This is a genomic window from Pseudomonas sp. GM78, from assembly GCF_000282475.1.
Taxonomy (GTDB): domain Bacteria; phylum Pseudomonadota; class Gammaproteobacteria; order Pseudomonadales; family Pseudomonadaceae; genus Aquipseudomonas.
The window spans coordinates 1-43067 of the sequence record NZ_AKJF01000015.1 but is presented as its reverse complement, the minus strand read 5'-3'; the positions used below and the strand labels follow the sequence as shown (position 1 = coordinate 43067).

The 43067-nt window shown below is 59.8% G+C and carries 42 protein-coding genes; 17 read left to right on the top strand and 25 right to left on the bottom strand.

The annotated features are described in order from the left end of the window. From PMI35_RS30240 to PMI35_RS30260, 5 genes are all read right to left on the bottom strand, one after another. On the bottom strand, window positions 1-303 hold a 303-nt coding region (locus PMI35_RS30240; protein ID WP_008054835.1), incomplete at its 3' end, for a TRAM domain-containing protein. Then, complete coding sequence (cysM, locus tag PMI35_RS30245) at window positions 303-1205, bottom strand: cysteine synthase CysM (protein WP_008054834.1); 903 nt, start codon at window positions 1203-1205, stop codon at window positions 303-305. The genes cysM and PMI35_RS30240, both read right to left, overlap by 1 nt. A 108-nt stretch (window positions 1206-1313) precedes the next feature. Beyond that, window positions 1314-2336: a PDDEXK nuclease domain-containing protein gene (locus PMI35_RS30250; RefSeq protein WP_008054830.1), complete on the bottom strand. Its 1023-nt coding sequence runs from the start codon at window positions 2334-2336 to the stop codon at window positions 1314-1316. Window positions 2337-2452: 116 nt separating this feature from the next. Continuing rightward, window positions 2453-3856 (bottom strand): sensor histidine kinase, encoded by a 1404-nt coding sequence (locus tag PMI35_RS30255; protein WP_008054828.1) that lies wholly within the window; start codon window positions 3854-3856, stop codon window positions 2453-2455. Next, window positions 3846-4565, bottom strand: coding sequence for a response regulator transcription factor (locus tag PMI35_RS30260; RefSeq protein WP_008054827.1), 720 nt, complete (start codon window positions 4563-4565; stop codon window positions 3846-3848). Before PMI35_RS30260 ends, PMI35_RS30255 begins: the two co-directional genes overlap by 11 nt. Before the next feature lie 214 nt (window positions 4566-4779). Between PMI35_RS30260 and PMI35_RS30265 the strand changes: the two genes are divergently transcribed. From PMI35_RS30265 to PMI35_RS30280, 4 genes are all read left to right on the top strand, one after another. Continuing rightward, on the top strand, window positions 4780-7533 hold the full coding sequence (locus tag PMI35_RS30265; protein WP_008054826.1) for a response regulator: 2754 nt from the start codon (window positions 4780-4782) through the stop codon (window positions 7531-7533). Between the two features lie 78 nt (window positions 7534-7611). Next, window positions 7612-8604 carry a 2-hydroxyacid dehydrogenase gene (locus PMI35_RS30270; protein ID WP_008054825.1) on the top strand — a complete coding sequence of 331 codons (993 nt, stop codon included), beginning with the start codon at window positions 7612-7614 and terminating at the stop codon, window positions 8602-8604. A gap of 77 nt (window positions 8605-8681) precedes the next feature. Next, on the top strand, window positions 8682-9116 hold the full coding sequence (locus PMI35_RS30275; protein WP_008054824.1) for a hypothetical protein: 435 nt from the start codon (window positions 8682-8684) through the stop codon (window positions 9114-9116). After that, window positions 9116-9520, top strand: a complete 405-nt coding sequence (locus tag PMI35_RS30280) for an META domain-containing protein (RefSeq protein WP_008054822.1) — start codon at window positions 9116-9118, stop codon at window positions 9518-9520. The genes PMI35_RS30275 and PMI35_RS30280 overlap by 1 nt, the downstream gene beginning before the upstream one ends. Window positions 9521-9570: 50 nt before the next feature. On the opposite strand, the gene PMI35_RS30285 is transcribed toward PMI35_RS30280, so the two are convergent. After that, window positions 9571-10038, bottom strand: coding sequence for a TlpA disulfide reductase family protein (locus PMI35_RS30285; protein ID WP_008054820.1), 468 nt, complete (start codon window positions 10036-10038; stop codon window positions 9571-9573). Window positions 10039-10152: 114 nt separating this feature from the next. On the opposite strand from PMI35_RS30285, the gene arsC reads away from it, so the two are divergent. The 3 genes from arsC to PMI35_RS30300 are packed head-to-tail and all read left to right on the top strand — an operon-like array spanning window position 10153 to window position 11527. Continuing rightward, entirely contained in the window at window positions 10153-10506 is a 354-nt protein-coding gene (arsC, locus tag PMI35_RS30290; RefSeq protein WP_008054819.1) for an arsenate reductase (glutaredoxin), read from the top strand. Beyond that, window positions 10503-11099 carry an NAD(P)H:quinone oxidoreductase gene (gene wrbA / locus PMI35_RS30295; RefSeq protein WP_008054817.1) on the top strand — a complete coding sequence of 199 codons (597 nt, stop codon included), beginning with the start codon at window positions 10503-10505 and terminating at the stop codon, window positions 11097-11099. The genes arsC and wrbA overlap by 4 nt, the downstream gene beginning before the upstream one ends. A gap of 2 nt (window positions 11100-11101) precedes the next feature. After that, window positions 11102-11527: a DUF2069 domain-containing protein gene (locus PMI35_RS30300; protein WP_008054816.1), complete on the top strand. Its 426-nt coding sequence runs from the start codon at window positions 11102-11104 to the stop codon at window positions 11525-11527. Window positions 11528-11641: 114 nt separating this feature from the next. On the opposite strand, the gene PMI35_RS30305 is transcribed toward PMI35_RS30300, so the two are convergent. Both PMI35_RS30305 and ttcA read right to left on the bottom strand, forming a co-directional pair. Next, a complete protein-coding gene (locus tag PMI35_RS30305; RefSeq protein ID WP_008054815.1) occupies window positions 11642-12316 on the bottom strand; it encodes a DNA-3-methyladenine glycosylase I in 675 nt (224 codons plus the stop codon). Between the two features lie 73 nt (window positions 12317-12389). Then, the gene (gene ttcA / locus PMI35_RS30310; RefSeq protein ID WP_007946825.1) at window positions 12390-13214 is read right to left on the bottom strand and encodes a tRNA 2-thiocytidine(32) synthetase TtcA; all 825 of its coding nucleotides are present in this window, start codon (window positions 13212-13214) and stop codon (window positions 12390-12392) included. A gap of 278 nt (window positions 13215-13492) precedes the next feature. On the opposite strand from ttcA, the gene PMI35_RS30315 reads away from it, so the two are divergent. Together PMI35_RS30315 and PMI35_RS30320 are read left to right on the top strand one after the other, a co-directional pair. Next, complete coding sequence (locus PMI35_RS30315) at window positions 13493-14095, top strand: Yip1 family protein (RefSeq protein ID WP_008054814.1); 603 nt, start codon at window positions 13493-13495, stop codon at window positions 14093-14095. A gap of 158 nt (window positions 14096-14253) precedes the next feature. Continuing rightward, entirely contained in the window at window positions 14254-14748 is a 495-nt protein-coding gene (locus tag PMI35_RS30320) for a SprT family zinc-dependent metalloprotease (RefSeq protein ID WP_008054813.1), read from the top strand. Window positions 14749-14869: 121 nt separating this feature from the next. Here the strand turns inward: PMI35_RS30320 and PMI35_RS30325 are convergent, their stop codons facing one another. Continuing rightward, window positions 14870-16051 carry a CaiB/BaiF CoA transferase family protein gene (locus PMI35_RS30325; protein WP_008054812.1) on the bottom strand — a complete coding sequence of 394 codons (1182 nt, stop codon included), beginning with the start codon at window positions 16049-16051 and terminating at the stop codon, window positions 14870-14872. Window positions 16052-16194: 143 nt separating this feature from the next. After that, on the bottom strand, window positions 16195-17529 hold the full coding sequence (locus PMI35_RS30330; RefSeq protein ID WP_008054811.1) for a dicarboxylate/amino acid:cation symporter: 1335 nt from the start codon (window positions 17527-17529) through the stop codon (window positions 16195-16197). A gap of 339 nt (window positions 17530-17868) precedes the next feature. Between PMI35_RS30330 and PMI35_RS30335 the strand changes: the two genes are divergently transcribed. Further along, window positions 17869-18867, top strand: coding sequence for an AraC family transcriptional regulator (locus tag PMI35_RS30335; RefSeq protein WP_008054796.1), 999 nt, complete (start codon window positions 17869-17871; stop codon window positions 18865-18867). An 8-nt stretch (window positions 18868-18875) separates the two neighbouring features. Here the strand turns inward: PMI35_RS30335 and PMI35_RS30340 are convergent, their stop codons facing one another. The 3 genes from PMI35_RS30340 to PMI35_RS30350 all read right to left on the bottom strand — a co-directional run bounded on the left by PMI35_RS30340 (window position 18876) and on the right by PMI35_RS30350 (window position 21612). Beyond that, window positions 18876-20219 carry an ATP-binding protein gene (locus PMI35_RS30340; RefSeq protein ID WP_032831267.1) on the bottom strand — a complete coding sequence of 448 codons (1344 nt, stop codon included), beginning with the start codon at window positions 20217-20219 and terminating at the stop codon, window positions 18876-18878. Further along, the gene (locus PMI35_RS30345; RefSeq protein ID WP_008054789.1) at window positions 20216-20893 is read right to left on the bottom strand and encodes a response regulator; all 678 of its coding nucleotides are present in this window, start codon (window positions 20891-20893) and stop codon (window positions 20216-20218) included. The genes PMI35_RS30340 and PMI35_RS30345 overlap by 4 nt, the downstream gene beginning before the upstream one ends. A 116-nt stretch (window positions 20894-21009) precedes the next feature. Then, window positions 21010-21612 (bottom strand): hypothetical protein, encoded by a 603-nt coding sequence (locus PMI35_RS30350; protein WP_008054788.1) that lies wholly within the window; start codon window positions 21610-21612, stop codon window positions 21010-21012. 147 nt (window positions 21613-21759) lie between these two features. On the opposite strand from PMI35_RS30350, the gene PMI35_RS30355 reads away from it, so the two are divergent. Both PMI35_RS30355 and PMI35_RS30360 read left to right on the top strand, forming a co-directional pair. Next, complete coding sequence (locus PMI35_RS30355; protein ID WP_008054787.1) at window positions 21760-22551, top strand: dienelactone hydrolase family protein; 792 nt, start codon at window positions 21760-21762, stop codon at window positions 22549-22551. Between the two features lie 93 nt (window positions 22552-22644). Then, on the top strand, window positions 22645-23370 hold the full coding sequence (locus tag PMI35_RS30360; RefSeq protein ID WP_202949495.1) for a 4'-phosphopantetheinyl transferase family protein: 726 nt from the start codon (window positions 22645-22647) through the stop codon (window positions 23368-23370). Between the two features lie 93 nt (window positions 23371-23463). Here PMI35_RS30360 and PMI35_RS30365 read toward each other — a convergent pair whose 3' ends face one another. Beyond that, window positions 23464-25074 carry an ATP-binding protein gene (locus PMI35_RS30365; protein ID WP_008054784.1) on the bottom strand — a complete coding sequence of 537 codons (1611 nt, stop codon included), beginning with the start codon at window positions 25072-25074 and terminating at the stop codon, window positions 23464-23466. Then, window positions 25071-25793, bottom strand: coding sequence for a winged helix-turn-helix domain-containing protein (locus PMI35_RS30370; protein WP_008054783.1), 723 nt, complete (start codon window positions 25791-25793; stop codon window positions 25071-25073). The genes PMI35_RS30365 and PMI35_RS30370 overlap by 4 nt, the downstream gene beginning before the upstream one ends. 748 nt (window positions 25794-26541) lie before the next feature. On the opposite strand from PMI35_RS30370, the gene PMI35_RS30375 reads away from it, so the two are divergent. Continuing rightward, complete coding sequence (locus PMI35_RS30375; RefSeq protein ID WP_008054782.1) at window positions 26542-29436, top strand: ribonucleoside-diphosphate reductase subunit alpha; 2895 nt, start codon at window positions 26542-26544, stop codon at window positions 29434-29436. A gap of 219 nt (window positions 29437-29655) precedes the next feature. On the opposite strand, the gene flgE is transcribed toward PMI35_RS30375, so the two are convergent. From flgE to PMI35_RS30405, 6 genes are all read right to left on the bottom strand, one after another. Beyond that, complete coding sequence (gene flgE / locus PMI35_RS30380; protein WP_008054781.1) at window positions 29656-31005, bottom strand: flagellar hook protein FlgE; 1350 nt, start codon at window positions 31003-31005, stop codon at window positions 29656-29658. Window positions 31006-31037: 32 nt separating this feature from the next. After that, window positions 31038-31760 carry a flagellar hook assembly protein FlgD gene (gene flgD / locus PMI35_RS30385; RefSeq protein WP_008054780.1) on the bottom strand — a complete coding sequence of 241 codons (723 nt, stop codon included), beginning with the start codon at window positions 31758-31760 and terminating at the stop codon, window positions 31038-31040. A 15-nt stretch (window positions 31761-31775) separates the two neighbouring features. Continuing rightward, window positions 31776-32219 carry a flagellar basal body rod protein FlgC gene (flgC, locus tag PMI35_RS30390; RefSeq protein WP_008054779.1) on the bottom strand — a complete coding sequence of 148 codons (444 nt, stop codon included), beginning with the start codon at window positions 32217-32219 and terminating at the stop codon, window positions 31776-31778. A 3-nt stretch (window positions 32220-32222) separates the two neighbouring features. After that, window positions 32223-32630: a flagellar basal body rod protein FlgB gene (gene flgB / locus PMI35_RS30395; RefSeq protein ID WP_008054778.1), complete on the bottom strand. Its 408-nt coding sequence runs from the start codon at window positions 32628-32630 to the stop codon at window positions 32223-32225. A gap of 365 nt (window positions 32631-32995) precedes the next feature. Next, window positions 32996-33823 (bottom strand): protein-glutamate O-methyltransferase CheR, encoded by an 828-nt coding sequence (gene cheR, locus PMI35_RS30400; RefSeq protein WP_008054777.1) that lies wholly within the window; start codon window positions 33821-33823, stop codon window positions 32996-32998. A gap of 46 nt (window positions 33824-33869) precedes the next feature. After that, on the bottom strand, window positions 33870-34802 hold the full coding sequence (locus PMI35_RS30405) for a chemotaxis protein CheV (RefSeq protein ID WP_008054776.1): 933 nt from the start codon (window positions 34800-34802) through the stop codon (window positions 33870-33872). An 81-nt stretch (window positions 34803-34883) separates the two neighbouring features. On the opposite strand from PMI35_RS30405, the gene flgA reads away from it, so the two are divergent. The 4 genes from flgA (at window position 34884) to PMI35_RS30425 (ending at window position 37492) form a co-directional block, all read left to right on the top strand. Then, entirely contained in the window at window positions 34884-35645 is a 762-nt protein-coding gene (gene flgA / locus PMI35_RS30410; RefSeq protein ID WP_008054773.1) for a flagellar basal body P-ring formation chaperone FlgA, read from the top strand. A 166-nt stretch (window positions 35646-35811) separates the two neighbouring features. Continuing rightward, window positions 35812-36138, top strand: coding sequence for a flagellar biosynthesis anti-sigma factor FlgM (gene flgM, locus PMI35_RS30415; RefSeq protein ID WP_008054772.1), 327 nt, complete (start codon window positions 35812-35814; stop codon window positions 36136-36138). Between the two features lie 48 nt (window positions 36139-36186). After that, on the top strand, window positions 36187-36654 hold the full coding sequence (locus PMI35_RS30420) for a flagella synthesis protein FlgN (RefSeq protein WP_008054771.1): 468 nt from the start codon (window positions 36187-36189) through the stop codon (window positions 36652-36654). Window positions 36655-36745: 91 nt separating this feature from the next. Beyond that, window positions 36746-37492, top strand: coding sequence for a flagellar brake protein (locus tag PMI35_RS30425; RefSeq protein WP_008054769.1), 747 nt, complete (start codon window positions 36746-36748; stop codon window positions 37490-37492). Window positions 37493-37556: 64 nt separating this feature from the next. Here the strand turns inward: PMI35_RS30425 and PMI35_RS30430 are convergent, their stop codons facing one another. The 4 genes from PMI35_RS30430 to PMI35_RS30445 all read right to left on the bottom strand — a co-directional run bounded on the left by PMI35_RS30430 (window position 37557) and on the right by PMI35_RS30445 (window position 42729). Next, window positions 37557-38921: an MFS transporter gene (locus PMI35_RS30430; protein WP_008054768.1), complete on the bottom strand. Its 1365-nt coding sequence runs from the start codon at window positions 38919-38921 to the stop codon at window positions 37557-37559. Between the two features lie 63 nt (window positions 38922-38984). After that, a complete protein-coding gene (locus tag PMI35_RS30435) occupies window positions 38985-40226 on the bottom strand; it encodes a glutamine synthetase family protein (protein ID WP_162831839.1) in 1242 nt (413 codons plus the stop codon). A gap of 209 nt (window positions 40227-40435) precedes the next feature. Next, entirely contained in the window at window positions 40436-41128 is a 693-nt protein-coding gene (locus PMI35_RS30440; RefSeq protein WP_008054766.1) for a sensor histidine kinase, read from the bottom strand. After that, on the bottom strand, window positions 41125-42729 hold the full coding sequence (locus tag PMI35_RS30445) for a tetratricopeptide repeat-containing response regulator (RefSeq protein ID WP_008054765.1): 1605 nt from the start codon (window positions 42727-42729) through the stop codon (window positions 41125-41127). The genes PMI35_RS30440 and PMI35_RS30445 overlap by 4 nt, the downstream gene beginning before the upstream one ends. Between the last annotated feature and the right edge of the window lie 338 nt (window positions 42730-43067).

The following is a 43067-nucleotide window of genomic DNA, read 5'->3' as shown; positions in this document are numbered from 1 at the left end:
GCTGCACCCGCCGCAACGGCTGGCATGGGCGCACGGTGCCGGGCGACGCAGTTCGCTGGCCTTGAATACCCGCTCGGTACGCGCCTCGACCACTTTGCCGTGGGCGCCGAGTACGCGCGCCTCGACTTCTTCACCGGCCAGTGCGCCGATGACGAACCAGGTGCGACCTTCGAAAAACGCGATACCGCGACCGTCGTTGGCCAGGCGCTCGATGTTCAAGCGCTGTTTTTTGCCGGTCGGGATTTGCGGGGCCTTGCTGCCGCCGGTGGGCTGGAAGCGCAGGCCTCTCTCATGCTTGGCCATCAGTTGGGCGCGTCGAAAATGCCGGTCGACAGGTATCGGTCGCCACGGTCGCAGATGATCGCGACGATCACCGCGTTTTCAACTTCTTTGGACAGGCGCAGCATCGCTGCCACAGCACCGCCGGAGGACACGCCACAGAAGATGCCTTCTTCGCGGGCCAGTCGACGGGTTACGTCTTCGGCTTCGCTCTGGGCCATATCGACAATGCGGTCAACACGATCAGCCTGGTAGATCTTCGGCAGATACTCCTGGGGCCAGCGACGGATACCCGGAATGGCCGAACCTTCCATCGGTTGCAGACCGATGATCTGCACGCGCTCGTTCTGCTCTTTCAAGTAGCGCGAGACGCCCATGATGGTGCCGGTGGTGCCCATGGAACTGACGAAATGGGTGATGGTGCCCTGGGTCTGGCGCCAGATTTCCGGACCGGTGGTGGTGTAGTGCGCCTCCGGGTTGTCCCCGTTGGCAAACTGGTCCAGCACCTTGCCGCGACCCTCTGCTTCCATACGCTGGGCGAGGTCGCGGGCGCCTTCCATGCCTTGCTCCTGGGTGACCAGGATCAACTCGGCACCATAAGCGGTCATGGCGGCCTTGCGTTCGGCGCTGGAGTTGTCCGGCATGATCAGGATCATCTTGTAACCCTTGATCGCAGCGGCCATGGCCAGCGCGATCCCGGTGTTACCCGAGGTCGCTTCGATCAACGTATCGCCTGCGTGAATCTGCCCGCGCAACTCGGCGCGGGTGATCATCGACAGCGCCGGACGGTCCTTGACCGAACCCGCCGGGTTGTTCCCTTCGAGCTTGAGCAAAAGGGTGTTGCTGGTTTCGCCGGGCAGGCGCTGCAAACGGACCAGCGGAGTGTTGCCGACGCAATCGGCGATGGTTGGGTACTGCAAGGTCATGGCGTATTCGCAATCCAGACTGCGGGGGCGCCTATCATACCGGCAAACCTCGCAAGCCCATATCACGCAAAGTGTGGTGCTTATGGTTTATGGGAATAAGCAGCTAAATCAGCCCTCTTTCGATTGGGCGACATTCAAGGCATAGAACTCATGCAGCTTGGCCTGCAACAACTGTTTGTCCGGCAGCTGGACCTGATACTCCGCGATCAGCGCGGGCGACAGGCTGCGGTTAAGGGCGTATTCGACGACTTCGTCATCCTTGCTGGCACAGAGCAGGACACCGATTGCCGGGTTTTCATGAGGCTTGCGCTCTTCGCGATCCAGGGCTTCCAGATAGAAGCCCAGCTTGCCCAGATACTCCGGCTCAAAACGCCCGACCTTGAGTTCGATGGCCACCAGGCAGTTGAGACCGCGGTGAAAGAACAGCAAGTCCAACGCAAAATCACGCCCGCCGACTTGTAGCGGATATTCGGAGCCGACAAAGCAAAAATCCCGACCTAGCTCGATCAGAAACTCCTTGAGACGCACCAGCAAGCCTCGATGCAAATCGGTTTCGCCGTGGGCGCCGGGCAGGTCGAGAAACTCGACCATGTAGGCGTCACGGAATATCTCTAACGCAGAGGGGTGGGTTTGTTTCAGTACTGCGGAGACTTTGGCCGGCTGGGTCACGCTGCGCTCAAACAGCGCCGCCTTGAACTGACGCTCCAGCTCGCGTTTCGACCATTTTTCCTGAACGGCCATTCGCAGATAGAACTCGCGCTCTTCTGGCCGCTTGCATTGGCCGAAGATGATCAAATTATGTGACCAGGATAATTGTCGCGCCAGTGGTGCGACTTTTAGTTCGGTACGGTAGGTTTCGTAAAACTGGCGCATGCGAAACAGGTTCGAGCGGGTAAATCCACGCAGCCCGGGCTGGGTCAGACTGAGATGTTCCGCGAGTTGACCGACAACGGAATCACCCCACTCGGCTTTCTCCAATTTGCGGCTGATATAGGCACCAACCTGCCAATACAACTCAATCAGTTGAGTATTCACCGCCTGCATGGCCTGTCGCCTGGCACTTTGAACCAGTGCAAGCACTTCATTGAATCGGTCGTCGGTGGTACTGCCGGGTACTTGGGGTACGGTCATGAGTGAATCCTTGAACATGAGTAAAAGCGCGAGCTTAAACCGCCAGGGATGTTCGAAATGACCGGTGATAGCCTTTGGGAAATGTCGTACAGGAACTCAGGAACGCTCCGGCAAAATCAGCACGTTGCAGGATGGGAGAGCTTGCTCGCGAAGGCGTCGTCACTGACAGCGCCATCATCCGCCACCAGGCGCATATTCATCCGCAACCCGCTCCCGGTGTTCTGCGCCCAAAGCCTGCCGCCCTGGCGCCGCACCGCATTCCTGGCGATGCTCAAGCCCAGGCCGAATCCGCCATCCCCCGGCCGTGAGCCGTCGAGGCGGGTAAAGGGCAGGAAGATCCGCTCAAGATCCGCTTCCGCCACACCGCCACCCTGATCCTCCAGCCACAAGTGCCAGAAGTCGCCGTCGCGTCGCCCGCCCAGGTGGACGATGCCGCCCTTGGGTGAATGTCGAATGGCGTTACGCAGCATGTTCTCCAAGGCTTGGGCCAGGGTATTGAGATGGCCGCGCACCCAGCAGGAGGCGTCCACCGAGCACTGCAACTGCGCATCCGGCCAGCAACTTTCATAGCAGGCGTTTTCCGTGAGCATTTCCCACAAGGCCTGGACCTGGATCGCTTCGTCGGGCAATCGCGTGCGCTCCGTATCGAGCCAGGCCAGTTGCAGCGTGTCTTCCACCAGCCGTTGCATGCCATCGACCTCGCGGCCGATGCGCTCGCGCAGTTGTTCAAGCTCCTGCTCGCTTTCGCTGGCCACCCGCAGGCGGCTCAACGGCGTGCGCAGTTCGTGGGACAGGTCGCGCAACAGTTGTTGCTGCAAGGCCACGGTGCTTTGCAGGCGTTCGGACATGTGATCGAACGCCCTGCCCAGCTCCCCCAGTTCGTCGGCGCGATTGGTGGTGCGGCGTGACAGTCGCACGTTGAGCTGATCGGCACGCCAGGCATTGGCCTGTTCGCGCAAGTGATTGAGCGGCACCACCAGCAAGCGGTACAGGCCGACGCACAACAGCAAGGTGAACAACCCCGGAATGACGCCGTTGGTGATCACCCGCCAGAACACCCGGTAGCGCCCGGGCACGAACCGTTTCGGCAGTTCGATCACCAGGCTGCCGGCGGCCGGATCGCCGGGAAACGGCACTCGCATCCATGGCCGGCCTTTCTTGTGGACGGGCCAATCCAGGCCGCGTAGAAAGGTCAGGCGCTCGATTTCCTTGTCCGTCAGCGTATAGCTGCTCAATGACTGCAGATCACCGCCGATGACACCGACCCACCCCGTTTCGCGGTTGTGCATGCTCTGCAGCCAGCTATCGACACCCTCTTGCTGGCGCTGCTGCCACGCTTGCTCAGCCTCGGCGGCATAGCGCGTCAGCGTGCCGCGCGCTTCATCCGACAGAAACTGGTTGCGCTGCTCCATGTAGCGACCCCAGGACCAGCTCAACCAGATCATCAGCAGGCAAAACGCCACCAACAGGCACGCCAGTTTCCAGAACAGCGAATGCCGGCCGGGCAACTTACACTTCATCGACGGCACTCAGGATGTAGCCCTTACCCCAGACCGTGCGCACCTCCCGCTCGGTGTAGCCGATGGCCTTGAGTTTGCGGCGGATCTGGCTGATGTGCATGTCCAGGCTACGATCGTGGGCGGCATAACCGCGTTGCAGCACCTGCTGATAAAGGAAGGCTTTGCTCAACACTTCATCGACGCTGCGGCTCAGGGTTTCCAGCAGGCGGTACTCGGTTCGGGTCAGGCCTGCAGGCTGCTGGCCATAAAAAACGTCGAAGCATTCATCGTCAAAACGCAGGCTGTCCACGTCGGCCACCATTGCCACCGGGGTCGGCCGGCGATCGAGCGCGACGCGGCGCAGGATGGCTTCAATGCGCACGCGCAACTCGACCATGCTGAAGGGTTTGGGCAGGTAATCATCGGCCCCCAGCCGAAAGCCGCTGATGCGATCGGCCTCGGCACCGAGTGCCGACATCAGCAAAACCGGGGTGGAATGGCTGCGGCGCAGTTGCGTCAGCACCGCCAACCCGTCCATACCCGGTAACAGGATGTCCATCAGCACCACATCGAAGGCTTGCTCGCGGGCAATGTCCAGGCCCTCCTGGCCGTTCTGGCACCAGGTCACCTGGAAGCCGCTGCGGCCCAGATGTTCATGCACATAGGCACCGAGTACGAGGTCGTCTTCGATGGAGAGGATACGGGGATGGCCAGCGCTGATGGTCGTCATTAGTATCTGCAAATAATTCTCAGTTGGTAATTATTCAAGATTGCCTCGCCCGGGGCAACCCAAGGGTTTGCACCGGGTGAAAAAGCGCACGACCAACCGACGAATGACGACATCAATTATCGAGGATTGCCCGCCTGCAAATCGCTACACTGCGCAAGTGGCGCGTGCCGGACGCACGCGCAGCCCGATAAATAGCCGGTTGCAGGAGAGAGGCGTGCTGACGAAACTGGGAATCAAGGGCCGCGTGCTGTTGCTGACGTTGCTGCCGACCAGCCTCATGGCATTGGTCCTGGGCGGCTATTTCACCTGGATGCAGCAATCGGACCTGCAAACCCAACTCCTGCAGCGCGGCGAAATGATCGCCGAGCAGCTGGCACCGCTGGTGGCGCCAGCCATGGGGCACAACAACAACGAAATGCTGGAACGCATCGCCACCCAGTCCCTGGAACAACCGGACGTGCGAGCCGTGACCTTCCTTGCGCCAGACCGCACGCCGCGGGCCCACGCCGGGCCGATCATGCTGACCCAGGCGCCGATGGGCGAAGGCTCGCAGATGCTGCGCCGCAGTGGCAGCGAAGCAACGCGGTACCTGCTGCCGGTGTTCGGCAAACATCGCAACCTGGCAGGCGACGTGATCCCCGATGAAGCCGACCGTCTGCTGGGCTGGGTCGAACTCGAACTGTCCCACAACGGCATGCTTCTGCGTGGCTACCGCAGCCTCTTTGCCAGCCTGCTGATGATCGCTGGCGGTCTCGGCGGCGCGGCGCTGTTGGCATTGCGCATGGGCCGCACGATTAATCGGCCGCTGACCCAGATCAAACAAGCCGTGGCCCAACTCAAGGACGGTCACCTGGAAACTCGGCTGCCGCCACTGGGCAGCCAGGAGCTGGATGAATTGGCCTCCGGCATCAACCGCATGGCTGGCACCCTGCAGAATGCCCAGGAAGAACTGCAACACAGCATCGACCAGGCCACCGAGGACGTGCGCCAGAACCTCGAGACCATCGAGATCCAGAACATCGAACTGGACCTGGCCCGCATGGAAGCGCTGGAGGCGAGCCGGATCAAGTCCGAGTTCCTGGCCAACATGAGCCATGAAATACGCACGCCGCTCAACGGCATCCTCGGCTTTACCCATCTGCTGCAAAAAAGTGAACTGACCCCGCGCCAGCTCGATTATCTGGGCACCATCGAAAAGTCCGCCGACAGCCTGCTGGGGATCATCAACGAGATCCTCGACTTTTCGAAGATCGAGGCGGGCAAGCTGGTGCTCGACCATATTCCGTTCAATTTGCGCGACCTGCTGCAAGACACATTGACCATCCTCGCCCCGGCCGCCCACGCCAAACAGCTGGAACTGATCAGCCTGGTGTATCGCGATACGCCCCTGTCGCTGGTGGGCGATCCGTTGCGGCTCAAGCAGATCCTGACCAACCTGGTCAGCAATGCGATCAAGTTCACCCGCGAGGGCACCATCGTCGCCCGGGCCATGCTCGAAGAAGAACACGAAGACAGCGTGCAATTGCGCATCAGCATCCAGGACACCGGCATCGGCCTGTCGAGCCAGGATGTGCGCGCGTTGTTCCAGGCCTTCAGCCAGGCTGATAACTCGCTGTCGCGGCAACCCGGTGGCACGGGCCTTGGCCTGGTGATCTCCAAGCGCCTGATCGAACAGATGGGTGGCGAAATTGGCGTCGACAGCACCCCGGGCGAGGGTTCGGAGTTCTGGATCAGCCTGAACCTGCCCAAGACCCGCGACGATGCCGAAGACCTGCCGAGCGCGCCGTTGCTCGGACGGCGGGTTGCCGTGCTGGAAAATCATGAACTGGCGCGCCAGGCGTTGCAGCATCAACTGGAAGACTGTGGCCTGGACGTCATCACGTTCAATACCCTGGAAAGCCTGACCAACGGCGTCACCGGCGCGCATCAGACCGATCAGGCGATCGAACTCGCGGTGCTGGGAATCACCAGCAACGACATGCCACCGGAACGTCTCAACCAACACATCTGGGACCTCGAACACCTGGGCTGCAAAGTGCTGGTGCTGTGCCCCACCACGGAACAGACGCTGTTCCACCTGTCGGTGCCCAACCCCCACAGCCAGCTCCAGGCCAAACCGGCCTGTACCCGCAAGCTGCGGCGCGCGTTGTCCGACCTGGTCAACCCGCGGCAATCGCGTAGCGAATCCAGCGAGCCGCTGTCAAGCCGCGCGCCGAAGGTGCTGTGCGTCGACGACAACCCGGCCAATCTGCTGCTGGTGCAGACCCTGCTCGAAGACATGGGCGCCAAGGTGCTCGCCGTGGAAAGCGGTTACGCGGCGATCAAGGCGGTGCAGAACGAGACGTTCGACCTGGTGCTGATGGACGTGCAAATGCCCGGCATGGATGGGCGTCAAAGCACCGAAGCGATCCGCCAATGGGAAAGCGATCGCCATTGCACGCCGCTGCCGATCGTGGCCCTCACGGCGCATGCCATGGCCAACGAAAAACGCGCACTGCTGCAAAGCGGCATGGACGATTACCTGACCAAGCCGATCAGCGAGCGGCAACTGGCGCAAGTGGTACTCAAATGGAGCGGGCTGGCCCTGCGCAATCACACGCCAGAGCGCGCAGGCGACAGCCACGGCAGCACCTACGAGTTGCAGGTGCTCGATCACGAAGAAGGCTTGCGCCTGGCCGCAGGCAAGGCCGATCTGGCGGCTGACATGCTGGCAATGCTGCTGGCATCGCTGGAAGCCGACCGCGAAGCCATCCGCCAGGCCCAGCAAAGCAACGACCACAACGCCCTGATCGAGCGGGTTCATCGCCTGCACGGCGCAACCCGCTATTGCGGCGTACCGCAACTGCGCGCCGCCTGCCAGCGCAGTGAAACCTTGCTCAAGCAGCAAGATCCGAAGGCCTATCGCGCACTTGAAGATCTCGACCGGGCGATCAATCGCCTGGCCGCCCAGGCGCGCATCAATGCCTGATGCAGCGCAAGGCGCCGGGCGATGGAAGGGCTAATAATGTTGTGAAAACGCCAGGGCATGAGTCTTCAAGGAGAACAGATGCGCACGATTCTTTTCAGCAGCCAGACCTACGACCGCGACAGCTTTCTCGCCGCCAACCTGCCGCCGGCTATCGAGTTGCACTTTCAGCCGGCACGACTGAGCCTCGATACCGTCGCACTGGCGGAGCACCACGAGGTGGTCTGCGCCTTTATCAACGATGACCTCGGCGCCCCGGTGCTCGAACGCCTGGTCGCGGGCGGTACCCGCCTGATCGCCCTGCGTTCGGCCGGTTACAACCATGTCGACCTGGCGGCGGCGAAGCGCCTGGGGCTGGCGGTCGTGCGCGTCCCGGCCTATTCGCCCCACGCCGTTGCCGAGCATGCCGTAGCACTGATCCTGGCACTCAACCGCCGCCTGCACCGCGCCTACAACCGCACGCGCGAAGGCGACTTCAGCCTGCACGGGTTGACGGGGTTCGACCTGGTGGGCAAGACCGTCGGCGTGGTCGGCACCGGGCAGATCGGTGCGACCTTCGCGAAAATCATGCACGGGTTCGGCTGCCAACTGCTGGCCTATGACCCCTTCCCCAATCCGCAGGTCGAAGCGCTTGGCGCCCGCTACCTGAGCTTGCCGCAGTTGCTGGCTGAGTCGCAGATCATCAGCCTGCACTGTCCGCTCAACGAACAGAGCAAGCATTTGATCAACCGCCAATCCCTGGCGCACATGCAGCCTGGCGCCATGTTGATCAACACCGGTCGCGGCGGCCTGGTGGACACCCCTGCCCTGATCGATGCCTTGAAGAACGGCCAGCTGGGTTATTTGGGACTGGATGTGTATGAAGAGGAAGCCCAGCTGTTTTTCGAAGACCGTTCCGATCTGCCATTGCAGGACGATGTACTGGCGCGGTTGCTGACCTTCCCCAACGTGATCGTCACGGCACACCAGGCCTTCCTGACCCGCGAAGCCCTGGGCGCGATTGCCGCGACCACCTTGCAGAACATCGCTGCCTGGGCGGCCGGAGCGCCGGAGAATCAGGTCGAGGGTGATTGAACCTGATCGAAGGTCATATGCCCGCGCCATGCTGCGCGTATGCCCGTGCTAGCATATCGCGCATATTTGGAGGACCCATGGTCGAACACGATTTCCGCTACACCCTGATGAACCCGCAACACACCCTCACCGAATGCCGCGCCCTGGTGCCGGGGCGTTATCAAGTCACCGGCAACGGCGGCTCGATTCGTAATAACGACGTGCTGGTCGTGACCCTCAAGGGCGCCAAGGACTTGTCCATGCGCCTGACCGTCGAAACGGTTCGCCACCTGATCAACCCGCCCGGCCAATGGGTCGCGGTGGCCAGTGGCCCGGTGTTCGGCGAACTGGCGATCCATACCTGGCAGGTGAACTGCGACAGCTGCGCCAAGGAACTGAGTTTCGAGTTCGCCGTTGACGCCAAGCTTGGCAACAAGGCCGAAAAGCCTGCTGCCTCCGCGCGGATCGCCGAGTTGGGCTGGACTACCGTTGGCGAGAAACACCTGTGCCCTAAATGCCAGGAGCCTGCGTGATGAAACGCCTCGCCCTGACCGCACTGGTCGGTGCAAGCCTGCTGGGCTGCGCCGCGGACCCGGTGCAGCTTGAGCACAATCGCAGTTACATCCTGGAGTGGATCGGCGAACGTCCGTTGATGGATTACAGCCACCTGACCATTACCTTGGGCGACGACGGTCGGGCCTATGGTAGCGGCGGTTGCAACCACTGGTTCGCGCCGTACACCCTGGAAGGCAACAAGCTGAGCTTCGGCAAGATCGGCAGCACCCGCAAACTCTGTGCGCCAGCGCTGATGGAGCAGGAAAAACGCTTCCTCCAGGCGCTGGAAAACGTGCAGAGCTGGGACGTCTCGTCTATCGACCAGATGCGTTTCTGGCCAGCCGAAGGCAAGCCACTGCGCTGGTGGCTGGAAGAGGGTTGATGCCCTCTACCTGATCGTTCCCACGCTCTGCGTGGGAACGATCAGCGCAATCAGTTTTTAGCCTGCAACGCCTCCAGCTTCGCCACCACCCCCGCCGCCGTCTGCTCGCCCATCAACTGCTCCCGCACCTTGCCCTTGTTATCGATGATGTAGGTCACCGGCAACGCTTCACTGCGCGGCAGCTCGAACAATTCGGAAGGGTCCTGCGCCAGCACGGTGAACTTGATCCCGAGTTTCTCGCTGGCACTTTTCAGCTCTTCGCCCTGAACGTTGTCGAAGTTGACCCCGAACACGCCGATCTTCTTGTCCTTGAGCTGGTCGGCCAACGCGTTCAACTCCGGAATCTCCGTACGGCACGGGCTGCACCATTCAGCCCAGTAATTGATCACCAGCCATTTGCCGTCCAGACGCTCGGAGGCGACCTTCTGTCCGTTCTGATCGATCCCGTAGTCGTTACCGCAGCCCCCCAGCATCAACGCCCCGATAATGGTCAATGCCGCTGCCAGTCGCCTTGTCATGTCGTGTTCCTTGTCAAAAATTGAAAGCGCCTGCGACCCTTTGCCCGGCAAGGTTCAGGATTATGCGCTGCCCAGTTAGAATAGCCGCCACCTTACGCAAGATGCGACCCGCTCATGACCGATCTGACGCTTTATCACAACCCGCGCTGCTCGAAATCCCGCGGTGCGCTCGAACTGCTTGAAGCCCGCGGCCTGGCCCCGACGGTGGTCCGCTACCTGGAAACGCCGCTGGATGCCACGCAAATCCAGAGCCTGCTGGGCAAACTCGGGATCAGTGCGCGGCAACTGCTGCGCACCGGCGAAGACGAATACAAGACCCTCGCCCTGGCCGACAGCAGCCTGAGCGAGGCGCAATTGATCGCCGCCATCGCCGCCCACCCGAAACTGATGGAGCGACCGATCCTCGAAGTGGGCGACAAGGCCATCATCGGCCGTCCGCCAGAGCAGATCCTGGAGCTGTTGCCGTGAGTGCGCCGTACATTCTGGTGCTGTATTACAGCCGCAGCGGCTCGACCAACGAAATGGCCCGGCAAATTGCCCGTGGCGTCGAACAGGCCGGCCTTGAAGCCCGATTGCGCACGGTGCCGGCCATTTCCACCGAGTGCGAAGCCGTGGCGCCGGATATCCCTGACGAAGGCGCGCTCTACGCCAGCCTCGATGACCTGAAAAACTGCGCCGGCCTGGCACTGGGCAGTCCGACCCGCTTCGGCAACATGGCCGCGCCACTCAAGTACTTTCTCGACGGCACCAGCAACCTGTGGCTGACCGGTGCCTTGGTGGGCAAACCCGCCGGTGTGTTCACCTCCACCGCGAGCCTGCATGGCGGGCAGGAGACCACCCTGCTGTCGATGATGCTGCCGCTGTTGCACCACGGCATGCTGATCACCGGCCTGCCCTACAGCGAGTCGGCCTTGCTGGAAACCCAGGGCGGCGGCACGCCGTACGGCGCCAGCCATCACGCCGGAGCCGATGGCAAAAGCGGTCTGGACGCCCACGAAGTGGCACTGTGCCGGGCCCTGGGCATGCGCCTGGCCAAGACTGCACAGAAACTGGAGGGTTGAGGGTGGCCAAGAAGCCGAAGGTCCTGCCCGCTATCGAATGGCTTGAACCACGGGTGAAGGCGATGCGCGCCATCAGCCTGCTGTGCTTCTTTGGCCTGGTGGGATTGCTCTGCGTTTACTACCTGATGGTCGCCGACCTGCACGGTGCGCGGCCGTGGGTGATTCTGCTGATTGAGCTGGTGCCACTGCTGTTGCTCGCGCCGGGGATGATTGTCGGCAATGCCCGTGGGCATTCGTGGATGTGCTTTGTGGTGAACCTGTACTTCATCAAGGGTGCATTGGCCGCCTATGACCCGAACCGGCAGATCTTCGGCGTGCTGGAGATGGCCGCGAGCCTGGCGGTGTTCTGTTCGGCACTGTTGTATGTGCGGTGGCGGTATCAGCTGAATCGCAAGTTGGCTGGCGAGGGTGAAATCCCCGTCGCCTGATCCGACGCCTTCGCTGGCAAGCCAGCTCCCACAGGATCTCTGTTGAAACACAAGTATGTGATCGACACAAAAACCTGTGGGAGCGGGCTTGCCCGCGATTGGGGCGACTCGGTCTCAATGATTCACTGTGTACGCGAGCATCATCGAAATCTGGCTCATCGGCCGCCCGCCACTTTCTTCATGCCACTGGTTGAACACGTCCTGCACCAACGCCAGGTCCCGCTGGCTGCTCGGCACCTTGTCGACAATCTTCTGTGCATTCAACGCGGCCACCACGTCATAGCTCGGCACAAAGGTGTCCTTGCCGACCATGCGCAAGAATCGCGGCGCCGACAGCCCGCCCAACTGATGACCGCGCTTTTTCAGCAAGATCCACAGCCCGACGATATCGGTCACCGGCCAATCGGCGATCATCGCGCCGAAGCTACCCTGCTCATGAGCCACATCCAGCACGAACTGCGCGTTGCGCGGTACGCTCTTGAGTTTGCCCAGATGGCGGATGATCCGCGTGTCCTGCATCAACCGCTCCAGGTGTTCGGCACTCATCAGCACGACTTTTTCCGGGTCGAACTTGAAGAACACTTCTTCGAAGGCCGGCCACTTGGCGTCCACGAGGCTGTGCTTGAGCCCGGCGCGAAATACGCGCAATGCCATGGTCGACAAGTAACGATCGTCTGTGATGTCGCGCAGTTGCGCCGCAGTCTTGGGAACGGGCAGATGGGCTTGCAGTTCAGCCGCCGAACCGAAGCGGTTCAAGCAGTATTCGTTCAGCCACTTGTAGTCGCGCATGCCCTCTCCTGAGGATTGAAAAATGTAACAACACCTGTGGGAACCAGCAGGCTGGCTCCCACAGTGATGGTGTTTAAAGGTTGACCACGTTGACGAAACGCGAAGCGGCGGATTCGTCGATCTTCAGGCTGGTGAAGTCGAACAGGTTGCGGTCCGCCAATTGCGACGGGATCACGTTCTGCAGGCTGCGGAAAATGCTTTCGGTGCGGCCCGGGGTCTTGCGCTCCCAATCCTGCAGCATGTCCTTGACCACCTGGCGCTGCAGGTTTTCCTGGGAGCCGCAGAGGTTGCACGGGATGATCGGGAATTGCTTGAGGTCCGAGTAGGCCTGGATGTCTTTTTCGTTGCAGTAGGCCAGGGGGCGGATCACCACGTTGCGCCCGTCATCGGCACGCAACTTCGGCGGCATGGCCTTGAGCGAACCGTTGAAGAACATGTTCAGGAAGAACGTCTCGACAATGTCGTCGCGGTGATGCCCAAGGGCCATCTTGGTCGCGCCGATTTCGTCGGCGAAGGTGTAGAGCGTGCCACGACGCAGGCGCGAGCACAGGGAGCAGGTGGTCTTGCCTTCCGGAATCAGTTCCTTGACCACCGAGTATGTGTCTTTCTCGACGATGTGGTACTCGATGCCCAGCTCCTTGAGGTAGGCCGGCAGCACATGCTCGGGGAAACCCGGCTGTTTCTGGTCCATGTTCACGGCCACGATCTCGAACTTGATCGGCGCGACCTTCTGCAAGTGCATCAGCACATCAAGCATGGTGTAGCTGTCCTTGCCGCCGGACAGGCAGACCATGACCTTGTCACCGTCTTCAATCATGTTGAAATCGGCGACCGCCTCACCGGCCTGTCGGCGAAGGCGCTTTTGCAGTTTGTTCTGGTTGACCGTAAGAGTGCCCATGACGCGAAATCCGTGAGGTGTGACGAAAGGCCGGCATTTTACGCAAAAACCCTTCAGGAACGAAGTGCCCCGACGGATCGCGCGCCCTACAGACGCAACAGCGATTACCCCGGCGCTTTACAGCGCAATTTGCTCTAAGCCCTACCCCCTGTAGGGTTAAGTCCTTCCTATACTGCGACATAAGGTCGAATCACATACAGACCTACTACTTACTTGGCCTCGTTGGCCCGTAGGCGCTCCACTGGGGGGCGACGGTAAAAACAAGAGGAGTGACTGGCATGATCCATCACGTAGTGGGGCTCTTCACCCACCCTGACCAAGAATGGAAAGAGATTCGTGGCGATCAGGAAGAAAGTATCAGCCACATGTACCTGACCCATACGCTGATCCTGGCGGCGATACCTGCGGTATCGGCCTTCATCGGGACCACGCAGGTGGGCTGGGTCATCGGCAATCGCCCGCCGGTGATGCTGACCGTGGAAAGCGCACTATGGATGACCGTCATGTCGTACCTGGCGATGCTCGGCGGTGTAGCGGTGATGGGGGCATTCATCCACTGGATGGCCCGCACCTATGACGCCAATCCGAGCCTCGCACGCTGCATTGCGTTCGCAACCTATACCGCTACGCCGCTGTTCATCGGCGGCCTCGCGGCCTTGTACCCCCACTTGTGGCTGGGGATGGTCGTCGGCACGGCGGCCATCTGCTACACGGTGTACCTGCTGTATGTGGGCCTGCCAACCTTCATGAACATACCATCTGACGAGGGCTTTCTATTTTCAAGTTCGGTGCTCGCCGTAGGCCTGGTGGTGCTGGTAGCCATCATGGCGTTCACCGTGATTGTCTGGGGACTCGGCGTGGGGCCGGTCTATACCAATTAGCAACTCACCACAAAAAAATCAGATCTGCCGACACAGGCCGCCGCAAGGCGGCCTTTTAATGCCCAGGCACAAAGAGCGCCGAAGACCATTCGGCACCTCGCCGATTCGCAAGGCCCCTGGCTTGCGGCATACTCGACTGCTCTGGAGATCCATCAAGCATGCCCGAGCAACTCAATACCCGCGTCGAAGACTGTTTCCAACAAGCCGAAGCCTTTTTCAAACGACCGTTCAAACGCCCCGTGGTGAGTTTCAAGCTGCGTGGGCAGAAAGCCGGTGTCGCGCACCTGCACGAGAACCTGCTGCGCTTCAATCCGCAGTTGTACCGTGAAAACACCGAAGATTTTCTCAAGCAGACCGTCGCCCACGAGGTCGCGCACCTGATCGCCCATCAACTGTTCGGTGACCGCATCCAGCCCCATGGCGAAGAGTGGCAACTGATCATGCGCGGCGTGTACGAACTGCCCCCCAACCGTTGCCACACCTACGATGTCAAGCGCCGCAGCGTGACCCGCTACATCTACAAGTGCCCGTGCGCCGACAGCGATTTCCCGTTCTCGGCGCAACGTCATGGTTTGGTACGGCAGGGGCGGCGGTATTTGTGTCGACGGTGTCGCAACACGTTGGTGTTCAGTGGCGAGATGCGGGTCGAGTAAGTCGGATTTGCGGTGCCTGGGTCGACCTTTTCGCCAGCAGGTTGGCTCCCACAGGGGATCATCGGTGCGCCACAAATCCATTGTGGGAGCCAGCCTGCTGGCGAAGGCGATCTATCAGACGCTAGAGAACCACCTTGGCACGCCGCAACTCGGCGACCCGCTCAACGCTGAACCCCAACTCCCCCAACACCTGATCGGTATGTTGTCCCAACGCTGCACCAATATGCCTGGGCTGCGGCAATCCGCCTGAAAACTTCAAAGGGCAAGCCATCTGCGCCTGACTCGAACCATCGCCCCGCGGCACTTGCGTCACCAGCTCCCGCGCCTGCAACTGCGGATGCCGTACCGCCTCACCCAGGCTCAATACCGGCTCGACGCAAGCATCAAGCTCGGCAAACAGCGCGCACAGCTCGGCAAAGTCATGCTTTTCGAACTCGGTCTTCAACGCATCCTTAAGCTTGCGTTGCTGCGCAGGTTGCGTAGATAACCCCAGGCTCGCCCACTCCTCCAGCCCCAGCGCCGCACACAACTGTTTCATGAACCCCGGCTCCAGGCTGCCCACCGACAGCCAGCGCCCATCCCGGGAACGGTAATAGTCATAGAAGCTGCCACCATTGAGCATCTGGTCTTCCCGACCCGGTTCGACACCACAGGCCAGGTACCCGGCACCCGCCATGGCGTTCAGGCTGAATGCGCAATCGGTCATGCTCACGTCCAGGTGCTGGCCCTGCCCGGTTTGCTGTCGAGCGATGACAGCGGCCAGCAGGCCGATCACCCCGTGCAACGAGCCACCGGCAATGTCTGCCACCTGCATGCCCAACGGCAGCGGCCCACTGTCGGCGCGACCGCTGTAGCTCGAAAGCCCGGCCAGCGCCAGGTAATTGATGTCATGACCGGCGCGATCCTTGTAGGGGCCTGTCTGGCCGTAACCGGTGATCGATACATAAATCAGCTTCGGATTGATCGCCTTCAAGGCTTCATAACCCAGGCCTAAACGCTCCATGACGCCGGGACGGAACTGCTCCAGCACGATGTCGTGGTCCTGCAACAATTGCCTGATCACCTCCAGCGCTTCGGGCTGCTTGAGGTCCAGGGCCAGGCTGCGTTTGTTGCGATTGAGGTAGGCATGGCTGGCCGATACGCCCTGATCGTGCGGCGGCAGCACGCGCAGCAGGTCCATGCGGGTCGGCGATTCGATGCGCAACACTTCGGCGCCCATGTCCGCCAGCAATAGCGAAGCGAACGGCCCCGGCAGCAATGTCGAGAAGTCCAGAACCTTGAGTGATGCCAATGGACCGAGCATGAGCGTTCTCCCTGGATGATGCCCCAGCCTAGGCAGCCAAGCGCTTTGCAGCAATCACCTTATGCGCCACATCCAATGACCGTTGCGCTCAAATCCCGGGCAAGAAAAAACCCGCCAAAGCGGGTTTTTCATGACAACAAGGCTTACTTGGCGTTAGTCGGGGTTACCGCTTCGACGTGGCCCAGAACATCGTCCTTAGGCTCGTCGGCAATGCCGCGACCGCCAGACGCCAGCTCAGCTTGCAGCACGTCGGTGTCCAGCTCCTTGACCCACTTGGCCACAACGATGGTGGCAACGGCGTTACCGACCAGGTTGGTCAGTGCGCGGGCTTCGGACATGAAACGGTCGATACCCAGGATCAACGCCAGGCCGGCAACCGGCAGGTGGCCTACGGCGGACAGGGTGGCTGCCAGTACGATGAAGCCCGAACCGGTCACACCTGCAGCGCCCTTGGAAGACAGCAGCAACACCACCAGCAAGGTGATCTGGTGCGTGATGTCCATGTGGGTGTCGGTGGCCTGGGCAATGAACACGGCCGCCATGGTCAGGTAGATCGCAGTACCGTCGAGGTTGAACGAGTAACCGGTCGGGATCACCAGGCCAACTACGGACTTCTGCGCACCCAGACGCTCCATCTTGATCAGCATGCGTGGCAGCACCGACTCCGAAGAGGAAGTACCCAGCACGATCAGCAGTTCTTCGCGGATGTAGCGGATCAGTTTCAACACGCTGAAGCCGTGAGCGCGAGCGATACTGCCCAGCACGATCAGGATGAACAGCAGGCAGGTGATGTAGAAGCAGGCCATCAACTGGCCCAGTTGCACCAGCGAGCCGACACCGTAGGCACCGATGGTGAAAGCCATGGCACCGAAGGCACCGATTGGTGCGAGCTTCATGATCATGTTGATGATGTTGAACATCACGTGGGCGAAGCGATCGATGAAGTCCAGCAGCGGCTTGCCGTAGGCACCCAGGCGATGCAAGGCGAAACCGAAGATCACCGAGAACATCAGCACTTGCAGAATGTCACCGGTGGCGAACGCACCGACGATTGTGGACGGGATCACGTTGAGCAGGAAGCCGACGACGCTTTGATCAGCACCGGCCGAGACATAGGCAGCCACTTTGGAGGCATCCAGTGTGGACACGTCGATGTGCATGCCGGCGCCCGGCTGGACGATGTTGACCACCACCAGGCCGACCAGCAGCGCGATGGTCGAAACGATTTCGAAATACAGCAGTGCGTAGCCACCGGTCTTGCCGACCGATTTCATGTCCTGCATGCCAGCGATACCGCTGACGACGGTGCAGAAGATGATCGGCGCGATGATCATCTTGATCAGTTTGATGAACCCGTCACCCAGCGGTTTTACGGCCACACCGAGCTGTGGATAGTAGTGACCGAGCAAGATACCGATGACAATTGCAACGATCACCTGGAAATACAGGGATTTGTACAGTGGCTGACGAGTCGTCATTGCAAAGTTCCTCAAGAGTGCGCGGCGACAACATCCAACTGTTGCCCACCTCACCCAATGGCGAACCCTCCTGCACTGGAGGGATTTGTTTTTTCGAGCTGCGCGACGGCAGGCATCTGCTGGTTCTATCGCAAAGCCCGTGCCACCTTGTAGGAAAAGCCTGCAAGCCTTCTGACATCAAGGGCTGCAGATTTTTCCGGATCACCGCGAGACGTTTGCGCAATGGCGGATTTCCGCCCTCTGGTCAAATCACACCCCGGTAATCTGGCGGATATCCGCCTTGTTCATGGATACGAAGCACGGCTACCATCCGTCGCTCAATGGAAGGACTTGCCTGCTATGCGCGAACGCACCATTGCCAGTCATTTCGCCCGTGCCGTCCTCGGTGGGGCGCAACGGCGTGGCTACGATTATTCGAGACTGTTGCAGCAATTGGGGATCAGCCCCGAGTTGCTCGAAGAGCCTCGGGCGCGCATCCCTCCAGAGCAATTCACCCGCCTGATCCAGGCGCTGTGGCTGGCACTGGACGATGAGTACCTGGGCTTCGGGCAAGGCGCCAGCAAGCCAGGCAGCTTCGCGATGATGTGTCATGCCGTGATCCATTGCCGCAATCTGGATAAGGCACTGCATCGCGGATTAATGTTTTATAGCCTATTCCCGGACGCCCCGCGTCTGACGCTGGCGCGCGAAGACGAAATGATAAGACTGAGCCTGGACGATTCGCAGCTCTGGGACCCGGAACATTTCCTCACCGAGAGTCTATTGGTGATCTGGCATCGTTTCGCCAGCTGGTTGATTGGCCAGCGTATTCAACTGGAGAACGCCACGTTCAGCTACCCGCGACCGGAACACGGAGGTGAATACGAGTTGCTGTTCTCGTGCCCGCTCGAGTTTTCGGCACAACAGAGCAGCCTGCTGTTCCACAGTCGCTACCTGAACATGCCACTGCTGCAGGACGAACGCACGCTCAAGCAGTTCCTTGAACGCTCGCCTGCCGATCTGTTATCGCGTCCCGATGACGGCCACAGCCTGAGCAGCCAGTTGCGACGCTTGCTCAGTCGTGACCGCTCACCCTGGCCGGACCTGGAGGCCGTGGCTGCACACCTGCATATCAGCCCGCAGACGCTACGCCGCCACCTGCGTGAAGAAAACACCAGTTTTCAGGAATTGAAGGACCAACTACGCCGCGACATCGCCATTTATCACCTGGGCCGTAACGACTTGCCATTGCAACAGATCGCCGAGCAATTGGGGTTTTCCGAGCCATCGGCGTTTCATCGGGCATTCAAGAAGTGGACCGGATTGACACCGGGGGCCTATCGGGCTCGGGAAAACTGAGTTCAAGATCACACCAGCGGAAACTGAATACGGAAGGCCGCACCACCCAGGGGCGAGTCGCCCAGGGTCAGTTTTGCGCTGTAGCTTTCGATGATGTCCTTGACCACCGCCAGGCCAATACCCTGCCCCGGATGCTGGCGGTCCAGACGCTCACCCCGCTGCAGGATCCGCGTGCGCTGATCGAGCGGGACGCCTGGACCATCGTCTTCCACGCATATCTCGATACCATTGAGGGTGCGCACGCTGATGCGCACTTCGCTCAGGCACAATCGATAAGCGTTCTCCAGCAGATTGCCCAACATTTCCAGCAAGGCGCCCTGCTCGATAGGGACCCGGCACTGCTCCGGCAAATCGAAACTAACCTGCACCCGTTTGTCGCGATAGACCTTGTCCAGTGTGTCGCAAAGGCTCTGCAACACCGGTTGCAGACGTACCTGATGGCGCACCAGGCCGCTTTTGCGCAGGCTGGCGCGTTGCAATTGATAACTGATCTGCTGGCTCATGCGCTCGATCTGGGTCTGCAGCACCCAGGCCTGATCCCGGTCCTCAGGGCGTTGCGCCATGCCTTCGCTGACACCCTGCAATACCGCCAACGGGGTTTTCAGGCTATGGGCCAGGTCGTCGAGGGAATCGCGGTAACGGCTACGCTGTTCGCGCTCGCTGTGCAGCAGGCGGTTGAGGGAGCCGGTCAGGCGCAGCAGTTCACGCGGGTGTTGTTCACTCAGGCTTTCGCGGGTACCGCTTTCGATTTCGTCCAGTTCCTGGCTCAGCCGGCGCAATGCCTGCAACCCCCAGGTCAAACCGACCCATAGCAACCCCAGAAGCACCAGCAAAGCGGCGCCGAATCCCAGGTACAGGTTGTCCCGCAGGCCGGCGAGCGTGGCATCGTATTCATGCGCCGGTTGCAACGCGACGAAGCTGAATGCCGCACTTTTACCGCCGAGCAATTTGACCTCGACGTCATAAACGAAGAATTCCCGGCCATTGTCCTGGCGAATCCTGGCGAATTCATTACCGCGCCCGTCGTAACGCGGCGAGTAATTGATGTTCTCGTCCAAAGTGTCTTTCGAGCGCCACACCAACTGGCCTTCGCGGCTGTAGATGTAACCGAGCAAATTGCCGTCGGCCAGGTTGAAGCGCTCATCGGGTAACTGTTCCGGCATCTGCAAGCGGTTGTTCTCGACCCGTGCGGCAGAGATCAACGTGGTGACGTCCGACGCCAGTCGCTGCTCGATCGCATCCTGCAGCGCCAGGCTGAACGCTCCCTGCATCGCTGGCAGTAATGCCAGCATGAACAAGACCGCCAGGATCGTGGCGGCGAGCATCAGGCGAACGCGAAGAGAACCGATCAAGTGCAACGCTCAGTGAACAGATAGCCCAGGCCACGCACCGTATCAATTGGCTTGAAGCCCGACGCACCTTCGAGTTTACGACGCAGACGGCCGACCAGCACTTCAATCACGTTCGGATCGCGGTCGTCATCATCCGGATAAAGCTGTTCCATCAAACGATCCTTGGGCACCACCTGCTGATGGTGGCGCATCAAGTATTCAAGAATCCGGTATTCATACGCGGTCAATGCAAGTGGTTGCTCGTCAAGGGATGCCTGCTTGCGATTGAGGTCCAGCAGCAGCGGCCCGGCAACGATCGTTGACTGAGTAAACCCACTGGAGCGACGCAACAAGGCATTCAGTCGAGCTTCCAGCTCTTCGAACTGGAAGGGCTTGACCACATAGTCGTCGGCACCGGCAGCAAGGCCTTCCACCTTGTCCTGCCAGTTACCGCGTGCTGTGAGGATCAGGATTGGAAAGGTCTTGCCCTGCGAGCGCAACTGACGGATCAGATCCAGCCCGCCCATGCCTGGCAACCCAAGATCGATCACCGCCAGGTCGTGGTTGAACTGTTCGGTCTGATACAACGCATCGACCGCGTTGGCCACGGACTCGACCACGTGGCCGCTATCCGTCAGGCGGGTTTGCAGGTGATGACGCAACAGCGCCTCATCCTCGACGACCAGCAGTTTCATGTCGCTCTCCCAGGCAAATCAAATACACCAGAGGCACGATCGACGCACCTCCGTGCTGACAGGCCGTGGCGGATCAATCTCCTGGATTGATCCGCCACGGCGGTCGCACACGCTTTTCAGAAAGCGTAGTTGGCTGAAAGGTAGGTCTGTGCGCTACTGGTCAAGCTCAGCGAACCCTGCTTGCTACCACCTCGCTCGCTCATTTCAGTGCTGGCGTTGCTACGCAGGTAACGGTACCCCAGTTCAACCGACGTGTTTTGCGAAACCTGTTGCAGAATCCCTGCCTGTGCGCCAACGGCGTAACCGACGTTGCTGTCGCGACTGAAGCCTGGCGATTCCTGGGTCATTTTGGTCAACCCGGCCGAGGCGCCACCGAACAGTTTGGTGCCAGCACTTAACGGATGGAACACATCGAAGCTACCCAAGAGGTTTTCCTGACGCAGTTTAATGCCATTGTGCGCGCCCGACACGTTGTCGTAAGTGGCGTAGTAGCGGCCTTGGCTGTTTTGCTGGCCCAGACGCAAGCCCCAGGTGTTGTCCTTGCCGATCACGCCATCGGCGTTCGGACGGTCGAGGTTATCGCTCAAGGCGTGGGACTTTTTGATCTTGTCGCTGGTCTGCCCATAAGTAAGGCTGGCGAAATTGTCGTTGGAAGCGAACGCTGCAGTGCTCGCGCCGAAGACGGTGAATGCCAGCAGCAGTTTTTTGAATCCAGTCATGGGTGAAGCTCCTCAAGAGTTAGCGTTGTTTTGGGCTACGGAGCAAGATTACCCACGCCGCCCTGAACTCACCCTGAACACCCGCTTAACCTGAGCTGAACCATATCCACCCAGCTGTTTCGATGATTTTCTTGCAGGAGACCGACCATGCGCATGCTCTTCGCCCTCTTCTTGCTCGCCGTCAGCGGGCTGGCCCAGGCCGCCATCAAGACTCAGGAAATCCCGTACCAAAGTCCCGACGGCACCCGGATGATTGGCTATTACGCCTTTGATGACGCAAAAAAAGGACCGCGCCCCGGTGTCGTGGTGGTGCATGAGTTCTGGGGGTTGAACGACTACGCCAAGCGCCGCGCCCGCGACTTGGCCGGCCTGGGTTACAGCGCCCTGGCGATCGATATGTATGGCGACGGCAAGAACACCGAGCATCCCAAGGATGCGATGGCCTTCATGCAGGCCGTGCTCAAGGACAACGCGATTGCCAGCGCGCGGTTCCAGGCGGGGCTCGACTTGCTCAAACAACAGGCGCAAACCGATCCGAACAGGCTTGCCGCCATCGGCTACTGCTTCGGCGGCGGCGTGGTGCTCAATGCCGCTCGTCAGGGTGCGCCTCTGGCCGGAGTCGTGAGTTTCCACGGCGCGCTGGCCACCAATACCCCTGCGACACCGGGCAGCGTCAAGGCAAAAATCCTTGTCGAACACGGCGCCCAGGACAGCCTGATCACCCCGGAAAATGTCGCTGCTTTCAAAGCCGAGATGGACAAGGCCGGCGCCGATTACCGGTTCGTCAGCCTCGACGGCGCCAAGCACGGTTTCAGCAATCCCGATGCCGATCGCTTGAGCCATGGCGATCATGGCGGGCCGGATATTGGTTACAACAAAGCGGCGGATGAAAAATCGTGGGCGGATATGCAGGCATTTCTCAAGAAGATCTTCAGTTGAATAGCTAGACGCGGTGACGAGGGGATTTATCCCCTCGCCACAAAAGCCCTCAAGCACTACCCAGCATCAAGGCAACCCGGCAAAATGCCCGACATGAATTCCGTCCCCGCCCTGCCCGTCTGCTGCACGCCCCTCGATGCCCATTGGCCGCTACCGTTGGTGCTGCCCGATACGGTGCTGTTGAGTACCCACTTCGATACTTCGCGCCTGCTCAGCGATGACTTCCAGCGCAGCGCCATCGAGGCGCCAGCGAGCATTCAGCGCTCGGTCGCCAAACGCCAGGCCGAGTTTCTCGCCGGGCGGATCTGCGCCCGCGCCGCCCTGCAACAACTGGAGGGCCTGAACTTCAGCCCGGGCATCGGCGATGACCGGGCGCCAGTCTGGCCTGCGCACATCACCGGTTCGATCACCCATAGCACCGGTCGGGCCGCGGCCATCGTCGCGAAAAAAACCCATTGGCGCGGATTGGGAATGGACATGGAAAACCTGCTCAATGCCGAACGCGCCGAACGCCTGGCCGGGGAAATTCTCACCCCGCCGGAACTGCAGCGCATGGCCGCCGGGCGTCGCGATCAGTTGGCGTTGCTGGTAACCCTGACTTTTTCAGTGAAAGAGAGCTTGTTCAAGGCGCTCTACCCGATTGTCCGGAAACGCTTCTATTTCGAACACGCCGAGGTGCTGGAGTGGACCCAGTCAGGTGAAGTGCGGTTGCGGTTGCTGACCGACCTGTCAGGCGAATGGCGCAACGGCACCGAGCTGCAGGCGCAGTTCGGAGTCAAGGATGGGCAGTTGTTGAGTCTGGTCAGTATTAAGGCCTGACGATTCCTGCTGTTTGTAAGGGACTCTTCGCGGGCAGGCCTCGCTCCTACGGTTCTAAGCCGATCACAAACACAAAAACGTAGCGAAGGGACCTCACCGCTTCTCCTGATTCCTCGGCCAGCTCAAGCTGAAACACGCGCCGCCCAGGCTTTTGCTCCTGCCGATCAACGCCCGGCCGTCGTGCCAATGGATGATCCGCCGCACGATCGACAATCCCAACCCATGGCCGCCCGAGGCCCGGGTGCGGCTGTCGTCGAGTCGCAGGAATGGCGTGAAAATTTTCTCCCAGGCCATTTCCGGTACGCCCGGCCCGTCATCTTCAACATCCACCCGACAGCGCTGCTGCCCCACCTGATAACTGATAGTGACCCGCGATTGAGCATGACGCATGGCATTGCTCACCAGATTCTGCAGCGCCCGGTGCAGGTAGCGCGGCTCGGCCTCGACCCACGCGTCGTCGCAGTCGGCGGCCGACAGGCACAATCCTCGCTGCACCGTGACGTCGGCGCGCAAGGGTGCCAGCTCCTCGATCACCTGATTGACCAAGGCATCCAGATCGATACGCTGAAAATTCAGTGCCGGCGAGCCTTGCTCCAACCGCGCGTAAGTCAGCATCTCGTCGACCAGGCGGTCGAGGTCCTCGATATCGTGGTCCATGCCTTCGCAGTATTTTTCCAGGGCTTGCGGGGTCTTGGCCGAGCCGATCATTTCCAGGCCAAAACGCAGGCGCGCCACCGGGGTGCGCAATTCGTGGGACACGGCGCGCACCAACTCGCGCTGAATGGCCAGCAGCTGTTGCAGATGCTCGGCCATGCCGTTGAACGCTGAAGCCAGTCGCCCCACCGAGTCCGCGCCCCGCGTCGGCACACGGGTTTCCAGGCTGCCCTTGGCGATCCTCGTAGCCGCCGATTCCAGTCCGCGCAAGCGGCGCTCCAGTTGCCGTACCAGCAGATAGACGATCAGGCCGATCAGACTCAACCCCAGTGCGGCAATCAGCACCAGCCACTCTGGCGGATAAGGATTCATCTGGTACAACGGGCCGATTTCCAACACCCACGGCGTGCCGACCATGCCAGCGAACACCCGGATCGAATCACCCTCCTTGCCCAGCGCCATTACGGTGTCGCCCTCGGACACCCGACGGCTCTGGTCCTCGTCCATGTCGGCCTCCTGGACCGTAACCAGGCGCAGATCGAAGCCAAAACCCTTGTCCTGTTTCAATTGCGCGAGGCGCACCGGTTGCTCGCCCACGGGGTAGCGAACCAGCTCGTCCGCCAACAGGTAGATCGTCGCTCGGGCGAGTTGTTCGCTGATCTGCTGGACGTCACCGGTGAGCACAAGCTGCTCCTGGTCACTGACCAGTCGATAGACCCTGGCCGCATGCGGACCGGTCTTCTCCACCAGGGCCTGGCCGCGCAAGACGCGGGTGCGCTGGGTGAGGTCGAGGTCGGTCTGGGCAAAGGTTTTCAGCGCCAGCGGAATCCCCAGCAGCCGCTCCCACACCAGCAACGCCCGCTGGCGTTCGGTCTGGTTCATCGGTTGCAGGTTGTCGGCCATCAACGAAAAGGTGCCGTGGGCCAGTCGCTCGCGGTACTGCTCGCCGCGCACCTGGTTGAGCAGATGCAGGGCCAGCACACCGAGTACCGCCACCAGTATCAACGCGGCGCACATGCCGCCGTAGATCCGCAGGAAGATCGAGTTCACAGGGTCGGGTCTACGCAGGCCTCGGGGACAAACAGGTAGCCTTTGCTGCGCACGGTCTTGATCAGTCGCGGATGGTCCGGGTCATCGCCGATCTTGGGACGGATGCGCGAGATGCGCACGTCGATGGAGCGGTCCTGGCCGTCATAGCCAATGCCGCGCAATGCGGTGAAGATTTCTTCCCGGGACAGGATGCGCCCGGCGTTGGCAACCAGCAGCCAGAGCAAGTCGAACTCGGCGCTGGTCAGTTCGATGCCGTTATCGTGCAGCCAGGCTTCGCGCAACGCATTGTCCACCACCAGCGGGCCGAATTGCAGGCGCCGTTGTTTCTCCGGGGTCACCTCCGGCGTCTCACTGCGTCGTAGCAATGCCTGGATGCGCGCCAGCAGCAAGCGCGGGCGTACCGGTTTGCACACGTAGTCGTCGGCGCCCAGGTCCAGACCGAGGATCTGGTCGGTGTCGTCGGTGCGTGCGGTAAGCATCAGGATCGGGCCGTCATAACGGTCACGCACCTTGCGGCAAATGCTCAGGCCATCTTCGCCTGGCAGCATCAGGTCGAGAATCACCAGGTCCGGTTGTTCCTTGATGATGCGCGCCGCCGCCAGCGCACCATTGCCTTCGATCGATACGCGCAGGCCATTGGCTTGCAGGTAATCGCGCGTCAGTTCGGCCAGACGTTGATCGTCCTCCACAATCAATACCTGCCAGGCTTCTTGCTCCACCGGTGACCTCTACTTGCCAGAACACTTATAAGGAAGGATCCGCCCGTCTTTTTGTAATGATAGGGGTGGATAAATTGCATACACGCTGACCGATTGTATAAACGTCGTCCACGCAGAACACAAGCCGGTAAATGCGTTCGGACAACAGAGTTTTTTGTGATAGGGTTCGCGCCCTTAAAAATCCGCTCGAGCGTTTTCGCGGCTTGAAAATCGATGAAAAAAAGCCGGGTCCAGCAGCGTCGCGGCCTGCACGCCGATTCCTTTCACAACACACAATTTACGCACAGGTTTATCCACAGGTAGTACGTTGCAATCGCCCCCCAAAACGCATTATCTTGTAGCCCAGCGTAAAAAAAACCCTAGATGTAGGGTTTTTCGTAAAAGACCAAACACAAACCGGATACCAAATTCAAGCGCTTTTATTGCCTCTTTCCGGTTGAACCAAACGTAATTTCCAAAGCCCAAAACCGCGCGCGCGGATGGCTACTGTATTTCGGCCCATGGGGTGAAAAACGGTACGGGTGTTGCAGTCATGACTGCCACCTCCCAACTGTCATCTCAAAGGACCAAGGTCTCAGGCCCAAGGCGTGAGACCAAGACTTCGGCATGGAAGCGGCGCCCAATAGCCCCCTTCCTACTGTCCCGAAGTTGTTATGCCCGGCCTTCGCCGGTTGTAGTGCTTCAGGACGGAACGGTGGGCACCGTGATGGTGCCCAATCAAACATAGAGAATGTGGAGACACCCCCCGATGCAAACCGACACAACTCGCGAGAACCCGCAGGGCACCTTGCCGCAGGCCGCTGATTCGAATTCGGATCTGTCCGCCACCGCGCCGGGCCAGCTGCGTGTGATCAAGCGTAACGGCACTGTCGTTCCTTACACCGATGACAAGATCACCGTCGCCATCACCAAAGCGTTTCTTGCAGTTGAGGGCGGCACCGCGGCCGCTTCGTCGCGCATCCACGACACCGTGGCCCGCCTGACCGAGCAGGTCACTGCCACCTTCAAGCGTCGCATGCCATCGGGCGGCACCATCCACATCGAAGAAATCCAGGACCAGGTCGAACTGGCCCTGATGCGTGCCGGCGAGCAGAAAGTCGCTCGCGACTACGTGATCTACCGTGACGGTCGTTCGAAAGAACGCGCTGCACACGCCCCGGCCGAGGCAGCGGTCGACGCTCACCCGTCGATCCGCATCACCCGCGCCGACGGTAGCCTGGCGCCGCTGGACATGGGCCGCCTGAATACCATCGTCACCGAAGCGTGCGAAGGCCTGGAAGAAGTCGACGGCGACCTGATCCAGCGCGAAACCCTGAAGAACCTGTACGACGGCGTGGCGCTGACCGACGTCAACACCGCTCTGGTGATGACCGCCCGTACCCTGGTCGAGCGTGAGCCGAACTACTCGTTCGTGACCGCCCGCCTGCTGATGGACACCCTGCGTGCCGAAGGCCTGGGCTTCCTCGGCGTCGCCGAGAGCGCGACCCACCACGAGATGGTCGACCTGTACGCCAAGGCCCTGCCTGCCTACATCGCCAAGGGTATCGAATTCGAATTGCTGAACCCGGTCCTGGCCGACTTCGACCTGGAAAAACTCGGCAAGGCAATCAACCACGAGCGCGACCAGCAGTTCACCTACCTGGGCCTGCAAACCCTGTACGACCGTTACTTCATCCACAAGGATGGCGTGCGTTTCGAGCTGCCGCAGATCTTCTTCATGCGTGTGGCCATGGGCCTGGCGATCGAAGAGAAGCACAAAGAAGACCGTGCGATCGAGTTCTATAACCTGTTGTCGTCCTTCGACTACATGTCGTCGACCCCGACCCTGTTCAACGCCGGTACCCTGCGTCCACAGCTGTCCAGCTGCTACCTGACCACCGTGCCGGATGACCTCTCGGGCATCTACCACGCGATCCACGACAACGCCATGCTGTCGAAATTCGCCGGCGGCCTGGGCAACGACTGGACCCCGGTTCGTGCGCTGGGCTCGTACATCAAGGGCACCAACGGCAAGTCCCAGGGCGTCGTACCGTTCCTGAAAGTAGTGAACGACACCGCCGTCGCCGTTAACCAGGGTGGCAAGCGCAAAGGCGCTGTGTGTGCCTACCTGGAAACCTGGCACATGGACATCGAAGAGTTCATCGAGCTGCGCAAGAACACCGGTGATGATCGTCGTCGTACCCACGACATGAACACCGCCAACTGGATCCCTGACCTGTTCATGAAGCGCGTCTTCGATGACGGCAAGTGGACCCTGTTCTCGCCGTCCGAAGTACCGGACCTGCACGACCTGACCGGCAAGGCCTTCGAAGAGCGCTACGAGTACTACGAAGCCCTGACCGAGTACCCGGGCAAGGTCAAGCTGTTCAAGACCATCCAGGCCAAAGACCTGTGGCGCAAGATGCTGTCCATGCTGTTCGAAACCGGCCACCCATGGCTGACCTTCAAAGACCCGTGCAACCTGCGCAGCCCGCAGCAGCACGTGGGCGTGGTCCACAGCTCGAACCTGTGCACCGAGATCACCTTGAACACCAACAAGGACGAGATCGCCGTTTGCAACCTGGGCTCGATCAACCTGCCGAACCACATCGTGGGCGGCAAGCTCGACACCGCCAAGCTGCAACGCACCGTGAACACCGCTGTGCGCATGCTCGACAACGTGATCGACATCAACTATTACTCGGTGCCGCAAGCGAAGAACTCCAACTTCAAGCACCGTCCGGTCGGCCTTGGCATCATGGGCTTCCAGGACGCTTTGTACCTGCAGCACATCCCTTACGGTTCCGACGCAGCCGTCGAGTTCGCCGACAAATCGATGGAAGCGGTCAGCTACTACGCGATCCAGGCTTCCTGCGACCTGGCTGACGAGCGTGGCGCCTACGAGACGTTCCAGGGTTCCCTGTGGTCCAAGGGCATCCTGCCACTGGATTCGCAACAGATCCTGATCGAAGCCCGTGGCCAGAAGTACATCGATGTCGACCTGAAGGAATCCCTGGATTGGGCACCGGTTCGCGCCCGTGTTCAGAAAGGTATCCGTAACTCGAACATCATGGCCATCGCACCGACCGCAACCATCGCCAACATCACCGGCGTATCGCAGTCGATCGAACCGACCTACCAGAACCTGTATGTGAAATCGAACCTGTCGGGCGAATTCACCGTGATCAACCCGTACCTGGTTCGCGACCTGAAGGCTCGCGGCCTGTGGGACTCGGTCATGATCAACGACCTGAAGTACTACGACGGTTCCGTGCAGCAGATCGAGCGCATCCCGCAAGAACTCAAAGAGCTCTACGCGACTGCCTTCGAAGTAGACACCAAGTGGATCGTCGACGCGGCCAGCCGTCGTCAGAAGTGGATCGACCAGGCTCAGTCGCTGAACCTGTACATCGCTGGCGCTTCGGGCAAGAAGCTGGACGTGACCTACCGCATGGCCTGGTACCGTGGTCTGAAAACCACCTACTACCTCCGTGCCCTGGCCGCGACCAGCACCGAGAAGTCGACCATCAACACCGGTAAGCTCAACGCTGTTTCCAGCGGTGGCAACCACGGTGACGACTCGGTCCTGGCAGCACCCGCCGGTCCTGCTCCAGTGCCGAAGGCTTGCGCCATCGACGAGCCGGATTGCGAAGCTTGCCAATAAGCTGAGCCGGTAACACAAAACCCCCGACAGGCCCCTGGCTTGTCGGGGGTTTTCTTTTGCCTACGAAAAAAATCGCAGCCTCGCTTCGCTCGGCAGCTCCTACAGGGATCGGATTTCAATGTAGGAGCTGCCGAGCGAAGCGAGGCTGCGATCTTTTGATCTAAAAAAAAGCCCCTCTTGCGAGGGGCTCCTTGTGCAGCGCTTTTGAGCTAGCCCGCATCAGGCCATTTGAATGATGGTCTGCATGATGGTGCTCTGGGTAGAGATGGTCTTGGCGTTCGCCTGGTAATTGCTCTGCGCCTTGATCAGGTCGACCAGTTCATTGGTCACGTTGACGTTGGACTCTTCCAGGGAGTTGGAGCGGATCGTACCCAGCGAGCCGGTTTCCGGCGCATCGTAGCCCGGGATGCCCGAGGCGTAGGTCTCTTTCCAGCTGGTACCGCCGACGGCCTGCAGACCTTGTTCGTTGGTGAAGCTGGCCAACGCCAGCTGGCCAATCGGCCTGGTCTGGTAGTTGCTGAAGTTGGCCAACAGCACACCGCTGCCGTCGATGGTCAGGTTGGTGATCTGCCCGGTTGCATAACCGTTCTGCACGGGGATGGAGCGTGCGGTGTCGGCGTTGAACTGAGTCGTGTTACCCATGGCAATCGTAAGGCCAGCCGGATCGGCGGCTGCACCATTGGACGTCCAGACGCCATCCTTGACTGTACCCGGGGTCCAGCCGGTGATTTTCAGCTCATTACTGATCACCGGGGCAGGTGTTGGAACGGTCGGAGGCACGGTCGGTGGAACCGGCGTGCTGACCGACACCAGCTTGCCCGATGTGTCGAAGGTCATGGTCGAAGCGATTGGCGGTGTCGTCGCGTCGGTCGGGTCGCTGCCGTCCGGATTGCGATCGTCGATCAGGGTGTAGGTTTGCCAGGTGTTCGGACCGATCTTGACCATGTATTGATCCATGGTGTGTTGGTTGCCCTGAGTGTCGAACACCGGAGTACTGAACTGCTTGCTGAAGGTTTCCGACTTGCTCGGGTCGAACTTGTTGGTCGCCACCGTCTGATCGATCACGGGGGACGTAGAGTTCAGGTTGATCGTCGACGACACCGTGGTGGTGGATTTCGGCGCCAGGTTGGAGGTGTCGATTTGCAGGTCAGTCAATACGCCGTTGACAATCTTGCCATTGCCATCAACACCGTAGCCTTGCAGGTGCGCGGTACCATCGCTGTTGGTGACGTAGCCTTCCTTGTCAACCTTGAACGTACCGGCACGGGTATAGGACAACGAGCCGCTGTTGTTCATCACGAAGAAGCCTGAGCCATTGATGCCCATGTCCAGCACATTACCGGTGGCGCTGATATCGCCCTGGGTAAATTGCTGGGAAACGTTGGCCAGACGCACGCCGCTGCCGACGACCTTGCTGCCCGTACCCAGTTTGGTCGCCGAGTACACGTCTTCGAATTCTGCGCGGGACGATTTGAAGCCGGTGGTTGCCACGTTGGCGATGTTGTTACCGGTGACGTCCAATTGTTTACTGGCGGCATAGAGACCGCTAAGGCCGACGTTGAAAGACATATTCCACTCCTTTTGTGCCGCGTTAGCCGGCTCTATATACCAATGGTTTGCACTTTGGACAGGGCGACACTGCCGAGCCCGGCCAGGTTGAGCATCAACTCACCGCCGGTCTGGCTGATGGTCACGCTGTTGACCGTTGCCGGAAGGTTGGTGACCAGCGCCACGCCCTTTTCATCGATGGTGGTGTTCGCCGCAAAGGTATAAGTACCCGAATCAACGACGTTGCCGGCATCGTCCTTGCCATCCCAGGTGAAGCTGCTGGTACCGGCTTGCTGATCGTCCAGGGTGATGGTGCGGACGGTCTTGCCATCCTTGTCGGTGATTTTCACCGCCACTTCAGCCACCGACTGCGGTATGACGACCGCACCGGTCATGCCCTTCGTGGTGTCGACCACGGCCTTGTCGCCCGGCGCGATGACCGAACGCCCGACCAGCGACGAAGCCTGCAACGCCTGGGACGAGTTGTAGTTGCCGGCGATGCCGGACACGGTATCGTTAAGCGTGGTGATGCCTTCCAGGCTGCTGAACTGCGCCAGCTGTGCCACGAACTCGCCGTTGCCCTGAGGCTCCAACGGGTTCTGGTTTTTCAGCTGGGTCACCAGCAATTGCAGGAACGCATCCTTGCCCAGGGCCTTTTGGCCCGTGGCACTACCGGCCGCCGATGCCAGGCTATCGGAATTGGTAGTGGTCTTGATCGACGAGTTGGCCAGGATGTCGTTGAGGCTCGGAGCAGTGGTGGTATCGGTAACACTCATCTGAGTCGCCCCTTATCACTGACCGAGGGTCAGGACCTTCTGCATCATGGTTTTGGCGGTATTCATCATTTCGGCGTTGGTCTGGAACGAACGGCTCGCGGAAATCATGTCAGCCATTTCCTCCACCACGTTGACGTTCGGGTAGTAGACATAGCCCTTGGCATCGGCGGCCGGATGGTTCGGCTCATAGCGTGCTTCAAGGTTGCTTTGGTCTTCGACCACGCCCAGTACCTGTACGCCTTGACCGGCCGCGTCCTGGTTCTGGAACAGCGAGTCGCCACCAGCGCCTTGAGCGCCCTGGAACATGGTGGCGAACACCGGGTGACGGGCACGGTAGGTCTGGTCGATGCTCGACGAAACGGTCTCGGCGTTGGCGATGTTCGAGGCCACGGTGTTCAGGCGCGTGGTCTGGGCACTCATGCCGCTACCGGCAATGTTGAAAACACTGGATAGAGACATGACTTACTCTCCGCGCAGGGCTGACACCAGCCCTTTGAATTTGCTGTTGAGCAGGGTGAAGCTGGCCTGGAAGTTGACGGAGTTTTCCGCGTAGTTCGACTGTTCCAGCTGGGCGTCCACGGTGTTCTGGTCGATCGACGGTTGCATCGGCGTGCGGTACATCAGCGACTCATCGCCATTGCCCAGGCCCTGGGCTTCGATATGACGGCTGTTGGTCATGTTCAGGGCGAAGCTGCCATTTTTGGCCTTGTCGTTCTGCGCCTCGAGCACTTTCGAGAACTCCAGGTCCCGAGCCTTGTAGTTCGGGGTGTCGGCGTTGGCAATGTTGTTGGCCAGGACTTCGGCACGCTGAGCGCGGAAGCCCAATGCCTTTTCGTGAATACCGAGCGCTTTATCGAAGCTGATGCTCATGGCGGGAAACCTTCGGCTGACCTGATTTTTCGTACGATAGCCATAGCAAGCGTCATGCCAATTCAAAAACCCCCATAAACCGGGGCTTTGCGGGCACCGGCCCACAGGACAGCGACAGAAAAGCGGCAAGCGGTTTCCGCTGGATGCCGCTTTTCTGCCGCTTCTCTCGTTCGAAAGGACACTGCATTACCCTGTGGGAGCGAGCCTGCTCGCGATGGCGTCATGTCAGTCGACATCTATGCAATCTGTCACACCGCAATCGCGAGCAGGCTCGCTCCCACAGGGTCATGCGGCGACTGTGAAAAATCAGCAGCCATAAAAAACGGGAGCCCTTGGGGGCTCCCGTTTTGATGACACCGACAAAATCACTTCGCCTGGTAAATAATCCCCGGGCTGCACTGGACCATCTGGTAATGATCCGGCAATCCGTTCAGCGCTTCGGAAGCACCGAGGAACAGATAACCACCCGGCTTCAACGTGCTGTGAATGCGCAACAGGATGTCCTTCTTCACTTCGGCGGAGAAGTAGATCAGCACATTGCGACAGAACACGATGTCGAACTTGCCAAGGCTCGCGTAGCTGTCCAGCAGGTTGAACGAGCGAAATTCGACCCGGCTCTTGATCGGCGCCTTGATGGCCCAGCGCCCCGGCCCCTTGGGGTCGAAATAACGCTGCAGCCGTTCCGGAGACAGGCCGCGACCGATGGCCAGGCTGTCGTACTCGCCGGTCTTGCAGTTGTTCAGCATGGTGCCGGACAGGTCGGTGGCCACAATCTGCACGCCCATCCTCAGCTGCCCGGGATTGAACCGTTCGAACTCATCGATGGACATCGACAGCGAATATGGCTCCTGACCCGACGAGCACGCCGCCGACCAGATCCGCAGACGCTGGCCAGGACTGGCCTTGATCGCTTCGGGCAGCACCTTGTTCTTCAAGACTTCAAACGGATAGGTATCACGAAACCACAGGGTTTCGTTGGTCGTCATCGCATCCACCACCCTCTCGCGCAACCCGCTGCGCGGCTGGGTCTGAATGCGCTGGACCAGCTCACCCAGGGACTTGATGCCTTGCTGCTCCATCAGTTTGTTGAGACGGCTGGAGACCAGATACTGCTTGTTTTCACCGAGCAAAATGCCACAGGCTTTTTCCAGGAACACCCGGAACTGTTCGAAATCCAAATTACCCGTAGACAATGCTGCCGCCTCTAAAATCGTGTTGACTGCCGGGGGCCGAACGCCCCTAGCTGATGTCTGCTGCTCTGATCCGGTCGACTACCCGGGATGCCAGGTCATCAGGACGGAATTTGGCCAGGAAGTCATCGGCACCGACTTTCCTGACCATCGCCTGATTGAACACACCCGACAACGAAGTATGCAGGATGATATGAAGCTTTTGCATGCGAGGGTCGTTGCGGATCTCGGCCGTGAGGGTGTATCCGTCCATTTCCGGCATCTCGATGTCGGAAATCATCATCAGGAACTCCTCCTCCGGCTTCTTGCCCTCGTCGACCAGTTTGCGCAGGTAATCCAGCGCTTGCCGACCGTCGTTCAACGCCACCACTTCAACACCGACCGTTTGCAGGCAACGGGTCACCTGCTTGCGCGCCACCGACGAGTCATCGACCGTCAGCACGCGCAAGGAGAGCGCCTTGTGCTGGGTCTCGACATCCACCACCCCGGCGGAAATCGCTTCCGGAGTGGGGGCCACTTCCGCCAGTACTTTCTCAACGTCGATGATTTCCACCAGCTGGTTGTCGACCCGCGTCACCGCCGTCAGGTAGTGATCACGACCGGTGCCCTTGGGTGGCGGATGAATCTCCTCCCAGTTCATGTTGACGATGCGTTCCACCGAGCGCACCAGGAACCCCTGGGTCTTGGTGTTGTACTCCGTGATGATCACGAAGGGGTTGTTCTTGTCCTTCAAGCCACCGGAACCGGTCGCCATCGCCAGATCAAGGATCGGAATGGTCGCCCCCCGAATATTCGCCACGCCACACACGACAGGACTGGACTTGGGCATCAGCGTCAGTTTGGGGCATTGCAGCACCTCCCGCACCTTGAACACGTTGATCCCATACAGCTGCTGGCCGTCGAGACGGAACAACAGCAACTCAAGGCGATTCTGCCCCACCAGTTGCGTGCGCTGGTTTACCGAATCCATTACACCAGCCATGCCTGACTCCTACGCCAACGCTAAGTGTTGTTGCGACGCGCCTTCATCACTAAACGGCACGGCGCTTGCTTTTTATCTTTCATGAACACACAACCGACATTATTCCGACACCTGACCACCCGCTGCCGCCAATGGCTGGGGGTGTTGTCGGCTGTCTGCCTGTTCAACGCTGGCAGCCCTGCCCTTGCTGACGCGGTTACCTTGCCTGACATGCTTATCGGCGTCACCCAGGGCTTTCTTGAATTCACCGTAGAGGACTATCTGGCGACCAGTCAAACCCAGGGTCGCTATGAAATCCAGGTCAACCCGCTCGATCCACGCCTGCGCATGCCGATGTGCGACAAGGAATTGACAGCCACGCTGGAGAGTCCGGCCAAGCCTTTGGGCCGTGTAACGGTCAAGGTTCGCTGTGAGGGAGCATCGCCCTGGACAGTCTTCGTGCCCGCTCAAGTACGCCTGTTTCGCGAGGTCGTCACGACCACACGGCCACTGCGCCGCGCAGGCATTGTCGAGCCACAGGACGTCGCGCTACGTGAGCGCGATATCAGCCTGCTCAACCAGGGTTACCTGACTGCCGTGGACCAGGCCATCGGGCAACGACTTACCCGACCAATGGTCAACGATCAGGTCATCAGCCTGGTGCACATCGAACAGGCGGAAGTGATACGCAAGGGCGACCAGGTGGTGATTACTGCCCGCAGTGGTACGCTCAGCGTACGAATGCCCGGCGAGGCACTGGCCGGTGGCGGCCTGAGCGAACAGATTCGGGTCAAGAACCTCAATTCCAAGCGGGTCATCAAGGCGCAAGTCATCGCGCCAGGCCAAGTGGAAGTGTCCATGTAGGGCTTACTGCAGGTGAAGATGTGGCGCCGGCCTCGGCGGTTCCCTAAACTGTGTGCAGGCACGGCAAGCGCTGGCGCGCGCAAGCTCATTTGATAATTGAGCCTAAAGTTTTTCAGGGAATGGCCGAAAACATGGCAAGCGTCCAAATTCCCAGAGGTTTTTTACCATGGTCATCGATTTCAGCCGTTTGAACAGCTCCCCGTCACTCACGGGCAGTACACGTACCAGCGCCGCCAGGGAAACTGCCGAAGCCGGCAAGCCTGCCGAGCCCACCTCCCCGGCCGAACAGGCCAGTTCCGTCAAAAGCGGGGAATCGGTACATCTGAGCAATGAGGCACAACAGTTGCAGAAGATCTCCGATACGCTGCGCGATCAGCCTGTCGTCGACAAATCTCGCGTGGCCGAGCTGAAAGCAGCCATCGCCGATGGCAGCTATAAAGTCGACAGCAACCGTGTAGCCAGCAAACTGCTCAACTTCGAAGCCCAGCGCTAGGCCTCGGCCCGCGCCAGGCTTTTGGACGCTTAAACCCCAAGGCCAGCCATGCACGACACTAATTTACTGCAACTGATCACCGACGACCTTGCTCCAGCGCAACACTTGCTGGAGTTACTGCGCACCGAGTCCCTCGCCTTGCATGGCCGCGACATGCCGTTGCTGGAAGATGTTCTGGCGCGCAAGCAGGCAATGATCATCCAGCTCGAACAGCATGGCCGTAAACGCAGTGAAATTCTTGCCAGCCTCAACCTGCCCGCCAACCGCAGCGGGCTGGAGCAACTGGCCAGTCAATCGAGCGTTGGTCAAGCGTTGCTGGCACAAAGCGATGTACTGACCGACCTTCTGGCTCAATGCCACGCCGCCAACGCCGACAATGGACAGTCGATCCAGGTACAGCAGGCCGCCACGGCCACCCAGCTGAGAATCCTTAATGGCGGTGAACAACCCGCGCTTTATGACGCCAGCGGATCATTCTCCAGGCTTGTGAAACCACGCCCGCTCAGTCAGGCTTAAGCCTGTCGATAAGCACGCTCTATCAAGACGCGAAACATGCTGGCAAAATGCCGCTTGCCGTAGTCAAAATTTGTCTGGAGATTGATTAACCGTGTCCAATGCCTTAAATGCGGAAGATGCTCCGCAGCCACCCAAGGTGCTCAGCACGCCTCTGGAAATCTCCAGCAATTTGCGCCAGCTGCTAGACAGCCATGACCCGTTGATCATCACGTTCCACGAGCGCAGCCAGCGCTTCCAGAGCTATCTGGTGGACCTTGATCGTGAACGCAACATGATTGCCCTGGACGAAATGATTCCCCGCGATGGCGAACGCTTCCTGCTGGCCGGCGAACCCTTCAAGGTCGAAGGTTTTCATGAAGGCGTGCGCATCGCGTGGGAAAGCAATGGCCCGCTGACCATCGACGAATCCAACGGCAGCCGCTGCTACCGCGGCACCCTGCCCGATGAAGTCGTCTACCACCAGCGCCGCAATGCATTCCGTGCTGCCTTGAAACTGGCCCAACTGGTCAACGTCAATCTGGACGGTGAAAAACTCAAAGCATCGATCAGTGGCAAGCTGCTGGACATCTCCGCCACTGGCTGCAAGTTGCGCTTCGATGGCGACATCACCGGCAGCCTGCAACTGGGTCAGGTTTACGACCGTTTCAATGCCGATCTACCCTTCGGCAAAATGACGGCACCGGTCGAACTGCGCTACCTGCACTTCGAAGAAAAGATCTCCACCACCTTCGCCGGCGTTCGCTTCCACAACATGAGCGGGCTGGTGCAACGTCAGGTCGAGCGGTTCGTCTACCAGCTGCAACGCGAAGCGCGGCGCTTCGACAAAGACGACTTCTGAGATGAGGTCTCAAGCAAAAACGGGCAGCCCCTTGCGGTGACTGCCCGTTTTTTTTGCCTGAATGTCAGGGCCTGGCTTCGGTAAAACTCTGCTCCCTGCCCGAATCCGGTTCTTGCGGGGGGTGATCGGTTTCTGGTTCTGGTTCCGGACTCGGCTCGGAAGGTAGCGGATTCTGCATCTGATCCTGCACCACCTGCTCGTCCACCCGCGGGTCAAGCGCCGCCACCAGTGGCGAACTCGACATACTGTCCGGCATGGCGACGTGATGCAGCGGCGCATCATCCACCTGGTGCAGGTTGGTTACCGCTTTCGGACGAATTCGCCAAACCAGCACCAACGCAAAGAAACTGAAAAACGCGTAGAGCATCTGGCTGCCGAACAACTTCATCAGCACACCCGCCACCAGCGGCCCGATGCTGGCACCAACGCCATAGGTCACCAGCAACATCGCTGTCAGCGATACCCGTCGATCCCCCTCGACATGGTCATTTGAGAAAGCCACAGCCAACGGGTACAGGCAGAACTGGACCAACGAGCAGAGGAACCCGGCAATGAACAGGACTTCCAGTGGCACCCGCTCCATGATCGCCAGCGGCAAGGCCGCCAACGCCAGGCTGAACGCAAAACAGCGAATCAACAGCGCCCGGTCATAGCGATCGGACAACCACCCCAACGGCCACTGAACCAGCAACCCGGCAAAAATGCAGCTCCCCATGAACAGGCCGACCTGCTCCGTGGACAACCCTTGCTGGGACGCGTACAGCGGCGCCAGACCGTAGAACGAGCCGACAATCAGGCCTGCCCCCAGGACGGTACTCAATGACTGTGGCACGCGTTTGATAAAGAACCGAGGCTCCATCGGCGCGGGATGCAAGGGCGCCGGGTGAATCCGTCGGGTCAGGGCCACCGGCACCAGGCAGAGGGTGAAACAGAGGGCCACCAGCATCAGCAGCTCCAACCCCAGCCCCGGATGCATGACCAGAATCAACTGACCCAGCACCAACCCCAGGTAGGAAGCGATCATGTATCCGCTGAACACCAGCCCGCGCTGTTTGGCATCGGCCTGCTCATTCAGCCAGCTCTCGATGACCATGTACTGGCACATCATGCCAAGGCCGACGATCACACGCAGGAACAACCAGGCAGGCAACCAGTTCACCAGGCCATGGCCCAGCACCGCTGCGCCGACGATACCGGCACAGGCCGAGTAGGCTCGAATATGCCCGACCCGAGCAATCAGCCGATGGCCGATCTTGCCGCCCAGTACCAGGCCAAAATAGTTGGCAGCCATCAACGCACCGACCCACAGGCTGTCGACATGATCGGCAGCCAGGCGCAACGCCAGGTAAGTACTCAACAGGCCCGAGCCGATCAACATCATCAGCGAAGCGAAATAAAGCGCTCGAAAGGATTTCCAGATTTGGCGCAACGAGCGGCTCCTTGCAGTGGGGGTGACGGGCTATTCAAACGATAGCCCGGTGTCGACATTTCGTCAGGCCTGGGCGGCCAGGACACGCCGCTCCCAGGGAGTAATTTCATCAAGGAAACTGGTCAATTCCAAGGTCTTCGAAGCGATGTAGCCTTCGATGAACTCCTTGCCGAACAGTTCCATTGCCAACTGGCTACGTTTCAGACGTTCCAGCGCTGCATGCAAGGTACAGGGCAATGAAAGTTTATCCGGCACCTGGAACTCACCCTGTACCGGTTCGTCGGGTTCCAGTTGGTGTTCGATACCATACAGCCCGGACGCCAGGCTCGCTGCAATCGCCAGGTAGGGGTTAGCGTCAGCCCCCGGCAATCGGTTCTCAACCCGACGAGCGAACGGCAAACTGGCGGGGATGCGCAAACCGGCTGCCCGGTTGTCATGGGACCAGCAGGCATTATTCGGCGATGCAAAGGGATGGCACAAGCGCTGATACGAATTCACGTTCGGTGCAAACAGCGCGGTGAAATCCGCCATGCCCGCTTGTTGGCCGCCGATGAAATGGCGGAAGGTCGCGCTTGGTTGACCGGCCTCGTCGCTGAAGACGTTCCGCCCCGTGCCGATCTCGACGATGCTCTGGTGAACGTGCATCGAACTGCCTGGTGTGTGCGCCAATGGCTTGGCCATGCAAACCACGATCAGGCCGTGCTTGAGCGCGACTTCCTTGAGCAGATGCTTGAACAGAAAAGTCTGATCGGCCAGCAGCAAAGGATCGCCGTGCAGCAGGTTGATTTCGAACTGGCTGACGCCCATCTCGTGCATGAAGGTATCGCGCGGCAGGCCCATCGCCGCCATGCATTCATAGACCTCGCGGAAGAACGGCCGCAGGCCGTTGTTGGAGCTGACACTGAACGCCGAGTGACCGTCCTCGCGACGACCATCCAGGCCAGTCGGTGGCTGGAAGGGCTGGGCAGAATCGGTATTGGGCGCGAAGACGAAAAACTCAAGCTCGGTGGCCACCACCGGCGCCAGGCCAATGGCCGCGTAACGCGCGATGACCGTCTTGAGCTGGCCGCGGGTCGACAGGCTGGAAGTTTCGCCCGTCAATTCATCCGCATCGCAGATAGCCAGTGCCCGAGGTTGCTGACTCCAGGGCAAGCGGTGGATCTGCGCCGGATCAGGGACCAGCGCGAGGTCGCCGTCATCACAACCGTAAAAGCGTGCCGGCGGATATCCGCCCATGATGCATTGCAGCATCACTCCCCGCGCCATCTGCAGGCGGCGCCCCTCGAGGAAGCCCTCGGCAGTCATCACTTTGCCCCGAGGTACGCCATTCAAATCCGGCGTGACGCATTCGATCTCATCAATGCCCGTCAATCGCTGCGCGAGTGAACCCTGGCCATCGGTTGTCATGACGCAATCCTTGTTTTTATACGAGCCGCGAGCGGCAACTCGTACAAAATAGGCTCCGCGTGTTCAGAATATCAAGCACGATGCACAAATATGTGAGTTCCATTGTTTCAAGGAAGATAAAGCTTGAAGAGCCCCCCGCCCAACGGCCCGCCATTGCTGATTTCCGTGCGCCCGCCTACGCCGTTACGTTGATGCAGTGCCGCAATCCGACCGGCGAAGTACAGCCCAAGGCCAGTGCTGCCAGTGCTGTGGTTGATACCCTGCACGTACTCGGCCTGGCGCTCGATCATCTGCGGTGGATAACCGTCACCATCGTCGTTGATGGTCAAGACCAGCTGCCCGGATTCGTCGCTGGCGCTGATCAACACCGCGTGACGGGCATAACGGATCGCATTGTTGATGCTGTTGGCCAGTACCGAAGCGATCAGCTCACGGTCGAAGAAACCCAGGGGGCTCAAGGGATCGACTTCAAACGTGGCGGCAATACCGCGGCTGGCGAATACGTCTTGATGACACGCCAGTTGCGCTTCGATGAAGTCGTCCAGTTCGTGGTAAGCGGGCTGCAGGGGCATCTGGTTGACACCCAGTTTGTACAGGCCCAGCAACTGCACCAGCATCCCATTGAGGTGCGCGAACTCGAATTCGATCACACCCTGTTCCGGGGTGTGGCGCGCAGACGCCGGCAAATCCGCCAGGCATTGGCTGTGGGCCTGCATCAACATCGCCAGCGAGTTCTTCATGTCGTGTACGGTGGATGCAATCACCGTCGAGAAATCCAGTGCCTGTTGGTGCTCGTTCATTCGCCAAATGCCTTGTTCTTGAGCTTTTGATAACGCGCAAAACGCGAGTCGGTGTCTGGCATCAAGCCGACCATTTTCAGGCAGGCCCGACATTCCACCATTTCCTGCGAAGGAACATTGGTATCGGTGCCATGCAGCAACGACTGTGCGAGGTTCAGCGCGATACTGATGTTCTTGGGCTGCAGCGCCAGGGCCTTGCGGAAAATACCCCGGGCCTGCACCAGGTCACCGGTCTTGTACACGCGCACGCCCTGCCGATTGAGATCCGCTGCTACATTGCCGGAGTTGAGGATGTTCGGATCATCGGTCAACTTTGCAATGCCCTTCATCACCGCAGGATCATCGCCGTAAATCTCCGCGCAGTTTTTCAACATCGAAGCGCCCGCACTGGCCTGACCCAGCATCTGCAATTGCTTGGCCACCAACAGCGCCGCTTCGGCGCTCATGAACTGCTCCATGCCATCGAGCCGCATAATGGCTTGCTCGGTCAGTTTTTCCGCCGTTTCGGCGTCGTTGATCAGCAGACTGGTCGCCTTCATCAATCGCGCCCTGATTTGCAGACCGGGATCGGATGGGTTGTCCTTGGCCACCGCACTCAAGGTCGTGTTGATTTCCAGGCGAGTGCGGGTATCCAGGCCTTTTTCACTGCCCTTGCTGATCAAGGCGTGAGCCAGTCCAAGGTTGCTTTCGGCATCCTTGAAACGTGACTGGGCACCTTGGGCAACAGCCTGGCGGTAGGCTTTGGACGCGGTGTCAAAATCTTCATTGGTCATTGCCAATTTGCCCAGTTGTGCTTGTCTGCGCACCGCCAGTGGCGACAAGCGAATTGCCTCCTCCAGGACGCGCTGGGCAGCCTTGTTATCCCCTTCGGCAACCAGTACCTCTGCCATGCCATCGTAGAGTGCCGGCATCATCGGGAACACTTTCAGCGCTTTTTCGTAGACGCCTTTTGCCTGGCTGACCTGACCCCGCTTGAACAGCAACTTGCCCAGCCCGGCAAATGCCCACGGTAAGGGTCGATCGGCAATGATGCTGTCGTAGAGACGCTCCAGTACTTCGTTCTGATTGAGGTCGCGCAGAGCATCGGCGCGGTAGCGCAAGCACAGCGGCGAATAGCGGATGTCCTGTTTGCACAAGGCTATGCACGCATTGAGCACTTCAACCGGCTTACCCCGGTCGAGGGCCTGCAATATTGGCTTGAGCAACGTCTTGCGCTGCACCAGTCGCTCCAGGCGTTGGGCCAGACCGGAACGGTTGAAGGGCTTGGTCAGGTAGGCATCGGGCTCGTGCTCCAGGGCGCTGAGCACCATGGCCTGGCTGGTTTCAGCGGTGACCATCACGAATACACTTTCATGGCTGATCAGCTTGTCGATCATCAGGTCTTCGAGCACCTGCTGACCGTTCTTCTTGCCATCTCCCAGGTGGAAATCCTGCAGGATGAAATCGTAGGATTTCTGCGAGCACATCTTCAGCGCTTGCTCGCCAGTGTCGGCCGTGTCCACATCCTTGACACCCAACTCCCGCAGCATCGACCTGACCGAACTGCGGAAATCCGAGAAATCATCGACGATCAGAAAACTCTTTTGGTGATACGACAGCATCGAAGATTTCCAGGCAATTTAAGAAGAAGAACCGAAAGGCGAATGCACGAACAAGATCAGCTTCACTGCCTTTACGGCGCGCAGATGATAGCGGTTAGCCATCAGCCATCAGCCATCAGCCATCAAGGGATTTCTCTGGAAACCGTGATGACTGTTGAGGGCTGCGAGAAGTAAAGATCGCTGCGACCTTATGGGTTATCGGCCAGCAATAGCGTTCTCTTGAAGCGAGGGGAGTGGAATTATTTGCTTCATTGTAGGAGCGAGCATGCTCCGGGCGACGTTCCGACGATGAACCCGAGAACACCGCGGGCTGCCAGGCATCCCGCGTAATCGTTGAC

Coding starts and splice junctions, on each gene's coding strand:
- ttcA (WP_007946825.1), bottom strand. CDS start 13,214: ATGGGCACTCTTACGGTCAACCAGAACAAACTGCAAAAGCGCCTTCGC.
- PMI35_RS30260 (WP_008054827.1), bottom strand. CDS start 4,565: ATGACGACCATCAGCGCTGGCCATCCCCGTATCCTCTCCATCGAAGAC.
- PMI35_RS30255 (WP_008054828.1), bottom strand. CDS start 3,856: ATGAAGTGTAAGTTGCCCGGCCGGCATTCGCTGTTCTGGAAACTGGCG.
- arsC (WP_008054819.1), top strand. CDS start 10,153: ATGACCGATCTGACGCTTTATCACAACCCGCGCTGCTCGAAATCCCGC.
- PMI35_RS30435 (WP_162831839.1), bottom strand. CDS start 40,226: ATGACTGCCGAGGGCTTCCTCGAGGGGCGCCGCCTGCAGATGGCGCGG.
- PMI35_RS30360 (WP_202949495.1), top strand. CDS start 22,645: ATGAATTCCGTCCCCGCCCTGCCCGTCTGCTGCACGCCCCTCGATGCC.
- PMI35_RS30270 (WP_008054825.1), top strand. CDS start 7,612: ATGCGCACGATTCTTTTCAGCAGCCAGACCTACGACCGCGACAGCTTT.
- PMI35_RS30335 (WP_008054796.1), top strand. CDS start 17,869: ATGCGCGAACGCACCATTGCCAGTCATTTCGCCCGTGCCGTCCTCGGT.
- PMI35_RS30330 (WP_008054811.1), bottom strand. CDS start 17,529: ATGACGACTCGTCAGCCACTGTACAAATCCCTGTATTTCCAGGTGATC.
- PMI35_RS30320 (WP_008054813.1), top strand. CDS start 14,254: ATGCCCGAGCAACTCAATACCCGCGTCGAAGACTGTTTCCAACAAGCC.
- PMI35_RS30350 (WP_008054788.1), bottom strand. CDS start 21,612: ATGACTGGATTCAAAAAACTGCTGCTGGCATTCACCGTCTTCGGCGCG.
- PMI35_RS30285 (WP_008054820.1), bottom strand. CDS start 10,038: ATGACAAGGCGACTGGCAGCGGCATTGACCATTATCGGGGCGTTGATG.
- PMI35_RS30325 (WP_008054812.1), bottom strand. CDS start 16,051: ATGCTCGGTCCATTGGCATCACTCAAGGTTCTGGACTTCTCGACATTG.
- PMI35_RS30445 (WP_008054765.1), bottom strand. CDS start 42,729: ATGCTGTCGTATCACCAAAAGAGTTTTCTGATCGTCGATGATTTCTCG.
- flgA (WP_008054773.1), top strand. CDS start 34,884: ATGAACACACAACCGACATTATTCCGACACCTGACCACCCGCTGCCGC.
- PMI35_RS30280 (WP_008054822.1), top strand. CDS start 9,116: ATGAAACGCCTCGCCCTGACCGCACTGGTCGGTGCAAGCCTGCTGGGC.
- PMI35_RS30420 (WP_008054771.1), top strand. CDS start 36,187: ATGCACGACACTAATTTACTGCAACTGATCACCGACGACCTTGCTCCA.
- PMI35_RS30355 (WP_008054787.1), top strand. CDS start 21,760: ATGCGCATGCTCTTCGCCCTCTTCTTGCTCGCCGTCAGCGGGCTGGCC.
- PMI35_RS30405 (WP_008054776.1), bottom strand. CDS start 34,802: ATGGCTGGTGTAATGGATTCGGTAAACCAGCGCACGCAACTGGTGGGG.
- flgC (WP_008054779.1), bottom strand. CDS start 32,219: ATGTCTCTATCCAGTGTTTTCAACATTGCCGGTAGCGGCATGAGTGCC.
- PMI35_RS30315 (WP_008054814.1), top strand. CDS start 13,493: ATGATCCATCACGTAGTGGGGCTCTTCACCCACCCTGACCAAGAATGG.
- PMI35_RS30250 (WP_008054830.1), bottom strand. CDS start 2,336: ATGACCGTACCCCAAGTACCCGGCAGTACCACCGACGACCGATTCAAT.
- flgM (WP_008054772.1), top strand. CDS start 35,812: ATGGTCATCGATTTCAGCCGTTTGAACAGCTCCCCGTCACTCACGGGC.
- PMI35_RS30375 (WP_008054782.1), top strand. CDS start 26,542: ATGCAAACCGACACAACTCGCGAGAACCCGCAGGGCACCTTGCCGCAG.
- PMI35_RS30305 (WP_008054815.1), bottom strand. CDS start 12,316: ATGCGCGACTACAAGTGGCTGAACGAATACTGCTTGAACCGCTTCGGT.
- PMI35_RS30345 (WP_008054789.1), bottom strand. CDS start 20,893: ATGAAACTGCTGGTCGTCGAGGATGAGGCGCTGTTGCGTCATCACCTG.
- flgD (WP_008054780.1), bottom strand. CDS start 31,760: ATGAGTGTTACCGATACCACCACTGCTCCGAGCCTCAACGACATCCTG.
- PMI35_RS30275 (WP_008054824.1), top strand. CDS start 8,682: ATGGTCGAACACGATTTCCGCTACACCCTGATGAACCCGCAACACACC.
- flgB (WP_008054778.1), bottom strand. CDS start 32,630: ATGAGCATCAGCTTCGATAAAGCGCTCGGTATTCACGAAAAGGCATTG.
- PMI35_RS30440 (WP_008054766.1), bottom strand. CDS start 41,128: ATGAACGAGCACCAACAGGCACTGGATTTCTCGACGGTGATTGCATCC.
- cysM (WP_008054834.1), bottom strand. CDS start 1,205: ATGACCTTGCAGTACCCAACCATCGCCGATTGCGTCGGCAACACTCCG.
- flgE (WP_008054781.1), bottom strand. CDS start 31,005: ATGTCTTTCAACGTCGGCCTTAGCGGTCTCTATGCCGCCAGTAAACAA.